We start from the raw sequence: 43,424 nt of genomic DNA on the forward strand, positions 1-43,424 counted from the left end.
GTGGCCTCATACCATTTGTCTTCAATACTTCAGCTAATTCCAACGACCGAGCCAGCAGTTCTTTATCTAGATTAGGAGGGTATTCGGATTCTGTGATTGATTTGCGGGATTCGACCGCACATGACAATTCGAGGCAAAATCGGATTCTATGATTGATTTGACACGGATTCCGCTGGATGAAGGCTCCGGTCCATCTCACCGCCTTCTTTCTCGAAAAGCCGGAGCGGGTAGTCGGGCTGGGGTATGTTCTCTTGCTCGCACTTCAGTTCGCCCGCTTCATGCGGGCGGTGGTTCGGCACGCGATGGTTGACCAGCCGCCCGTGGACCTGCCCGACGGGCGCCACATCGTGCAGCCCTCGGAACGGGTCATTTTGGATACCCTTCGAACCTTGTGGATCGAACAGCGGTCCCACGGCTCCATTACCTGGTACCAGTGGACGCATGTGCAACCCCACGCGCGGCGGATCTTAGACATGCTCCAGGTTCCCATCGAGCACCGGTTCCAACGGCCCGGATCCGGCTAAACAACCCGTCGGCTAAATCCCTGCGTTTTCTCGTGGTGACCCGCGGAATCTAAGATTTGATTTGGGTGGCGTTCACACGATACCCTGTTCTAAGCCGGTCAACAGATCGCGGCAGACGGAAAGGATGACATCGTGGAGATCCCCAACTTCTTGAACCTCCCTCGATACACCATTACCGCTTTTGAGGAAACCGATGATGCCTACCACGTTGCGGCCGAAATTCCGGAACGGCCGGCTGCCTGTCCCCATTGTGCCCATGCGGGGTTCGTCGGCTTTGGCCATCGCGAACAGTGGATTCGGGATCTCCCGATGCATGGGAAACGGGTTCGACTGTATCTCCGCACCCGCCGGTTTCGCTGCAAATCCTGTCATCGCACGTTTTATGAGGCCTTGCCCGCTGTGGATGGCAAGCGGCCGATGACACAACGTCTCGTCGCCTGGATGGGGCCCCAAGCGATGCGGCGGCCCTTTGTTCATGTCGCAGAGGAGGTGGGCGTTGACGAGGCCACGGTGCGCGATGTGTTCAGCGATTATGTGGCCCAATGGGAAGCTCACCGACACGTGGAAACCCCGACATGGCTCGGACTGGATGAAATTCACCTGACCAAAGCGCGCGGTGTGGTCACGAATGTGCGGGAACGCACGCTCGTCGACATCCTCGTGGACCGCCGCAAGGACACAGTCGCGCGCTACTTAGGGCGGCTCCCGAATCGCTCGCAGATTCAACTGGTAGCCATGGATATGTGGCGGCCGTACAAGGAAGCCGTGGAGGCGGTCTTGCCCCAAGCTATCATTGTCATTGACAAGTTCCACGTGCTCAAGATGGCCAATGCCGCGGTCGAACGGGTCCGCAAGCACCTCCGGCAGTCGCTCACGCCGGCTCAGCGCCGCGGACTCATGCACGACCGTTTTGTCCTCTTGAAGCGGGAAGCCGACCTGGCCGACCGGGAGCAACTGCTGCTGTCCACGTGGACCAAAAACTTCCCGGACCTCGGGGAAGTGCACCGTCGAAAAGAAGACTTTTTCCGCCTCTTCGAATGCCGGAGCCACGAAGAGGCTCACCGTCAGTTTAGGATCTGGGAGGCTGGGCTCGCCGGCGACATGGCGACCGCGTTCACGGAACTCACCACGGCGTGGCATCACTGGGAACGAGAAATCCTAGCGTATTTCGACCATCCGATTACCAACGCCTATACCGAAAGCCTCAATAGTTTAATCCGCGCGACGGATCGGATCGGGCGCGGGTACAGCTTCGCCGCGCTGCGGGCGAAGCTCTTGTGGTCGGAAGGCGCCGACAAAGCCACCTATCGACGAGCCAAAGTGCCCCGAGAACGCCCCCTAGCGGACAAGCCACCTACCGCCTACGGAGGCTCCTTCCTTAGGCCGATGCCCACCACTATGGTTCTACAGGAAGATGACGCCATGGACTACGGGGTCAAGCTAGACCATGTGGAGGCTCGCATCCAAGAGGGAATTAGCACCGTCCGGGGAGACCAGACAATAAAGCGATAACGAATCGACCTGTTGGAGGGACCACCTCTAGCCGTGCCACGGGTACACGGTCTTCCGGCCAAGGCACGGCTAGACTCGGCGACATGGTCCTTTATTTGACTACGGTGATTCGTAGAGCCTTCGCTAGAAATTCCGCCATTCGCTCACTCTTACCTGCCTCCTGGGAGTTTTCGAGGACACATAGAATAGTAGCTTTCAAGTATAGTAGCCGGACTAGTTGTTTGACGTCGTCCGTTCGAAAGATATAATCAATGCCATCGTGGCACAGAGATAGAGCCTCTTGCGCGAGGCCACGCGCAAGCTGCAAACGAGCCAACTCCTCCAAGACACTTGCAGCCAGCGCAAAATGCCCACGGCTTCGGTAAGCTTCCAGACATTCGTTAAGGTAGGGCTCGGCTACGCTGTATTTCTCTTGCTCACGGAGAATGACGCCCAGGTTTTGTTTCGCACCAAACCCCCGCATTTCGTCAATCCCTTGATAGAACATCGCACTGATCACAGTGTGATGATGTGCTCTTTCGAGGTCTCCCAACGCACGAGCCACGATGCCCAGGCCGTGGTGGCAACGAGCCATCATTTCCACATTATTCGTTTGCTCCGCAAGCTCAAGTGCTGTTGTGTAGAGTTCGAATGCTTGTTCGTGGCGATTAAGCAAATACAATGTCGATCCCATGTTTCCGAGGGCTCGGAGCCTTGTGGCGGGTTCGGGGTTGAATTCGAGCACGGTTTCGTACACGGCCAAAGCATCCAGAAAGCGAGACAGAGTAAAATACGCATTGCCCAGTTGTATGAGCAATGTAAGGTCGTCCGTCCCGATATTTTCAGATTGGATAAGCCTGAGGGCGGACCGCTGAAGAACGTACAGTGCCCGTTCCGTCCCTGTCTCTATGCTCAGAAAATCTCGCGCCGCGCCAAGCAGATCGCTGTTCGCGGCTTGCCCTTCCATAAATAGCTCCCATGCCAAATAAAGCTGATCTGGTCCCCCGGCCTTCTTACCTTCACTCCGCAGTTTGTGCCCGTGTCTAACCAGTGCAGCCTTTTCCGAATGATCGGCGTCGACGATCTCCCCCAGCGGCACGTGAAGTCGCTCGCTTAAGACTTTGAGAGTGGATAAAGGAGGTACAACCACACCGGATTCAATTTGGCTGATGTAAGACCGGTCGAACAGTCCTTTCGCCAGGTCGGCCTGGGTCATGTTCCGGCTGATCCTGAATTTTTTTATTCGTTCTCCTAGAGTTTGCGTAACAACAACACCCCCCAGTTACTAACAAATGTTAGTACACCTCACGGAAGTTTGTCCCGAAAATTGTGCACAATGCAATTAGACAATCATTAAGGAGTTGGCCAAAATGCGTCGTGTCCTTGCGGTGCTTTCAATGACTATGATGATTCTGGTTGTTGGCCTTTCATTAACAACGTCTGCCCGGCATCACACTTTGGCGACAAGCCAAGTCACCAGTCCGAGTGACGTGACGAATCCGGGCGTGAGCTAACAGGCCAACAGAATTTCAGATGCGTACCACCCCTGGGACTACCCTACGTAACACGTCGTCATATATAAGCGCTAATCACCCTAAACTTCGTTGCGATGGCCTGGTTCTCAAATCACATACCCTATGCGGAATATCATGGAGGTGAAGCATTTCGTGCGAATTGATCAAACAATGGGAGGGCCAAAGGTTTCCCCGCCAAAATCATGGTCCACTCCCAATAGCCACTTTTTAACCGTTTTGCACGAGCCGTGGTACAAAACCGTAATGCACATACAAAGCACGGTTAGTGTAGCGACCACAGAGTTTTGGATCCAACGCGGGGCGCAGCTCCTGTGCTTGCCAATAACAACGGGGTCTGTTTCAAGTCCTAATGCGGTTGGAAGCGATTCTATTCCTGTTCCGGTTTCGATATTCGGGGTTCACACTTACTTGGCGGATTCCATGCAGTTCTTATTGGAATATGGATGCCGGCTCAGCCCCGAAGGGTGTTTTTACCTAATGCCGTCCTTTCGCGGAGAGGACGTGGATAGTAGTCATCTGGCACAGTTCTTTCACAGTGAGGTGGAATTGGTTGGTACGTTGGACGATGTTATGGAAGCGGCGGAGGATTACATCCGGTTCCTTGCTTCACGGATACTGGAACGCCACGATACATTAGTGATGGATGCCGCGGGAACAATCGAGCACTTAAAGAAAGTCGTTCAAACGTTATCCTTTCCTCGGATTAGCTTCAGCGAAGCTATTGAGTTGCTTGGTGACAATCCCGAGTGGATAACCATCAATGCCGTCGGTGGTCGAATTATTAGCCGCAAGGGTGAGCAACGACTCATGCAGACTTTGGGGAGCCCCGTGTGGTTAACGAAAATGGATCATCTTTCTGTGCCTTTCTACCAGGCATTCGACGGCGATGACTTGCGCACAGCTCGGAATGCCGACCTTCTAATGGGAATCGGAGAGATATTGGGTGCTGGTGAACGTCACGCAAGCATCAAAGATGCACGTCACGCTCTGGAAGTGCACAGTGTAAGTGAGGTCGACTACGAATGGTACCTCATGATGAAAGAGCTTTATCCCTTAAGGACGGCCGGGTTCGGGATGGGAGTCGAACGGTTCCTACTGTGGGTGCTCCAACACGACGACATCCGAGATATTCCCTTGTTGCTCCGCGTCAACGGACAACAAATAAATCCTTAACAGGAAACAATGGTAGGAGGTTATGCATGTCAACGTCACGGGAAGAGGTCCTTGGATATTTTAAAGAAAAGGCCGATAGATATGATTTGGTCGACCAGCAATGGTACTGGGTACTGTCCGACTCATTGCTGTGGGACGCGCTTGTGCACCATGTGTTCCCTAAATTGCCGGATGACTTTGTAATGCTCGACGCGGGAGGCGGCACGGGTCGGTGGACCGATCGGGTCTTGTCCGCCTTCCCTAAAGCACAGGCCGTGATATTCGATATATCCCCAGACATGACCAAGCACGCCCAAGAAAAGGCGCGCCGCAACCACTACGAGGAGCGTTTGACAATTGCGCATGGGGACTTAGAGCAAGTTCAGCACCATTTGAAAGCCAGCACATTCGATTTAATCATTTCGTTCCACAATGTAATGGGGTTCGTGAATCCCGAACAGGTAATGCCCCAGCTCGCGTCGTTATCGAAGCCGGGCGGGCTCGTTGTTCTATTCGTGCCCAATCGGTATCATGCAGCGTTTTTTAATATCTTCCAAGCGAATATTGAACGGGCCGAGGATGCGATAAACCATTGGTTAGGCAAATTTGTTGACGACATGCCATCGCTGAACCTGTATTCTCCGAGCTCTCTCCGGAATGCGCTGCAATCATGCGGGCTTCATTGCGAATGGCTATCTGGGTTTCCTTCGCTTGTTTATCCGGGATACGAAGAAACGAGGATCGAGGGCTCCAGTATCCATAATCAAGAATTGTTGCGCGATCCCGTGATGTTTCGTAGAATTTTCGATTTGGAGAAGTCTGTGGCTACTGAGCCAGACGCAGCAGCCCGAGGTAACAACTTGTTTGTAGTTGCTGCGAAGGTAGTCGACGGAGGTCGTTCATGAGCATCGAACGCGACCTGAGGAACCCATATTCTTGGTATGATGAAGCCCGCAATAAATGTCCAGTTTACTGGGACCATGCCGAAGAAGGCTGGTTGGTGTTAAGCCACGAGCTGATTAACGAAGTATTGCTCAACCCAAAATTTGCAGCCCGCGCGGACATGAGTTTTATGGGTGAGGTTGCCCCGACGTTGCGGCAACACTTTGAGAGTTGGCTGCTATTTACTGATCCCCCGAAGCACAACGTTTTACGCAAGCTCATTGGGCCAGCCTTCTCCTCGAAGAGATATCCGTCGTTTGAACGTACTCTGTCCGACAGAGCCAATACGCTCGTTGACCGTTTGCTTTTGGAAAACGGTCCGTTTGATCTACTTTCTCAATACGCGATCCCCATGGCCGAATGCGCCTTGGCGATGATTTTGACGTTGGATGGCCAAGAGGTCGCGAATGCACGCGAATGGGCGGACGATTTACTAGACTTCATAAATGTCGATTTTTCGCCAGAACAGCTTGCGGTGTCCCTGAAAGCTTTAAACGCTATGACAAAGATCGTGAAAGACAAGGTACTGACGTCCAAAGCCTCCTTTCCAAAAGGGACCATCCTGAGCACAATAAACCAGGCATGGTCTCAGGGCGAAATTTCGGAAGTCGAGGCCGGAGCACTATTTGGGCAGATCGTTACAGGCATGCTTGGAGCCGTTCCCCACTTGGTTAGCAACGCAGTCCTGGCGTTGGTGCAGCACCCTGCTCAATGGTCCCGGCTGCAAAGCAATCCGGACGCCATTGATGGCGCTGTTGAGGAGTTTCTACGGTATGATACCCCCTTCTTGTTGGTTACTCGGACAAGTACTGCGGAGATGACGCTCGGCGGCGTCGCTCTGCACCCAGGCGATCGTATTGGGCTAATGCTGGGCGCCGGCAATCGGGATCCTGCTACCTTCGAACACCCGCATGCGTTGGACGTTGAAAGACGACCCAATCCACACCTTTCCTTCGGTATTGGCGCTCACTTTTGCCTGGGGGCAGGAATGACGCGTTCTATCGCGAGCGTGGCGATTGGAACCCTCACAAGGCGCGTTAGAAAGATCGAGCTACACGAACCGGTAAGGTTTCGGCAATTGTTCGGTATGCGGAACGCTGAAGAGTTGATGGTCAGTATGGAGGCAAAGTAGCTCGTTCGGAGGTTGGATGTGGGCAGTTATTTTACTACCTTTCGCGGTTTTTCTATCCCGGCTCGCATCATTATCATCGGAGGCGCATTGAACGCATTCGGAAACGGCATCGTGTTCCCGTTTCTGTTTGTGTACATACACAATGCTCTTCATCTGCCATACGAAGTGGCAGGCGCCGCGATGTCAATCATGGCAATAGCGGGATTGGTGGTCGGGCCGATTTTTGGTAAAGCCGCTGATATTGTGGGTTACAAATTGATGTTTGGCATATCGTTGTTGCTTCAGGCATTCGGCTATGGTTTGTTGGCCCTCGTAACAAGAGACTGGCAAGTGTTTCTGGTCCTCATTCTAGCGGGAGCTGGCAATGGCGGATTTTGGCCGGTTCAACTTGCCATTATGCAGGGCCTTGCGGAGGATGCCCAACGTTCGCATTTATTCGTCTTTGACCGGGTGGGGGCCAACGCGGGAATCGGACTCGGTGGACTGGCCGGCGGCGCCGTCATGTTGTCGGCGCTTCCATACCGGTACACTCTAATTTTCGAGGTAGATGCCGCATCTTTTCTTCTTTTTCTGCTGTTATTTATCCTATCATATGGTCACGTGATCCCACAGGCGTCGGACGATGGCGCCGCGGAGATGGAACCGGAAGAGTCGGAGCAACAAAGATCCGCGATTTACAGAGACCGTACTTTGATCGGCCTTGCTGCGATTCGCTTTTTACTCGTTCTGGGAGGCTACGCTCTATTTGAAACGGCCCTCACCTTGTTTGCATTTAATCGAACCTCCTTGGGCGCGTCTTCGCTAGGCTGGCCTTTTTTTGTAAATGCCTTTGCCGGATTGCTCATCCAAGTGCCTTTAGCGAAAGCCTTGCAAGGGCGCAACCGTATGGGCGCCCTGTTCATTGCCAGTGTCATTTGGGCTGCGGCATGGCTTCTCCTCGACGCGAGTGCGGTCTTTCCGGAGGGCCGTAGCTTTGTTCTTGGCATCGTTGTCTTGGTGGCCTTCTTGTTTAGTATTGGAGAAGCCATCGAAGGGGTGACGTATGAGCCTCTGGTTGCGGACTTGTCGCCTCCAGCGCGGGCTGGTCAATACATGTCCGTAGTCACGTCGTCATGGCAACTCGGTTTGGTTTTAGCCCCAACGATGACCGGATTTTTCATGAAGTTGTCGCCCGGCGCTCTGTGGCCATTCGCCAGCGTCCTTTGTTTAGTCGCTGGCACATTGTCCCTCCTAATGAACCGAATTGTTCCACAGGAGTTCCGACACGTCCCCGTAGAAGCAAGCGGGCCAGTGGTTGCTAGCACAGAGGGGAGGCGAGTGGATTGAATGCAAGGAAGCCAAGCTACTTAACATGGGAACAACTCTACAGAGAGAACGACCTTGAGAAAGATAGTCCGGCCGCCGTCGGAGGGATCTTATCGGCTGAGACCCTGGCAGCAGCCTATCAATGGGGATTCTTTCCTTGGCCACCCGGGGACCCAGATATATATGTGGAGCTCGAAGACCGCTATGGACACCTTGTCGAATCGGGAATGATCAAACGCCTAGACATGGACCAGAAGAGAATGAGACTCCCCTGGTGGAATCCCGACCCGCGGTCCGTCATTTTCCAGCATACCCTTCACATCTCGAGGTCCCTTCGCAAACGGATTCGCCAGAGTAAATGGACTACCACACTCGACGAAGCTTTTGATGAAGTCGTGGACTTGTGTCGCCGAGGAAATCCCTTGAGTTGGATTACGCCAGAAATGGGGGCAGCGTATCGCGAGTTACAAGTTCGGGGTCGAGCCCACAGCATCGAAGTTTGGGAAGGAAACAAGCTCGTTGGTGGTATGTACGGTGTGGTGACTGGCGCCGTGTTCACGGGCGAGTCCATGTTCTCCTTGCGAACCGATGCCTCCAAGGTCGCAATGGTCGACTTTGGCGAGCGGTTCTTTTCACAGGGAGGGATGCTGATCGACACTCAGATGCCGAATGAGCATCTATGCTCAATGGGTGCCGTTAATATCAGTCGACAGCATTTCGTAAAGCGGTTGGAGGATTCAAGGACTACGATGGTAACGTTGGACGCCAGCCGATTGCCGGTCAATCGGCTGGCAACCTATCTGATGAATCCAGAACGAGCGGAGGACAGCCCCATTGGACAAAGAGATTAGGCTTCCAAGGACGTTGAAAACAGGCGATACCGTCGCGGTAGTTTCCCCATCAGCACCCGGCGTGGCCCGTTGGCCCCATCGGACTGAACGGGGGCGTCAATACCTGGAGTCCCTTGGTCTACGTGTAAAGTTTATGCCCCACTCCCAGGAAAACCATGGGTTAGTATCGGCGCCTGCGCAACACAGGGCGGCAGATATCATGGAAGCTTTCGAAGATGATTCTGTCAGCGCCATCATTGCGGCGATAGGCGGAAATTATTCACGTGAGGTATTGCCGCATCTGGATTTCAACCTCATCGCTGATCACCCAAAAATATTCCAAGGGTATTCCGACGCAACTACGCTGCTCTGGGCCATATGGAAGCACACCCGAATGATCACGCTCTATGGCCCCGCCTTGTTGACCAACTTGGCAGAGTATCCGAAGCCGCTTACGTTCACCGACTTTTGGCTTCGGACATTTTGGTTTGCAAGCGGACCGATCCATTTTCAGCCTGCAGATACATGGACCGACGAGTTTCTCAACTTCGACACGAAGGACGATTTGAAGCGGCCTCGACATCAATATGATAATGGCAAGTGGGTGGACTTGCGCCCCGGCCAAGCGGAAGGTCGAATATTAGCCGGATGCTTGGAAACAATCGCCCACGACATTCTGGATGATGCTCATTGCCCAGACTTTGCGGGCACAATTTTGGCTGTTGAACTCTCGGATGAAAGTCCGTCGATCCCCAGTGTCGAGGCTTCTTTGGAAAAACTTAATCACGCAAAGGGGTTCGCCCAAATCCAGGGCTTATTGGTCGGTCGTCCCGCCCGGTATTCCGCCGCAGACCGCAATGAGCTTTGGGATCGCGTCCGTGCACTGGCCGCTGCTTACGACATTCCTGCTCTTGGCAATTTGGATTTCGGCCATTCGGACCCGTTCTGCCCATTGCCTATCGGAACCCGTGTTCAGTTATCGGTGGGAGGCCCCCGGGGGAGTATGTTGCAAAGTGTAGAGTCCGCTACTTGGAATGGAATCAAGGAAGGGTGACAAGACTTGTTCTCTTACAAAGTTAGCTCAGAGATCTATTTGCGTCTTTTGACGATGCGAGACGTTGACGCCGTATACTCGTTAACCGTCGGGTCACGGTCCCATCTCAGAAGGTGGTTGCCTTGGGTAGATGACGTGCAGTCCCCATCGCGAACCGAAGCGTTTATTCGTGGTGCTCTGGAGCAATTTGCGGCAAACGAAGGCTTTCAATCGGGCATCTGGTGGAAAGATGCGATGGTTGGATGTGTCGGAATCAATACCATCGATTGGTCCAACCGCGCGGGAGTCGTGGGGTATTGGCTTGGCGATACGTTTCAAGGCCGTGGCATTATGACGCAGGCTGTCAAAGCGGTCATTGATATCGGGTTTCAACACTACGGACTCAACAAAATGGAAGTCAGAGTGGCCACCGGTAACACCAAGAGTTCCGCCATTCCGCGCCGTCTTGGATTTCACGAAGACGGCATCATTCGCCATGACGAATGGCTGTACGACCACTTCGTGGACAGCTACGTGTTTTCCATGTTAGCCAGTGAATGGCTCCCCTCGCAAGAGGTGTAAGGAGAGGTGTAAGGAGTCCTGCGGTTAAGTGTCGAGATCCTGTTTGTTCCCGGGGCACTTGGCGAAAGCCAGGTTGAAATAGACCGTCTAGAAAAGAGGTGGTAGATAATGGTACACCGGTTGTCGGTCCCCTTAGTGCGGCATCAACTTCCTTTCGTCGTAGATTTGGCCTCGGGTCAGCATCCCGTAGACCACGCCGACCAACTTGCGTGCCGTCAAGACCAGCGCCCGCTTATGCGCGTGGTGCCGGGCCTCCCGGTACTTCTTCGCGTAAAAGGCTTTGAAGTGCGGGTCCCGCACACGGACTCTCTCGGCCGCTTCGACGAAGTAATACCGCAAGTAGACGTTGCCCGACCGCGTCGGCGGTCGGATGTCGGCATCAAAGTTCCCCGATTGATGGGGACGCCACGTGAGTCTGGCATATTTAGCCAAGGAATTTTCCGAGGAGAACCGTTGCACGGGGCCAATTTCGGCCAGCAGGTCCGCGCCGTAGGCCCGCACCAATGCCAGGCACGGTGGTCAGAGTCTGCTGGAAGGCCCGGATGATATCCAGGTGCAGCACCAAACTTTGCTGTCGGGCGTCCCGCTCTTTCGAGTGCAACCGGAAGGCGCGATGAGCCAAGCGTTACAGCGTCTGAGCAAGGTTCTCCGGCGCTTTCAACCGATGGCGGCCCACCGCCGCGATTTACGCCGCGGTGGGCCAGGGGGTCTCCGCCAACGTGTCGGACGTGCAGCGTTCCAACACAGATCTCGTCGACGAAACCCGATCTGGCAACCGAAATCTTGCCAGATGGAAATAGCCGCTTGCCACTAAGCGGCAATCCCCAAGACATGTGTCTTGGGCTAACTGGCTAAACGAGGGAGGAATCAGAAAAATGAACCAGAGTCCCGTTCGAGCCCTCGAGAACGAGGGATACGTGATTTTCAAAAACTACTTCCATGCTGACGTAGTGGCGCGGCTTCGCAATGCAGCTGCTCGTACGAAGCGGAAGGTTTTGGCGCAACCGGGGAACTTCATGACGCGGTACACCCATCGCACCGAGGGAATGGTCGACACATGGGGAGTACATGACCTATTTGCACCACCACTCTATGAACCTGAATATGGACAGTTGCTCTCCCAATCGGGGTTGTTGCAAATCATCCAGGAGCTTTTAAACACTAAAGAGCTACGATTTTGGGCCGGATCACTCCTTTGGTCTCCACAATTCTTCAATTACGAACTGTATTGGCATCGAGATGGTTATGATATGGACGTATTTGAACCGTCGGGCAAGCCGAATCATGTCCAATTTAATGTACCCTTGTACGAAGACCGCTCCTTTATTCTCATTCCCGGCTCCCATAAACGCCCCTTGACTCCCGAGGAAGCGAACGCCGTTCAACGGAAAGATAACGCTTCGACGCTAACGGGCCAAATTGAAGTGGCTTGCGAGCCAGGAGATGTTTTGTTCACCAATGCATGGGTGTTACATCGCGGAACGTGCTCCACAAGGACCCCGCGCATGACTCTACACATCAATTTGCAGCCAGCCAATGAACCATTCGGTGGCCATGCCTCGCGGCCATGGATGAGCGACCCCGCCCATCTCGATAGAATGCCGGTGCCCACTCGCGATCTCTTCTTGAAACTCATCCAATGGGACGAAGCACACCCGCTCTCCCCACAAGAGCAATACGAAGCAGAACAGGCATTCCAGGAGATTCTTAGCCACCAGGCCGGCGTTCGACTTGCGAGGGCAGTCCACAACAGCGACGAGGGGAGGTCCCAACAATAATGAACGCAACTCGCGAGTTCGACGAACGGATCGGCGAGCTTTGCACGGTACTCCAAACTCGCCAAGTGGAGGCGAGACACGCAGAGGAGTCAGACGCCGAAATATTACGCCAGATCGTCGAATGTGCGATGTCATTGAATAAACACGGCCAACGTCATGGGGAGACATTTCTTCAGAATTTTAGTGTTCTATACAATAAACTGCGGAAGACACCAAGGACACAGATCTTGGGTTTTTCGATTATGGAGTTGTTTCTTCAAGCCGGGCAGGTGGCATTGATAGGCAACGCGTACGGTTGGCCCGAAGAGGATTTGGCGAATCTCGTTGTTTTGATTCTCGCACGATACGGCAGTGGTAATTCGGATGCTCTAAAGGCAGCCCAAAAGGTGCTATCTTTATTGTCTTGGGACCAAACGCTACTGGGATATTTCTTATCACGTCGGTTGTTAGATGGTGGCAATGATTTTCAGAAGAAAATGGGGATGTACTTCCTCGAAACGTTGGATGTGCCCATCTTGCATTTTCTAAAGGATTTGTTTCACGGACGGCCTTCTTGGATTAAGACCGACGTACCGATGACACGCTCACGCAGTTCTTTTTCCAGAGCTGTCGCGGTGGCCCCGGCCGCAACGATTGAGGGAAGAACTTCGGGCATTCGAAAACATGCACACTTCGTGTTCGTCGACGTTGAACTCGACGGTACAACGCGGCAAGCAAAAATTCCTCGTTCTGAAATGGCCTCTCCATCGGGTGAACCGATCCGCTTGTCGCGGCGCGATTGGGTTCGGTTTCGCGTGACTGGAGAACGGTCCCAGTTGCTCGAACACATTCCCTCGCAGATCGACATGGATAAGGTTCCCTTACGTTTACCTACGCCCCACAATATTTTGGTGCAAGACAAAGTGCTGAGCACCTTTAGGAAGACCTTTGGGGCCGCGGGCTTTATCGAGACCATGACTCCGGTATTGACACGCGGATACTTTGGCGGCAAGAGTCGTCCATTTCAAACCAAGATGTGGCATAACCAGAAAGTCCACTATCTCCGGGTCACGGCTGAATTAGCTCTTAAATCCGTTGTATCATCTGGTATCAGCAAAGCCTATGAAATCGGACCGATGTTTCGCAATGAAGGTTCAAGTGCAGATTATGCACCTGAATTTTTGATGTTTGAGGCATATGGAATCTTCATGATGGCCGAAGAGCTTCGGGACATCGTTTGTCGAGTAATTCTCCAACTGTCACCAATGGCACCAACGACCAGAATCGGAGCATATGAGGCCATTTCGGACACGTGGGGATTCGATATGACGACCGAGACAGGGAAGAAAGGCGTGACGAGCCTAGCGGGCCTCGATGTTAACCCAAGCTCGGTTTTACGTGCAGCTTATAAGGTCATTGAAAAATTGTATATTCCGCAAACTTCTGGCCTAGTGATCATCGACCACCTCCCCGTAGGCATTTCTCCTTTGGTAAAGTCGGATGGGCAGTTCTATCGTCGTTATTGGATTGCCTTTAATGGCTCGTTTATCGCCGACGTTTGCCAGGAAGAGACGGACTATCGCGTGGTGCAGGCCAACCTGAACGAACAGTTTCGGGAAGATCCGTACCTTGTAAAGCGCGATTACCGGGCCTTCCTGTCAATTCTGGCTTCCGGAATGCCCCCTTTGGCCGGAGTCGGTCTTGGAATATCGAAACTAGTCAAAGCGTTAACAGGTGAATCACATATCAACGATTGTTCGCTGGACCATGCTTATTCCATGAATCGATTAACGGGCGGCAGTTGGCGCGGCGGATGAATGTACCAACTTCGCCACGAACGCTCCCAATTGGTAATAAGACCCTGTCCTCTCAAGCGCTGTTGGGTATCACTCGACAGCTTGTTCATGGCGGGCAGTTAAGCAAATACAATGTCGATTTCATGATCAACACAAAGTGTTTCCACATGGCCAGACCCGAATAGCCACGGATCAATCAAGAAATCCGGATACCCGATCATACGAGAGTCAAAGCGGTCGCCGTGGTATACTGATCGTAAAGCGTCGTGATGACGGAACAGGAGGAAAGATTCCGTGGCTATTGTACGATTGCAACGGCGCGGCATGTTGACCGTACCACGCGACATTCGGCAGCAATTGCATTTGGAAGAAGGTCAGCCGTTAATGGTGCGGGTCATCGATGCCCGACGTCTACTCATCGAGATCATCCCCACCTTGAGCCCCGATGATCTTTTTACACAATTCCCGATCACCACCCCCGTCGATGACGACTGGCATGAGGCCATGGCGGATGACATGGAGGCACACCACCAGAATCAGGAGGTAGCCCCCCATGATTGAGGGATACGTCGACACCAACGTCTTCTTGCACGCCCAGGCCCATGACGCGCATACGCCGGCTTGCCGCGCACTCTTGCGAGCGGCAGCGGCTGGGACTTTAATCCTGCGACTCGACCCGCTCGTGGTGCACGAGCTCACGTACGTCTTGCCGCGTTACGTCAAGGCTATGACGCGGGCGGACGTCGCCCTCTATTGTCGATCGGTCTTACAGTGGCCAGGCATCCACCTCGAGGAGCGACCGTTTTGGTTGGCCGTCTTGGAAACGTGGGAAGCCGATGATCGGCTCAGTTGGACGGATGCGGTGCTCCTGAATCGTGCGCGTGACACGGGATTGCCGGTGTGGTCGCGCAACCATCGGGACTTCACGCGGCACGATCTGCCGGATAGCACCTGGCCGGTGGACCCGGAATAGCCAAGAGTGGCAAACCCCATCGGCATCTTCGAATTGCCAACACTCATGCACGATTGGTGGAGGCTAGGTACGGGTGCGCGATCGCGGGAAGTCGTCACACGAACGGCAATCAGGATTTCGTAAGGCCAGGCGAATTTCCGGTTGGCCTCCTCATCTTTCAAGCGACATCCCGGAAGAAATTTCACAAGGATGATTCACTAAAAAAGTCCACTTTTTCGCTGAGGTGTCCTCTATACACCCATGACAGGTCCTACCGAAGTGGGGCGCTGTCTACGAGAGGAGTGGACGGGGTACGGCGATCTTCGCAGGATGTTGGAACGGCGCGGCCGCTTGTGAGCTATGGCCATCGGGGTGCGCCATGGTAGGGGTTTGGGTAGTAATCGACCGAAAAGTGCCGTAGGGCCTAAAAGCCGGTCATGATACGACTTTCCGCTGATCGCCTCGCAAGCCCTTTGCGGTCAATGGGCCACGTCTGGTGGTAGGAATCTGCGGCCAACAAAGACGTACGTTTTGGAGGATTTTAGGGGGCTAAGGGAGTCGTTTGCCTTGGCTATTGATTTTTCGTTCCAATGATACACGAACCCCTACTTGTACGCTTAAAAGTCTGCACGACTCCGGTCTCCGACTGCCCCTCTGCCATTCGTGCCACATTCTTTCAAACGCAGTCCAGCGGGATCGGTTGAAAGAGCGCCGGGCGGACAGTCACTCAGCCACCGCATAACCTCGCCAACCTTCTTCCTCGCGCTTAGAGTCACCTACATTTAGTGAAGAGTCCCCAACAAGTGGAGGCGACGATCCGTACGGCGGTCTTTAACGAGCAACGTTGGAAGAAGCCCGTGACCTCATAGTGAACTTTAACGAGTGAACAACGTTCCGGCGTCGGTTAAAGCCGAAGAAGTCGGATTGTCTTGTTAGATCAGATGGCCACCCTAGAACCGTTCGGTATTTGCGCGAAACACCCGAATGCGTCGGTACAGCTCTTGGACGGGCTGTGGCGAAAAGGCACCTGTGGACCGTGACGTCGCCTGACCGGATTCCCGCCCGAGAGTTCTCTGTCGGCCACAAACAGCCCTGGCGCCACCGCAAACTATGAGCCAGCTTCGAGCAGGATTTCAAGGTTCTGAAGCCCACGCGTAATCCGCTGGGACTCCAAATCGTGAATTAAGTTAACCAAGGTTCGAAGCATCGGCATGGCATAGCCGTTCTGTTCCGCGACTTCTAACACTGGACCATATTGTGCATCTACTTCGGTTTTGCGGTGGCGGACGGCCAAATCCCGCCAGACGCCGCTATGCACTTTCGTATTGGCTCGCATCATGCGGGACACTCGGTCGAACATGGCATCCGATGCTTTGACATCCTGGAGGACGTTGGGATCCCATCCGTCGAACGGCATCACCTGAACACCCTGCAACTGAGCCAATCCGACTACCTCCACCCCTAAACGGCGTAGCATAGGACGGTAGCGGGGATGGTCTACACAGTCGGCCATGGTCTCATCGGTCGTCGCGGTTGCAAACAGCACGGCCCCATAAGCCATTTTGGACCAGAGATATCCCCAAATATTGGGGGTTACAACGGGCGGGATAAAGGGGGTAAGCCATCCTTCAATCATCTTGAGCCGGTCTGAAGTCCTCCCATCTAGTTCCCCAATCACGAACGCCCCCGGCCCTCCATAATGAATAAGCCCAGGCTCAAGAACATCGGCAAAGAAGTTGATGAAACAGCCAACCGTCCGAGCGTCCCCTATAACCTGGGCGATTTCTTTCTCATTTAGTCCGTTCTGGATCGACATCACCCATCCGTCAGAAGCCAACCGCGGTGCAAGCCACTCCATCGCCGTTCGAGTATGGGGCGCTTTCACCGCCAGGAACACCTGGTGGAGATCGCCATCGAAGCTTTCGGGGGTGTCGGCGGCCATCTCGACCCGCCAATTCCCGTCTGCGGCCTCAACGCGAAGCCCCTCTTCACGAATAGCCATGACGTGTTCGCGGTCGGCATCCACCACGCGAACTGGAAACCCCGCACGCACCAGGTGAGCGGCAATGGTCCCGCCAATGGCTCCAGCACCCACCACCGTCAGCGATCGCATACCATGCACTCCTTTCATCGCCACACCCGTGCCAAGACCCGACGGGCATTGCCACCAATCACTTTTGCAATATCATCATCGGAATAGCCATGTGAAACCAGCCAACGCACGATGTTCGGGAACGTCTCAGTGGGATTTTCAAGCCCGTCGACAAATTCCACGGGTGGAAATTCCAATCCGCGGTGAATCGCGGCAACCCCCAACTGCTTGCTGAAGGCATGGTGTAGCCCTACATGATCGCCATAGAGCGTGTCCGGCCCAAACCCTACGTGATCCATCCCGACAAGATTGGCCACATATTCAAAGTGCTCCATGACGCCGTCGATGGAGTGGATGCGGTGTTTCTCCGTCAACGTGGTATGCGGAGCCGCTTCAATGCCTATCACGCCGCCCCGCTCCGCGACGGTTCGAATGACCGCATCGGGTTTCATTCTAGGGGTGTTCCACAGCGCTCGCGCCCCCGCGTGGGTAACAAAGATGGGGGCTTCGCTTACTTGAGCAATGTCGATCGACGTTTGATCCCCCGCATGCGATACATCAATGGCAATGCCCAACTGGTTCATCCGGCGCACTGCCTTTTGGCCCAAGTCCGTCAATCCGCCATCTCGGGCTTCCTTGAGGCCTGAGCCGAGCGCGTTCGATTCACTGTATACCACGCCCATCGACCGCACCCCGAATCCATAAAGAATATCCAGTCGGTCAATCTCGTTCTCAATCATCGTCGCGGCTTCCAACGAAAAGACTAGACCAAGATGTCCGTTCTCCTTGCACGCGTTTATGTCCGCGAGACGCCGAACCGGCACGATAAAGTCCTGATGGGCGAGGTCAGCCTGGCGCATGCCCAGGTCATAGAGGACGTCCTCCCATTTCCAGCCATTCTTGGAGGTAATGAGCGCGCTCCCGTCGTTCATGTTGTCGAACACCACATCCATTCCCGACTCGCTCAGTTCCTGGTAAGCCGTGACGTCGCGGCCTTGACGCCGGTATTCATAGATACGGGCCACGTCTTTCGGGATAAACGTGGGATGGTCATGCAACGACACGACCAAATTCTCCCTCAAGATGCGTTCGGTGCGTGCCTCCTCTTCCGGGGTCACCTCGACCCGACGAGAGGCCACGCGGTCGGTACCGGATGGCAGCTCGAAGATCTCGTAATCCTGGCCAGCTTCAAGATACTGATACGCACGATAGCCGTCATAGCGCTTGCGGATCATTGTCTCCCCCCTCCTCTTGATCCACCCGGCTCAAGGGCAAAGCCGTGGTGCCCGCCGCTGAGCCTCCATCCACACGGAAAACGGTCCCGGTGATCCAGTCCGACCCGGGCCCGGTTAAAAATAACACCGCGTGAGCGATATCCTCAGGAGCTCCTGCTCTGCCTAGAGGGATGGTCCTTCGAATCGCCTCCACGTAGCGGGTAGAAAGCTGGTTCACGGCGCTATGCACCTCCACAAACCCCGGAGAGACGGCATTGACCCGGATGCCGAACGGGGCGAGTTCAATCGCCAAGGCTTGGGTGAGCATAGCGAGCCCGGCTTTGGACGCGGAATAGTGGGCAGCACCGGGGCGGGCGCGTTTCGCGGCTCCGGAAGTGATATTGACGATGTTGCCCTTGACATTCTGACGGATAAGCCGTCTGGCAAACGATTGACTCGTGAAAAACGGCCCTTTCAGGTTGGTGTCCAGCACCCGGTCCCATGCCACCTCGGACATCTCCAGGACGGGATCGCTCGGATATAGTCCTGCGGCATTAACCAAGATGGTCGGTGTCCCAAACCGAGACCCAACGCCGTCAAGGGCGCGCTCTATCTCCTCGACTAATCTCACGTCCGCTTGCACCGGGTACACCAGATCCTGGTCGAATATCCTCTGAGCAGCCTCGGTGACAGCTTCCCGCCGCAAGTCGACCATTGCCACCCGGGCCCCCTCCCGAGCGTATGCTGACGCTACCGCGAATCCGATGCCACTAGCGGCTCCCGTGACCAGCACGACTTGGTCTCGACAATTCACGCCTCGTCCCCCCTAGAGTCTTGCTATCAATCCCGCCGCCAACGCGGCGCGCACCGGCATGGTTTCGGCAATCACATGCTCGTCGGCGGCGTGCGCGCCATTGCCCACGGCACCGAGACCGTCCACCACTGGGATACCCCGGGCGGCGCAGAAATTTCCGTCGCTGGCCCCTCCCACAGAAGCCTCGGCCAAATCCAATCCTAGCGAGTGCCCAACCGCCCGGGCGACCTCAAATAGTTCGGCCACTCGCGGGGTGCGTTCCATCGGGGGACGATTCAAGCCGCCGGAGACCTCTAACTGGATCCCTTCCCGTCGGGGGGCCAGACGTCGCATAAAGTCCACCACCCGTTCTGCCTCGGCCCCGCTTGCCACCCGAATATCGATCGCAGCCTGGGCTTCCGCGGCCACCACGTTTGAGCGGGTGCCCGCATGAACCACGCCTACATTAACGGTCGTGCCCATTTCCGGATTGGCTAACGCTCGAATCGCCACAATCTGATCGGCCAATTCGTCAATCGCGCTTACCCCGGCCGTCGGATCCAGTCCCGCGTGCGCGGCGCGGCCTCGAATCCGCCACTCGTAGATGCAGGTGCCTTTTCGTGCAGTTTTTAGGGCCCCGTGGTGGCTCGCTTCGAACACCAACGCAGCATAAGCGCGCTCGGCCTCCTCTTCAATGAGCGGACGCGAATATACGCTGCCAATCTCTTCGTCGGAATTGCTCAGAAAGACCACCGAACGCCGGAGTCCGCCCTGCTCTTGGAGAGCCCGAATCGCCCAGACGGCCTGAACGAGACCCGTTTTCATGTCGAAGACACCCGGACCTCTCATCACGCCGTCACGATATGAAAAGGGCATGTCGGCTAAAGTTCCTGCCTTCCACACGGTGTCATAGTGAGCCAGGATGAGAATCGGGGCCGCCTCCCGGTCGCGTCCGGGCAGATATCCCCGTACATGATTGCCGCCCACTGACTCCGGAATCGTGATGACCTCAAAGCCGCTTTGAGTGAGAAGATCGCCTACGACGTTCGCCGTCCGATCCAACAGCGGTTTGTCCGTGGACGGCGACTCCGCTTCCACCACCGTCTTCACATCCGCGATCATCTCCTCAAAGTGATCCTCCAGGTATTTCAGATATGTCGGCAACGTCATCCCTCCGTTCGTCTAAAAGTCCATGGGGGTGGGACTCGGCGATGTCCGCCGGGCCAAATCCGGCTGCCGTCGGGCCCAATCGGTCACCTCGTCAATGGTGGTCCACCAGACGCCGGGAAATCCTCTGATATATCGAATCAGTCGCTCCACCACCGCCATATAGGCCCAGCGCCCGCTAATGAACGGGTGCAGGGTAAGCACATAGCAGCCACCGCTTCGGTAGTATCCATCGAACTCGGCAGACCAGAGCCGGAAGACCGTGTCGGGGTCGGCTATCGCCTTGTCGCGATTAGCCCGAGAATGGTTCCAGTGCTCGGCGTCGTCTAGAATCCATTGGATCGGCACCTCGAGAAGTGCCCCGCCTTCTGTCTCAAGCCAATAGGGTACCTCATCATCCATGAGGCTAGAGTCAGAGAGCACGCCGTGACGGCGCAATAATTCCGGAGTTCGTCTGTTCAGTTCCCAGGACGGCGCCCGATATAATGTGGGCGCATAACCCAAAAACTCGCCCATTACCTCCCGAGAGCGTACCAAGACCGCTTCTTCCTGTTCCGCGTCCAAGCTGTCAAGCGACTCGTGGAGATGGCCGTGCAATCCGATAGGAAACCCATGGCGGACAATTTCACGGGCCGCCTCGGGGTGGAGTTGGGCTGTGTACGAGGGCATGTAAAAGGTTCCCGGCACCCCATACTTATCCAGCAACCGGAGCACCTTAAATAGCCCGATGTTGGGTCCGTACATGCGCTGATGTAGCTCACTCAGTTGGTTGGCGGCTCTCTCAGGGAACCGTACATACTGGGCCGGCTCCCCGTCGACGTCCCACGTCAAGCACACCGCCATGTGATGTCCCTCAGGCCAGTTCATGGTCGGCCCCCGTTTCTTTTACAATGTCAATGGGCTTTCTGAAGGTTTCCCGCATGAAAAAGTACACCAAACCGCTGACCAAAGCGGCGGCCATTAAATAGAGCGGAACTAAATTATCCGCCTTCAACGAAATCAGCCACGTGGTAATGAAGGGTGCCGTGCCGCCGAATATCGCAACCGCCAGCGCATACGGTACGGCGATGCCCGTATTCCGTACCTCCGCGCCAAATTGCTCGGCCATCACGGTCGCCGTGGTGCCAGAGTATCCGGTAATCATCAAGAGTCCGATGACTTCCACTAAGAAGAAGGCGACGAAGGTACCCGACCGCACCCAGAGAAAAAGCGGATAGGACAGCACTAAGAACCCAAGGGCGAAACCAATAAGCATGGGGCGTCGTCCAACTTTGTCTGAAATCCATCCGGACAGCGGGATACAGGCCACAAAGATAATAAGGGCGATCGTGTTCGCCAGCGTAGCGCGTGCAAGCGACAGATGAGTGGTCTCCGCCGTAAACGTGGGCAAAAACAACACCCACATGTAATACGTTAGCGTTCCAGCAATGGTGATGCCAAAGACTCGCCAGAAATCGCGCGGATATTTCCGAAACATATCACCGAACGGGCTCTTCGAGAGCTTCTCCTGTTGCTCTAGCCGGTTAAACACGGGCGTATCGTCCACGCGCACGCGAAGGTAGAGGCCGAAGAAGCCGAAGGCCGCCCCAATCCAAAAAGGAATCCGCCATCCCCAACTGTCCAACGCGGCCGGCGCCATGTTATGGAGCACCAAGGACGCCACGGCCGAGGAAATGAGTGTACCCAGCCCTACGCTAACCTGCTGAAGACTACCCGTCAGCCCACGACGGCCGGGTTTGGCATACTCTACTAGAAACGCTGACGAGCCCCCAAACTCCCCACCTGCCGAAAACCCTTGGGCCAAACGGGCCAACAAGAGGATGATGGGTGCCAACACCCCCAGTGTACCGAATCCGGGCACAATCCCCATCACGAGGCTGGCCGTGGCCATAATGGTGATTTGTACCACTAAGGCATTCCGGCGGCCAACCCGGTCCCCGTACGGTCCTAAAACGGCACCGCCGATGGGACGCATGAAAAACCCGACAGCAAACGTTGCCAAGGTGAGTAGCAAAGAGACAATAGCCACTTTCGAGGGAAAGAACTGCGCCGCGAATACGGGGGCAAAGAAACCGTATACACCCCAGTCGTACCACTCCATCACGTTACCGGCTCCCGCGGCCCACACGGCTAACCGACCTTTCTTCCCCGGATCGACAGGAGCGCCTATCGACGTTGCCATTTCAGATCCCCTTTCACAATAGTAATAGCTATGTATTCTATGCAATTGTCATATTTCCTTCTGCAATGTATATTATGAAATAAATATTTCTTGCGAGGTTAGACCATGACCATAGAGGAACTGCAAATCCTAGTGAACGCCAAATCCCTAGACTCTTCGAGCCCTACCTTGTTAACTGCAGCTCGATGGATACAGGATCACGTAGTGGAAATCGCCTGGAAAACTGTCGATGATGTCGCGCAAGAGACGGGCGTTAGTCCCGCGTCGGTGATTCGAACCTGTCGAAGTTTGGGATTTGACGGATTCAGTTCCCTACAGCGCCTGGTCCGGGAGTCCTTACCCGCAGCCGAACACCTGGTCGAAAAACTGAGTGACGCAGACTCATCTTCGGCCGTCCACGGCGTAATTGACCGGGAACGACACAATCTGGAGCGCTTTGACGAGAGTACGATCGTACAGGTCGGGGACTTGGCCACGATGCTTCTTTCGGCGCGTCGCATCGCCGTGATGGCGAGCCTGACCAGCACCGCCTTGGGATCATACGTGGCCGCGCACTTGAACTTTCTGTTGGGGAACGTGACCTTCTACGAAGCCGAGTCATCCGCGAGTTGGATCTTCTTACGCGATGCCGGGCCGGAGGATGCGGTGCTCATTTTGTCCTTCCCCCGCTACTCCACCTCCGCGCGTAACATGATTCAACGCTGTCGGGAACGGATCCCGCACACCATTCTCGTCACCGATCGGGTGGGCAAAAGTCTATTCTCCGGGATTCCGGCTTTAGGATTACCGGTGTCCGGAGATCTATTTTCGGCTGGGCCGCCTACTGCGGTGTTCGTTCAGATGCTCGCCCATGAATTAAGGAACCGCGCTCCCGGGCGCATCGTCGAACGGCTCAAACAAATGGACGCCGTCTTGACTCAAGCGGGGGTCTTTCTCAAAGACGCTCGCTCTCAAATCCGAGATTGAGCGCTTTTTAAAGACCGGCCATCCCAATTTGGCTTCTGCCAAAGAGAAATCGGAAGAGGGAGAGAGGCCAAGGGAAGAGACACAAAAATGTTAGAATTCCGACCCCTTGTTATGGTAGCGTTCGGCATGAAAGACTAAATGCTGTCATTCTGAACAGTGGCGACGAGAGACAAGGAGTCATGCCTAATGAGTTTTGTCACGTTTTGGACCACGGGTTCCGAACAGGAATGGAATCGCGCCTTGGAACGATATTGGCCCCACGTGAGGCCAGCTAATGTGCAGATCGAACGGGAGATGGCAGAATTGGATCGCCGTTCCGTACAGTCCCTGCAGGCTCAGGAATTCTATGATTGGCTGTACCATAAGTATTTCGTCTGGAAATACACACAACCCAACCGTCTCGCCACTACGCGTGAGTCGCTCGCAAGTCATCACGCCCACGCGGCGGGGCTAGTCGAGCTTCAGGATATTCAACGCCTGCTTTTTGCGACCGATCCGCGCGATACTCTCGACGAGGCACCTGCCAACGCGGGACGCATCGGGGGGCTGGGAATGGCTGGGGCTTCTGGGTTGTTGGCTAACCCTTTGCGAGTAAAGCTGACGTAAGTCGGTTCCTCGTAAGAATCCCTCGCCTTTAGGCGTGGGGAGTGTCAATGGAGTCCTCGACGCATCGACATGGCCTTTTGGGGCACGCGCTCTTAAGCAAAGGTGCATCCTTTTTCGTTGAGGCATTTCGCGATGGGAGTGGTATTTCCCTGCCACGGGCGGCGGCCGTAGGGGATCACGCGTGCGGGCCCGTCCCACAAAAAAAGGGCCGAACGACCGTGCGACGGTCGCTCGACCCAGATCGTTCAGCTGGCGGCCTCTTCGGCCGCCTCCGTTTTCACCGCGGTGACGGCTTCGACCACCTTGGGGTACTCCGCGACGTTAATCTCCCGTGGGTTGCTGTACTGCGTGCCGAGCGTCTGATTGGCCAAGTCAATCAACGCGCCCACACTGAGCCCCCGGCTCTTGGCCAGCGTCCACAGTTCCTTCCCCTGAGCGTCGGATATCGTGGGCGGCACCCCATCGGTCAACCACGCCTTGAGCGTCTGAGCCACGTTCGCTTCGCCGGGCTCCCGGATGACCGCCTGCGAGAGCGCTCGGCAGCGGGTCTTGGTGACAATCAAGGTGTTGGATGAGTCCATATCACCCACGACGTCAAACTCGAAGTCTAACCCATCGCGCTGAATCGGTTGCAAGCCGACTTTGCGGATGACGGTTTTGCCTTGGTCGTTTTTCTCCTGCACATACTCCATTTTGGAGCGCATGGTGGCAATCACGTGCAACGGGGCTTGCAGCATCGCATCGACGAGGCGATTGTGTTCGGGGGTGACAGTCCGCCAGGCAGTGTAGCTGTTGCCGCTCTTTTCCTGCGCGGCCGCGGCGTCATGCATCTCGAGGACGCCGCCCTTGCCAATCCAGGCGTGGCTGAGGGAGTCAATAATCAAGACGTCGTAGCCCGCCCGGGCGGCGGCGTCGATGGCTTGGATGTAATCCCGCGGGGCAAACGTCTCGAGCTCCAGCACGTCAAAATCGAACTCGTCGGCATACTTGGAGGCCGATCCCCGCTCGGAGTCGATCACGGCAATCTTTTGCCCCAGGCCTTGCGCAATGCGCAGGCTACTATAGGTCTTGCCCGATCCGCTGGGTCCGATCAGCGCCATGCGGAGAAAGCTTTGCTTTTTGGTGGCTTTGTGGAATTGAAAAGCCATGTTAAATGTCCCCCTTCGATGGTTGGTTTTTCTTCTTGGGCTTGCGCACCGTCCAGCGTGCGTACGGATGACTCGTCTTCTGGTACGGTTTGATGACATCTTCCGCAATGACGCCATCAGCGATGGCGGCTTTAATATCGGTGGTCGTACGCCCCTCGACGACAGAGCGGCTCACCGTGACATCACCGGCCCGCAGGACATTCGCCTGCCGATCGTCCAGCACATCGCTAAATCCCGCTTCGAGGGCGTCGCGCCGGACCTTGATCAGATCGATTTGGGACTCGAGCAGCTGCTGCTGCGCCCGGAGTTTCGCGTATTCCTGGACGTCTTGAGCCAAGGGCGGGATCACGGCGACCACATCCTTTTTCTCGACGACGGTGGCCACTTGGCTCCCCCAACAATGGTCCCAGAAACCGCAGCGCCGAAGCCCTTGGGGGGTGTACCAGGCGCAGGGGTAACTGGTGGCTTGGTAGTCCTCAGGAATGGGCAGCGGCTCCCGCAGCATGGTGATCGCGGCCTGAACCTCCATCAGCCCCACGATCAACTGTCGAGCATACTGGCGGTCGTACGTAATGGGGAATGAGCGAATTTCCCCCGTTTCTTTGATGAGATACGCGACTTCAGCGGTGGCCCCGCGCTCGTTTCCATAAAAGTGGAGATACATGGTCACCTGCGCGACGTGGCTTTGCAGCGGGAGGTCTTTGATCCGCTTTTCGGTCGTGGTTTTGCACTCCACGATGTGTTTGATCGGCTCAACCCAGAGGTCAATGTGCCCGACGCCGAATTCGGTGCGGACCTCCACTTCCCGGACCAGTTGATCGGGGCCCGGAAATTGCTTTGCCCAGAGCGCGGTAATCCGCTCCTCCGCCAAGTGGCCGGTTTCGAAAATCGCCATTTCCCGGAGCGTGGGCGGTGTGGAGACGTACCCGAGCGCGCGGAGGGTTTGCCGTCGGGGGCACTGCCCGGCTTCCGACAAACGGATTTCGTGCGGATCGAATTTGCTGGGACCCGCAAGCTCTTCCTCGTACTTGAGTTGTTGCAAAGAGGCCGTCGACAGTGTTGTCTGCAGCAGCGGCTCAGCCATGACAGAGGGCCTCCTTTTCGTTAGTGGTTTGTGGAGGGGAGATGATACATCTCATGACCCCTTGCCTGTGCATACGGCGTCACATTCCTTTCTTGGAATGCCTAGGAGAATGCCCCGCCTGGAGGCGGGGCTGATATGCAAAGTCCTCTCTAATAAGGCGTGGTACTGCCGATTCCGCCGCCGACCCGTTCGGCGGTGACGCGATCGTCCGCAACGCGGCCGAACGGTAGAAAGATGCCTTGCGCCACGAGTTGGCCTGGCTTAATCACCTGAGGCTCATCCCCGAAGTTGTAAAACGCCAGGAAAATCTCCCCTTCGTTCTCGGGATTGTCGGCATGGTCGCTATCAATGACGCCGAGGCTATTGGGGATCAACAATCGCCGTTTGATGCCCACATTAGAGCGGGAAACAAGGAACAAGACCCAGTCGTCGGGCATGTAGACTTTGATGCCCGTTCGCAGGATGCGCATTTCGCCCGGCTCGATTGTGACCGGCTTAGGGATGTAGGCCGCGAAGTCATATCCAGCGGACCCTTTTGTGGCCCGGGTGGGAATGAGGGCGTCGGGTGCAGACGTGACGCGAGCAAATCGCATATGCAGCGGCATAAACAGTCCACCTTTCTGAGGAGAAGTCATCTAGCCCGCCGGCGCTGATGCACAGAAGTCCATAGCCCCGATGGATTGACATTGGCGGAGCTGATTCATCCAGGCCGCATGAGGCAGCGCCGGGTTGTAGAAGTAGAGCGCTCCGTGCGTCGGATCGATTCCCCGCAACGCGAGAGCAGCCGCGTGCCAAGCCGACTGCATAGGGTGCGCGGCAGTCCAAGCGCCGTTCGCAACCGTTTCGAACTGATTGGGCTGATGCAGAACGGCCCAGAGGCGATGGGGAAAGGATCGTGCATAGAGGCGATTCACGACCACAGCCCCCACGGCAACTTGAGTAGTAAACGACTGGTCGCCCGCTTCCGCTTGGATCAGCTGAGCGAGCCACCGTTGGTTGGGCGACGGACGAACAACGCGGCGAGCCCACGTGCGTGGACGGGCCGGGCGTGGGGGCGCGTGCGGGACGCCAAACACCGGGCGCATTTGATCGTGGCCCGAAACCATCGACGCTGTTTGGTGCACGCGGTGCGCATGGGGCATCAACGCACCGATGAGTGCCCCGATGGCAGCGGTCGTCATCACCCCAAAGCGCAGGGTCAGGCGGTAGCGCATCGGCATCGCTCCTTTGTGTTGAGGGATATTAGCCATCATGCAGCAGCGCCAGCGGGCGATGCTGCTGATAGCCGTAGAGCTGGAAGATCGGGTGAGCCCGTATGGTCTGCTGGATGAGATGCAGGAGACGCTCGTCCATCTTATTCAGCACAGCGGGATCTTGTTGCGACCGCCAGACCGCATACGCCGCATTGCAGGCGCGGTGGCTGAGCCGGAGACTGAGCAATTGCTCCACCCGCGAAGCGGTGGGCCAGACCGCCCCGTCATACGGCAGGACATGCTCCACGGTGCGGGTTTTGGTTGACAAGGGATGGTGGCACCAAAAGCATTGCCCGTGCTGCGCCTGGTGGAGCCAGGCGGTCCAGGGCGATCGGATCTGGCGGGTCGTGATCGCATAGGGACCCCCGAAGACCCGGGGCCAAGGTTCGACTTGCGCATCGAGCAGGGGAATGAGCGGCGTGATAATATCCAAGAGGCTTTGCCGCCACCGCGCGACGCCCACATGAAAGGGGATGTCCCGGACTTTTGCGGGCGGCTGATCCGGAACTGACGACATCCGCATCACCTCCTTTCGCAAAGATTTGCCCAAGAAAAAAGCCCCCAAGATGGGGGCTCCGGATCACGTGGCAGCGGACTAGGGCGTCCCCGTTAATTGCGCAAGCGAGACCGCTTGCAAATCCACGGCTTCGACCGACGGGTCGGAGGAGACGCTAATCACGGCATTGTGGGCTCCGACCCACATCATGGTGATCGGATTCATCGTGGGGAAGAGCGCTTCAGAGACGCTTTTCGGCCCAACCGCGCGGGGAAGCGCGGACACGCGGGCCATGGACGTCACCATCTCTCGGGCGATTTGGGTCGCCGTGGAGGGTGAGCTTGACATCATGTCGGAGGCCGAACCGATCCAGCCGTCTTGCGACCACTCAACATCCGCCGTGGCGGCGCTACTTGTGAGCTGTCCTGTGATGCCCTCCCCGAGGGCAATCGGCGTGCCCCGCGTGATGGAGATCGTCGCATCTTGGGCGAGCACCGCATCCGCCTGCGCTGCACTGCCGTAGAGGGTATAATCAAAAGCGCCGAGCCGGGCTCCTGCTGGAGCTGTCTCCTGAATGGCGGCCGCTTGGGTACTGACAGGGCCGTTCGGGAAGGCGGATTGCGCCAAGGTGGAGTACCAGGTGATCGCGTAGCCCGCCCCGTTATTGGTGGGCGTCACCGTCGCGAACGCGGCTCCGGTCGGAATCTGCCGGGGAACGACCAACGGAATGCTCGTCATCGGCTGGAGCTGTTGGAGGACCTCTTGGACCAACGGCGGGAAGGCCGAAGCGGGCACCAAAGGAATCGATACGGCCGTGGGCCCTTGCGCGACAGCGGTTGGGGCCGGCGTCGTGGCGGGGGCTGTAGCGTGCGACGTCGGTGTCGGGGGTGCTTTCGACGCCGTCGCCGGAGTCTTCGTCTGCGCGTGATGGGATGCGGTCTTTTTCTGCTTCACGTGATGGGCGCCGTGATGCGCTTTGGGGTGCGAACCCGCGGCCACCGGGGTAGTGGTGCCGCAAGCCGCAATGGCCAGGGGTAATGCCGCCAAACTTAAGGCAACCAGGACTTTCATCGGGGATGTCATTACCTCGCCTCTCTCTTTGGTTGAGATGATTTAGCCGAAGCTGTGGCGCGCGTCTCGAACTCAAAGGCCACCCGGCCGTCCGGGCCGTCCAATTTCAACCGGGCGTCGAACGACTTGCCCGCCTTGCTCTTAAATCCCTTGATGACCGCCGTGGTCTTGCCGGCCAGCAGAGTTTTGACCTGGGTGGCCGTGAGCTTCTTGCCCGCCACGGTTTTCCAAATCATAAAGCGGCACCCGTCCTTCCACTCCGAGCATCCCCACCCTTTCGGGCTCTCCCGGATTTCGCCCTTCTTGCATAACGGGCACTGTCCGAACGCACTCGGCATGTGAATCCCCTCCCCTGTTTGATGACGTGCTGCGTCCACCACGTCCTGCGTGAACTGGCGAATATCCCCAAGAAAGGCGCGCGGGTCGTCGGACGCCTCGGCAATTGCCTCCAAGCGCGCTTCCCAGGCCCCGGTGAGGTCGGGTGATTGCAACGTCTCCGGCAACACACGCAGCAAGCGCTGGCCCTTGTCGGTCGAGACCAGCGTCTTTTTCTGGCGTCGAATGTATTCCCGGGTCAACAGCACTTCCAGGATGCGGGCCCGCGTCGCCGACGTTCCGAGCCCGTACTTTTCCATCAAGGCCAAGAGGCTGGCGTCCGTGAGCCGGGCGGGCGGTTTGGTCTCCTTTTTCTTGATGTCCGTATCCAATACAGAGACCGCTTCGCCCGACCGGAGGCCGGGTGGAATCGCGGATTCCGCCTCCGAATCGGCATCGTTCGCCCCGTTCTCCTCCGAATCCTTAACAGGAGTGAGCGCGGCGCGCCACCCGGGATCCAGGACGACGGTTCCGGTGGTTTTGAACCGTTCTCCGGTTGCGACGGTCCAAATCGTCGTGCGTTCATCCTGGCCCGGGGGCAAGAGCGCCGCAAGAAACCGGCGGGCAATCAAGTCGTAGACGCCCTGATCGCGAGCGGACAGGGCCGTGGTCGGGGTATGGCCCGTCGGAATGATGGCATAGTGGCCCGCTTTCGCCACAGCCGCGTCATTCACGATGCGCGGGAGCCGATGTGTCAATTCCGCTTGCGCCTGGGCCCGCAACGCGGGCGACCCCACCGTGAGCGCGGCAAGCCGGGAGCTGACCGTTTTCGCAATGTCGGTCGTGATGACACGCGCTTCCGTGCGCGGATAACTGGTCAAGTGCTGGTCATAGAGACTTTGAGCGGCGTCGAGCGTCTGCTGGGCCGTCAGACCCAACCGGCGGTTGGCCTCTTTTTGCAGGTCGTTGAGATTGAACAGAAAAGGAGCTTTGACGGACACTTGCTTTTTCTCAACGCGGTCGATGTGACCCGGAGTGCCGGGCGGCACCTTCTGACCGATGGCGTTGGCCTGCGCCTCCGTCAATATCCGGGCGGGATGCTCACGCTCAGCACTTTGCCAAATGCCGGTGTAGTCGCCGGCCGGCGCCTGAAAGAGCACATGCAGCTCCCAATACGGAATAGGTTTGAACGCCCCGATTTCCAAATCGCGATCGACGATAATCTTCAACGTCGGAGTTTGAACTCGCCCCACCGACAACGGCTGTCCTGGTTGGCCGTGGCGGAGTGAAAAGGCCCGGGTGGCGTTGAGGCCCACGAGCCAATCTGCTTGGGCCCGGGCCAAGGCTGCTTTGGCGAGATCATCGTAGGCTTTGGCTGGTTTCATGGAGGCCAAGGCTTTTCGAATCGCCGCGGGCGTGTTTTCCGAGAGCCACAGGCGATCCACGGGTTTTTTCACGCCGGATAGGCTGTGGATGAGCCGAAAGATACTTTCCCCCTCGCGATCCGAATCGCAGGCATTGACAATGCGATCGGCCTGTGTCATGAGACCGAGGACAATCTTCAGCTGCGCCTGGGTTTTCGGAATGGCCGTCAGCTGAAACCGGTCGGGCAGCATCGGCAACGTGGCCCAAGACCAGGTTTTCCAGGTCGGATCGTATTGTTCTGGACTGGCTAGCGTGACCAGGTGGCCGTAAGCCCAGGTAATGGCGTCGGAGCCGACCGTCACATATCCCTCGTGTTTTTGGGTTTGGCCGAGCGTGTGCGCAATATCGAGCGCGACACTGGGTTTTTCTGCAATGATCAGCCGCAAAGTCGCAACCTCCTTTCCGTAGTAATCGACATAGGATGGGAAATTCCTGCTGACAGAGGCTGTTTTTGAATCTCTCGGAAGCGTACGTGAGCTCGTCAGAAGTGAACTCGGATTGAGAGAAGCAAGCTGCTGTCGGGGCTAAAGCTCGAAAAAAATATTTTTTCTCAGGCGTTGCAGATTTTGCATCGGTCGACTGCTGTTGCAGGCGTTGCAGGGCAAGGACTTGCGGGATTTGTGAGGGTTCCGTACGATGAGTTAGGAGGTGAAACACGACATGGATCAAAGCATTTTGCAACACACGATGGAGCAACTCAAAGACGTTGCGGAGAGGATTTACAACGTGCGGAAATCGTTAGCGGAAGCTGCGACACCGGATGTGTTGATCGCGATGGAGACGGAACAGGCGAGCCGCATTCTCGCCGATGTTTTCAACGGCGACGAACTGTTTCGCGCGATGGAGAGTGTCCTCAACGTCCGCGCCTTAATCAAAATGGCGAGTGAGGATTCCTCACCCGCCGCGTAACAGAGTGTTTAATTCTCCGCTCTGATCGGATTTCGACCGGTCGGGGCGGTTTTCTTTGCCTATCTTATCAAGGTCTGGTCCGATTGGCCATGGGGGGTGATGCTGACAGACATGAGGTCCCCACCCTCGTGATCGGACGATCGATTCACGGCATCAAACAGCAGGTTAAACAATAATTGCGAGGGCTGGGCAGCGAACCATTGCCGAAAATCATCGCAGCCCCCGAGAATCTGATCGCGAATGGGGGGAATGTTGGGCTGATCCCAGCGCCGCTGCCAATGGTGGACAAGAGATTCCAGTCGGCCCATGTAGTTGCGATAGTCAATCCACGAATCATGGCGGCGTATGGCATGAATGAGCTGATGGCGCTGGCCAAAGAATTGTTTGTGCCACGGGTCGGTATAATGCGTCACGGCATAGTCGGTGGACGCCACGGCGTCTCCAACGGCTAACAGAAACGATTCCGAGGCTTGGAGCAACCATTCGGAAGATCCGAGCGATTCACCGATCCAGGTCGTGAGTGTCGGATGACGCATGCCTCGCGCTCCTTTCACTTTTCAACGTTGCTTACTGTGCATTGTTGCGCAGACGGCTGTTGGATTATGGTGTCGGTGGTTCGTGTAGAACTAAGTGGACGTGAACCGTCGCTCCGGCCCGCTGGGCCAGCTGTTGCAACGTTTCGATCGTCAGATTGTGTTCGCCATTTTCCAATTGGGAAAGGAAGCTTTGCTTTACACCGATGTGCTCCGCAAATTGCTCTTGGGTCATTTCCAACTCTAAACGAATCCCGATGAACTGCTTGGCAATTTCCCACTTTAAAGTTCCGTCTTCCCAGGCGTGCTGAAACGCCGGGTCCGATTGCGCACGATGTTTCACATAATCGTGTATAAAATCCATCTTGTGTTGTCCCTCCGCAGTGTAACCCGTCTTAGGTTACTCAGGCTCGTATTCTTTCTCGTGACCTTCCCGTTCCAAGGGTGGTGAAGCTTGAGGAGAACGGCGATAGAATGTGCACTCTCGAATGATGCCGTCTAACGGCGTGGCCTGTTGGAATTTTTGGAGCACCCAAGAGATTTCGTATTCCAGACGATTGTCCGTTTCCATGGCCTGCTGTTCGTTGAGCCCCGGAAACGCCCGGTTAATGACGGCCAAATCCCGGGCGCGGTAAAGCCGATCGCGTGCCACCCCATCCGCACTGCTTAAAGACCAGTCCAAATCGAGCTATTGCGCATCCCAAAACGCTTGTTGCATCGCGGGTTGACGCAGTTTGTCCCATAACGCCCGCCAAGGCTCGGGAATCCGATTGTCCAGCAGCGGCACGGATGGCAGCCCCGTTTGATCCCTGCCGATGAGCCAATCCGGACGCCAAGGTGCACCAAAACGCAGCCACGGATCCCCGTGCCCTGGATGAATATCGACGCGCAACGCGGCATCGTGCAACGCATTGATCGCATTAGCCGTAAGCACGACATCTGACGGGTTTTTTGTCCATATTGATAGACTATGATCGAACGCCGCATGAAATTGTTCGGTCTCGAGGGAATACAGCCACGTACGAGGGCTCAAAGCGAGCAGGCTGACATTCGCGAAAGAATATTCATCGTCGCCCAAGGGCTCTCCGCGCATGTAACGCAACCAATGCCCAAACTCAAGATCGCCAAGAAAAATCCACGAGCACGGATCGATAAGATCGGTGTCACTGTCTCGCACAGCGACCCAATACGGATTACTGTTGTCAGGACCGGCGTCGGGCCATATGATGGCCGCGACAGCTGTACCGTGTTGGCCGACAACGCCAACAATATTGGTGATATGTTGCATGAGAGTGCATCGCTCCTTTCGTTTATTCGCGAAAAGATCGGGATTGCGTCGCTCAGATTCTGACGAGCGTTATCCGGGACGAGAATCGCTCGTTTTATCACGCTGCAATTGGTTTTGAGCAATCTGTCGCCGGTTATCGGAATTTACGGGATTAACAATGCGGATACCGGATTTTTCTAAAATGCCAAGATCTAAGATCCAGTTCCATCGATTGCGTTCCTGCCACACGTTAAACGCTTGTTGAATATGGTGTCGTGCTTCTGTTTCGGACCAATGATTGACCGCCATCAAGTGGTGCAAGGCTTGATCTGTGCGTCCTGTGACATTGGCATAACCAAAATGTGTGCTCAGGTGACAATCGGGGCACAGGGCAACTAGCCGTTTCAGCGTTTGTACACGGCGTCCTGAATCATAATCCCATCGTTCGTGAGCGTGCAAAGAGCCTCGAGTTCCGCAGGCTTCACAACGGTAACCGGCCCGGTGATAGACATAGCGACGTACGCGATCCCAATCGCGAGGATCGACAGCTGATCGGACATTGGTGAACCAGCACGATTCTGGAATCAAGTCGACAAAAAGGCCCGATCCAAACGAGCGATCTTCACCGGGTAATGGATTTGGCAAAGGGGTTTCAGCTGCCCATATTTGCAGAGCAGGAGACTGAGGATCGGAAACATACCAGGATTTCACGACAGGATCCCAACGCGCGCCAAGAGTCTTGGCCCGCTCGCGGTCAGCGTATGGAACAGCAAGATACAGTTTGGGCATAAACGGTCACCTCGCTAGTAAGATATTTCGCTACACGTTCAGGTCTGATGAAGTGAGGCCCCTTTTACTCCATAGAATAGGTTTCGGATGATTATTCCTCACGTGGTGGGCGTTCCTGAATTTCGACCACTTTCACTCCACTCTTTCACTCCACAGCAAAGGGTTCCGATGACTGTTGCCGATCGCGGACGCGATGCAACTGAAGCATATTAGCCTTTCACTCCACTCTTTTACTTCACTGAAAGGAATCGCATGAGTGTGCCCTCAAGGGAACCGTGGGATTCACCTCTATTCTTTCACTCCACAGAAGAGGTTTCGGATGATTGTTTCCGTGGGCGGGCTGGGGCGTGAGCAAAAAGCCCTCCGCTTTCACTCCACAGAAGAGGTTTCGGATGATTGTGCCTCTATCCTGTTCGCCTCGCTCGGAGAGCGGGGGTTGAGGGCCACTTGCGCGAACCTTCACGGGGCCGCCCCATCGATCCGCGGATTTTGCCCATGCGATCTCGGACAGTGCGGCCCCGCGCGGCGCGCGAACCCCCGGGGTTTAACCGACCGCTTGAGGTTCGCGCAACACCTCCTCCCCTACTCCACCAACGCGCTCCGCACCGCCTGACGCGCGATGGCGATCTGGGTGGTCAGGTTGTCGAGCTGTTCGCCGAAGAGACCCGAGTAGCGCTGCACCCGCGAGTCCAATTCCTTCAGCTGTTGGACCAGCTTGGCCTGACTCGCCGTGGACGGCGTTTTCCCGGCCTTCTTGGCGTCTTGTACGCTTTTCAACAGCGCCGCCGTCTTCCGGGTGACCTCGTCGTCCAGACTCTGCGTCAACGTGCCAATGACGTCGGCGGAGCGTGTCAGCGGCATCGACCAGACGTGAATCCCGAGATCGTTCTGGGCCTGGTTTAAGGCGTCAATCAAGCCCACCGCGGTTTCCGGGATGAACTGCATCGGACCCGCGTGTGCCATCTGCAATGCGCCCACGCCCGAGAACCAACCGCGAATCTGACGACGTCGGTCACCAGCGGTGAAGGTGCGTTGGGCAGTGTCCACGAACTCCGGTAGCCGCGACAGGGCATCGTCTTGCTCCGAGGTCATCTGGTCCAAGCGCTGAATGCTGATGATGTCGTGCTTCGTGTCCCGCGCGATGGCTGCCAAAGGCCGGAAGTGAACCTGTCCACCGCTCACGGTTTCTTCGATCCAGTGGTGTACGGTGCGGCCGCGCTCCCGCTCGACGCGACGGATGAGGGTCCGACCCGGAGCTGCTGCTTGCATGGACCGCAGGCCGCGCAAGTACGCCGTCGTGGCGGGAATGCCCTTCGGAGCGCCGTACGCGGTCAGGCCTGCACGCATCAACCCTTGCAGCCACTGCTGTTGGTCCACCAGCCCTTCGTCCACCGTGAACCACGCCAACCGCCCGACGTTCGGGTGAGACGCCAACAACTGCGCCATCAAATCGTCTTGGTGAATTGCATCCGTCATGGACAATCATCTCCTTTCAAGATGGCGACAAAGATGCCCGCGCCGGAGGACGCGGGCCTTTCGATTTCAGACGTGACGTTGGGTGCGGAGGACCCGGGTTAGCAGGCACAAATCGGACGAAAAGCTCATCGTTCGTTCTATGTCACTAGCTCCTTCCTGAGACGCAGACAGCCTTGCAGTCCCCCGGGGCTACCTCTTGGTGACTACCTGTTCGCTCAACCGCTGTGTGGTAAAGGCGCTCGGCGTAATCGGTAGCCGCTGCCGCATCGCTGCCATCCGCCGCAGCAAAGGCCGACACGGACCCTGCCCGCACCAGTCGGCGAACTCACTCTCGGTCCTGGGCATTCCACCCGTGATCTGTCGCGTAAAGGCGGTGGCGAAGCGCGCGGACCATGTCGCGATCCGGGACGGCCCTGCCGGGCCGATCATCCACGGACCCGACGGCCACCGCCGTTCGGTCACGCAGATCCCGAAGCGCCGCGTGGGTCATTGCATAGTCGCGGCCCAAGGTCTTCACCACATGCCGTAGCGACTCACCGGTAGCCAATGATTCAAGGACTGGACGAAGCTCCTCGGGAAACGGAGCCCGGCCGTCCAGCAGCGCCCGGGCCCAGGCCACCCATACCGGCCGCCGCTGAGCCACGGCATGCAGGCGCTTGAGCCGCCGGCGGACAATAGTCGGATCGATCCCCTGTTGAGCGGCATAGACGCCCGGGGACCCGGCTCGTAGGAGCTCATCGACCCACCGGTAGTCCGCGTCCGTCCAGAGAATCGGGTGACGCTCGGCATCCTCGGCCAACCGCCGCAGCGAGGCGGCAATAACCGGCGGTTGAAGCACTTGGCGTACCAGCTGCAGCACCTCCCGAGCCGACAGCCCGGTTGCGTTGATAATAGCCGTTAAGGGCTCCCCGTCCTGCATGGCCTCTACGATCGTGCGAGTCGTGGGGTCGACCAGTTGGCGGGTATCGAGCGTTTGAACGGCATCATAGAGATCCGCGGTGTTTTGAGATTCGGTCACGCCCCGCTGGAGGCTTTGTCGGACCCATTCCTGCGTGACCCCGGCACGGGCCCCAATCGCCGCAAGTGTGGCTCCGTCTCGATAGGCCGCCATCCAAGACCGCCGCGGTTCGGCGACATACCGCAAGTCGATGGTCATCAACCGGTGCTGCAACGGGGTGCGCCGTCGCGTAGGGTGGAGGACTTTCCACACCGTAGCGGCTGAGGCGGGCCGGTCCTCCCACGCATCCCACTCTTGTTGGGTCGGCGGGTGGCCCAACCGCTGGGTCAGGTTGTCAAAGGCCCGCTGCCATTCGGCGTGCGCGATCCGCGACTGCCGTTGGGCGTCGGTTTCGATGCGAAGACCAGCGGCTTGAACCGCCTTGGTGTAAGACCCCCAGTAGTGGGCAATGGTGCGGAGCATCGGTTGGTAGGCCTGGCGACTCCAATCGTTGACGCCCATAATCGTGCCGTCGGACCGGGCGTGCGCCCGCAAGGCATCCAAGACCGCTGAGGGGTTCCAGGTACCGCGCGGCGCAAAGCGCCGGCGGTTCGGAGGAGGTGAGAACCCAGCAGCCTCCCAGGCCTCCCGCCAATGAGAGAAGTGCTGCAACACAATCGCAACGTCGGGACGATGATGCCCGGTTTTCCATTCCTCGGTCGTGAGCCATCGCCCATATCGCGATCCCACCGCGCGGAATTCCGCGACAATGGTGTCGCGCGTCCAGCGCCGCACCCGGGACGGTCGTTCGTAGCCTGCCATGGCCCATGCCTCGACCCAGCTACCGCAGGTGTTGATGATAGTTTCGGTGCTGGGACGGCGTTTGGCGGTTTCCCACGCGCGTTTCGTCCAATATCCCCGTTCCCGTCCCGCCTCACGCAAGACGGCCAGCACTGCCTCTAGGGTCCATTTGCGAGACATCGGCATCAGTCCTTTCGAGGAGAATTGTCGGGGCCTAATCCGTACAGGACTTCCTCGTGCAGACGCGCCTCGGCCCAGTGGGCAAATGGCGCTTGACACACATCGCAGGACCAGAGCTTCACACCCCAGGCATCAGCCAAGCGGTCACCCACGGTGGGATCGGTGTTCGCGCCATGCACAATCATGGCCAAGAGCGTGCGTATCTTCTCGTAGTCACGGGTCATGTCTTCCATCGCGACCGACTCAGGATGCCGAACGGTTACGGCAAAACGGGTCTTGTGCAAATCCGTGACTTGAAAGATGCGCCCGTTGGAACACGGAGATTCACCGACCAAAAGAGGCTCTCCGGCCTCTTCCGACCACGAGGCTTGGCGGCCGGCAAGGACCGAGACGGCGGTGTTGATGAGCACGGTCTGGGCCAGGGTACTGTCCGTGACGTCGGCATTGCGCGCTTCGGCCCACGAAAGCGTTGGTAGGTCTCGTTCTTCGAAGGAATCCACGGCTTATCGAATCCTTTCATGGCAAAGGTTGGCGGATGCCGCTGCTTACGAGGACAGTTGGGCCCGTCCATAGATGGCGCGGCGCGACACCCAACCGTTGGGACGGCCGCGCGCGTTTAGTACGGTAAAAAATACCCCGCCGGAGGACGGGGTCAATCGTAGAGCGTTGCGGGACCCCGGAAGGCCCCCGCGGGATACGAGATCATCCTCTTTCTACGGGTATGTCACCGCTAAACCTGGTGACGAAGACGATGACCATGCGATACTGAAGTCAGATATCAAAGGGATGTGATGACACCATGGCCAGTTCAACCGACGTTGCATCGGAGAGTCTGACTCTGCAGCAAGTGGTGACGGTAATTAACCAATCCGTCGTCGTCGCGCTCAACATTAAACTGATTGAGCGGACGCGTCGGATCCGGGCGGAACTCAAAGATTTAAGCCGCGATTACGGCCAGTGGACGTATGGCACCTTGCGGGACGGAGACTTTACGTGCGGCGTCCGCCTTCCTTCAGCGCTGGCCCAAAGGTTGACACCGGGGCAGGTTGGGTGGTGGACGGGAACATTTGAAGCGGTCGCCCGGCGCGAAGATGCCCGTGGGCGGATGAGTCAATATGACGCATGGCGGTTTGTCGCCAGCGACTTTGAAGCCGAGGGCGTGAGCGAACACCGCACTCGACTCCATCAAGCCGAACAGGAACTAACCCAGGAAGGCATCCTGCCTCACGTGGCACGTGCTTGGCGAGATGATCCGCTACCATGGCGCATCGGGCTCATCGGCCAGCCGGACACGAAAGGGTGGGAGGACGTGGAAGCGAAATTAGCCGGCGCGACACAGATTGATCTCCATCGAATTCCCGTCAAGATCAGTCAAGTCAACAGCATTGTTGAGGGCATCCACCGCGCCAATCAAGAATCCCTCCACGCTCTCTTGCTCGTCCGTGGCGGCGGGGACTTGGAAACCTTCGATCAACCGGCCATCGTGCGGGCGCTGGCAACCAGCCAGGTCTACACCATTGCCGGGATTGGGCACGCCACGGACAATGTGCTGGTAAACGCGGCCGTAGACCGCGCTGCGACCACCCCCACGGATGCGGCGCTCTATGTGTTGGGACAGCTGGAGGCGCGTCAAAAGCGCGAGACCACGGAAGACCTTCGCCAGCAAAACCGGATGTTGCAGCAGCAACTAGCGGAACTCACAACCCGTCGACAACGCAACCCTTGGATGATCATCACTCTGGTCGTCGCCATCGCAGCGGTCGTCGCCGTTGTGGTGTTGGTGGGCAGCGGCCGCTAAGCGGACGGCCCCGTGACTTCGGAAGTAATGCGTTTCGGAACCATTCCGGCCCGGCTTGTGGTCCACTCGCGCAATCGAGGCCATGTTTCGGATGTCGGTCCGCCGTTGTCCCAAACCCAGTCCGCGAACTCGCGCAGCAACCGCACTTCTTGTTCCGTGCGATGCTGCCCCGCGTCTTCGCCCAACACGGCCCCGTCCCGCTCGCGAAGTCGTTGCATACGAATGGCGTCGGGCGTTTGGCAATAAACCAGCAGAGCCTCCGGCCAGAGCGTTCGAAACCGCGTCCACTCGCTCCAGAGCCGCACGTCGGGCACCACCACCGCTGGGGCATCGGACTCCGCCCGCGCAACCAAGGCATTCACCAGCGCATCGCGATCCATCGTGCGGAAGGCATCCCCTACGATTTGCTTGGCGCGGCGCCGCACGGTGCCGGGGTCCACACCTTCGCCGATCAAACGATTCATCATATCCTGCCAGGCGGGCGTGTCCAGTGTGGCCAGGATGGGATCCGCCAAGCGGTGAATGGCGAGGCCAAAGGTGCCGGCTAACATCCGCGCGGCGGTATTCTTGCCGGAGCCCGCAGGACCTGCGAGCAAAATGGGTTGCATACACACTCCTCCTGTTTCGCAAAAAAGAGACAACCCCAGCTGGTAGCCGGGGCTCTGGACGGTCAGGCTACAAACGTGGGCCCCGTGGGGCCTCCGGGTTTGGGGCGATTCGCAGGACCTCTTCATAGATCCCAAGTGTCCGGCCGATGCCCTGGGCTACCACGTCCACGATCGGCTGAGCATCCCCCCCATCGGCCGCCTGAAGCGCCGCGTCATAGCGCGGTCGGTCGGCGGGATCCAACAACGCCGGGGGATAGCGATGGCGCATCAACCAGAGGTTGAGCAACAATCGACCGGTTCGCCCATTACCGTCAACGAACGGATGAATTTTCATCAAAGCCGCGTGCATTTCGGCGCCGACCACCACGGGATGCGCCGTCAAGTGGGGCTTTCAAGGGATTACCGTTTGGCGCGATCTTGGCGTGGGAAAAGGTGACGAACGACGATGTGTGCGAGTCCGACGATTTGGCCAAAGACCGTGACAAAAAAGGCATCGGCAATGGCCGCGCTCAAATGAAGCCATCGCAAACCGACGCCAAATAAAGCCACAAGTGATGCCGCTGCTTCGACGCCTAATCCGATGAGAATGCCTTTGGCGTACCACTCGCGCAAGGACACGTTTTGTTCGGCACGCTGAGCTTCGGTGAGACGTAAACGCTCTTCTATGATTTGCGGCCGACCAAGAAACGGATCGCGTGGCGGAGGATTTATTGGAGGTTGGCCCATGTGCGGCGCTCCATTTCTTCGAGTCGAATCCGCATCGCGCTGATGGAGACCTCACACGCCTCGGCAAAGGCGGCCACGGGCCAATCCGGATGGGCCAGCCGCAAGGCATCCACCCACGGCCAGGGCATCAGCAGCGCGGCCGCGAACCGATTGGCTTCACGTTCTTTCTCCGACCCGTCCCACGCGGCATCACGACGCCACTCGACGAGTTCGACATCGACGAGATTCTGGGGTTCAGACCACGCGTCACCGGGCGCCATGTGAAGAATCCAATGGCCGAGTTCATGCGCGACGGTAAAACGCTGGCGCACCGCCGATTCGAACTGATTGATCCAAATCGTCCCGCCATCGGCCGATTTCTGAATCGCGCCCGAAATGCGTGGATCTGCGAAGCGAGCATCATAAACGGGGATGCCCAACGCGTGGGCTACGGCAATCACATCGACGGGCAGATGCGATTGCCCGGCGTCGCGCAGCACGCGCAACGCCTTGGCTTCGATGTCTGACGTTCGACGCGCGTCTATGTGCCACACCTCCTTTTGATCATCATTGTAGCGGATGGGGTACGAAAATTGCAGTAGGGACGGTCACTGGTCGTGACCGGGCACCACCCGTGATCCGTCAGGTGACGGATCCGCCAGCCGGATCCCACGTGATCCGCGCCCCAGCGACCAGCGCGTCATCCAATCCCTTCGGCCCGTCCCAGCACGCCCGCATGAGCGGCCAGCCGGCATTTCTGATCGCGTCCGTCAAGCGCCCGACATGCTGGGCAACCTTTGCGGCGGTTTCCGGGTTGGGGTCGCGGTCGAAGGCGAGAATCACACGCTGGGGCTGGACGACGGCTAAGATGTCGAGCACCGGGGTCCACGCGCCGGCCCCCGGTACGCCGAGGACGGTGTGGCCGAGACGCGCTTGGGCGACGATGGCCTTCAACGGCCCTTCCGTAATCCAGACCACATCATCGACGCCCCGCACCACATGTACCGGGGCCCCGGATGCGGCACCACCGACATAGGTGGGGGCGGGCGTGGACAGCCAGCGATACTTACCCCGGGACGCGTCGTCCGCCCGGACATGGATGGCCTGAATCTGTCCGTGTACGTCCCGCACGGGGATGGCAATGCCCGCAGGGCCGACGATACGCCACCGACTCCCCCGGCGGGCAAACCCAGGGACTCCCGCGGAGACAGGCGTGATCGGCGCGATCCCGGGTATCACCGAGGCGAACCCCGCTTTGTCGATGGCCCTCTCGCTCAACCCCCGCGCGCGCAACGCGATGCGGTGCGGGGCGGTCAGTCCCCACTGCCCCAAGAGCGCCTGGTAGGTGGCATCGCGGTCGGGAAGTGCCGCCAGCGGCGTTTCCCCGCTAGCCGGCTTTGTCCGGGGTGCGATCGACATCTCCGGGTGTTCCTGTTCGAGCCAACGCAGCGCGTCCGGGGTAGAGCAATGCTTCCACCGCACCACGAAACCGATGACGTCATCGCGCACCGGCGAGCAGGTCATACACTTCCAGGTGCCCGTTTTCGGCCACACCACGAGACTGGGATGGCGGTCATCGTGAAAGGGACAGCGCCCGACATACCAATGGCCGTGGCGCTTCAGGGGGACCACCCGACCAATCACGTCTTCAATGCGGATGGATTGCTTAATGGCGGCACAGTTAGCCATATGACTCACCTCAACGAAAGAGTGATACCTCCATAGAACCGGCAGAGCCGGTGCCGATTGAGGCAGGGAGAGGGCTTGGGGTCCTCGAGACGGGCACCTCACTCTCGGTGCGTCGCAGCAAGGCCTGATACGTCGCGTAGGCAATGCGCCACCCTTCGGCGATGCCGCGTGCATCATCGCAGTCCGGCAAGTAGTCGGCGAAATACTGCCACTGATAGCCGCGGCGGGTGGCGACATATTCCTTGCGGATCCGAATGAGGCCCGCGCGGTGCAACGCCGCGACGGTCGTCTTGGCTCCGTGCACCTCAACTGGTTCATTCAACGTCATGAAGCGTATCCGGACCATTCGCACCCACCCCCTATTCCTTGTTTTACGCATGGCGCATTACCACCAACGTGGCATTGTCCGACCAGGTGGTGAGCCCGAGAATCTGGTCGACCGACGCCCCGCTGTGCAGTAAACACGGCCACTGTGCGAGCGGCAAAGCGTTGAGCCCGTCCGAAGTGAGAATCAGCACATCTCCCGCGACCCAATCGACCGAGAAGGTCTCTACTAGCAAAGGTGCTGACCCAATGGCAGACACCAGCACATGACCGTCAGAAGCGGTGTTCTGATGATGCCAGGGTTCCCGGCCGTTCCGCACACGCTCCCCGGCCGGCGTCATATCCACGGTCAGCGGGCTCACTCGACCGCCACGAACGAGGTATGCGCGGGAATCGCCAACGTGCGCCATCCAACAGGTGTCCCCGCGCGCCACCGCCCAGAGCAGGGTGGTGCCGGGCGGGGTAGCTTCACCGGGAATCGCCAAGGCTTCGACCGCGCGGTGGGCGGACATCACACCCGACTCCAGCCACGCGCTCCAGTCGGCATCAGCCGGGAGCGGCATGG

47 protein-coding genes are annotated in these 43,424 nt (G+C 57.3%); 17 read left to right on the top strand and 30 right to left on the bottom strand.

The annotated features are described in order from the left end of the window. The first annotated feature begins 176 nt into the window (after positions 1–176). Positions 177–524, top strand: coding sequence for a hypothetical protein (locus tag HIJ39_RS09625; RefSeq protein ID WP_169099087.1), 348 nt, complete (start codon positions 177–179; stop codon positions 522–524). Between the two features lie 132 nt (positions 525–656). Continuing rightward, on the top strand, positions 657–2,036 hold the full coding sequence (locus HIJ39_RS09630; RefSeq protein ID WP_169099089.1) for an ISL3 family transposase: 1,380 nt from the start codon (positions 657–659) through the stop codon (positions 2,034–2,036). Positions 2,037–2,127: 91 nt separating this feature from the next. Here the strand turns inward: HIJ39_RS09630 and HIJ39_RS09635 are convergent, their stop codons facing one another. Next, positions 2,128–3,297, bottom strand: a complete 1,170-nt coding sequence (locus HIJ39_RS09635; protein WP_275107303.1) for a helix-turn-helix transcriptional regulator — start codon at positions 3,295–3,297, stop codon at positions 2,128–2,130. 403 nt (positions 3,298–3,700) lie between these two features. Here HIJ39_RS09635 and HIJ39_RS09640 point away from each other — a divergent pair, with 403 nt between their 5' ends. The 7 genes from HIJ39_RS09640 (at position 3,701) to HIJ39_RS09670 (ending at position 10,526) form a co-directional block, all read left to right on the top strand. After that, positions 3,701–4,723: an asparagine synthetase A gene (locus tag HIJ39_RS09640; RefSeq protein ID WP_169099162.1), complete on the top strand. Its 1,023-nt coding sequence runs from the start codon at positions 3,701–3,703 to the stop codon at positions 4,721–4,723. A 26-nt stretch (positions 4,724–4,749) separates the two neighbouring features. Then, positions 4,750–5,607, top strand: a complete 858-nt coding sequence (locus tag HIJ39_RS09645) for a class I SAM-dependent methyltransferase (protein ID WP_169099092.1) — start codon at positions 4,750–4,752, stop codon at positions 5,605–5,607. After that, positions 5,604–6,776 carry a cytochrome P450 gene (locus HIJ39_RS09650; protein ID WP_169099093.1) on the top strand — a complete coding sequence of 391 codons (1,173 nt, stop codon included), beginning with the start codon at positions 5,604–5,606 and terminating at the stop codon, positions 6,774–6,776. The genes HIJ39_RS09645 and HIJ39_RS09650 overlap by 4 nt, the downstream gene beginning before the upstream one ends. 18 nt (positions 6,777–6,794) lie before the next feature. After that, positions 6,795–8,102, top strand: coding sequence for an MFS transporter (locus tag HIJ39_RS09655; protein WP_169099094.1), 1,308 nt, complete (start codon positions 6,795–6,797; stop codon positions 8,100–8,102). Positions 8,103–8,341: 239 nt separating this feature from the next. Then, positions 8,342–8,932: a leucyl/phenylalanyl-tRNA--protein transferase gene (gene aat, locus HIJ39_RS09660; protein WP_243239498.1), complete on the top strand. Its 591-nt coding sequence runs from the start codon at positions 8,342–8,344 to the stop codon at positions 8,930–8,932. A gap of 13 nt (positions 8,933–8,945) precedes the next feature. Then, complete coding sequence (locus HIJ39_RS09665) at positions 8,946–9,965, top strand: S66 family peptidase (protein WP_243239499.1); 1,020 nt, start codon at positions 8,946–8,948, stop codon at positions 9,963–9,965. 39 nt (positions 9,966–10,004) lie between these two features. After that, a complete protein-coding gene (locus tag HIJ39_RS09670; protein ID WP_275107305.1) occupies positions 10,005–10,526 on the top strand; it encodes a GNAT family N-acetyltransferase in 522 nt (173 codons plus the stop codon). 132 nt (positions 10,527–10,658) lie between these two features. Here the strand turns inward: HIJ39_RS09670 and HIJ39_RS09675 are convergent, their stop codons facing one another. Further along, positions 10,659–11,027 (bottom strand): transposase, encoded by a 369-nt coding sequence (locus tag HIJ39_RS09675; protein WP_338055136.1) that lies wholly within the window; start codon positions 11,025–11,027, stop codon positions 10,659–10,661. 374 nt (positions 11,028–11,401) lie between these two features. Between HIJ39_RS09675 and HIJ39_RS09680 the strand changes: the two genes are divergently transcribed. The 4 genes from HIJ39_RS09680 (at position 11,402) to HIJ39_RS09695 (ending at position 15,052) form a co-directional block, all read left to right on the top strand. Further along, positions 11,402–12,304, top strand: coding sequence for a phytanoyl-CoA dioxygenase family protein (locus HIJ39_RS09680; protein ID WP_169099099.1), 903 nt, complete (start codon positions 11,402–11,404; stop codon positions 12,302–12,304). After that, complete coding sequence (locus tag HIJ39_RS09685) at positions 12,304–14,100, top strand: amino acid--tRNA ligase-related protein (protein WP_169099101.1); 1,797 nt, start codon at positions 12,304–12,306, stop codon at positions 14,098–14,100. Before HIJ39_RS09680 ends, HIJ39_RS09685 begins: the two co-directional genes overlap by 1 nt. Positions 14,101–14,373: 273 nt before the next feature. Further along, positions 14,374–14,640 carry an AbrB/MazE/SpoVT family DNA-binding domain-containing protein gene (locus HIJ39_RS09690; protein ID WP_169099103.1) on the top strand — a complete coding sequence of 89 codons (267 nt, stop codon included), beginning with the start codon at positions 14,374–14,376 and terminating at the stop codon, positions 14,638–14,640. Next, positions 14,633–15,052 (top strand): PIN domain-containing protein, encoded by a 420-nt coding sequence (locus HIJ39_RS09695; RefSeq protein WP_169099105.1) that lies wholly within the window; start codon positions 14,633–14,635, stop codon positions 15,050–15,052. The genes HIJ39_RS09690 and HIJ39_RS09695 overlap by 8 nt, the downstream gene beginning before the upstream one ends. Positions 15,053–16,139: 1,087 nt before the next feature. On the opposite strand, the gene HIJ39_RS09700 is transcribed toward HIJ39_RS09695, so the two are convergent. The 6 genes from HIJ39_RS09700 to HIJ39_RS09725 are packed head-to-tail and all read right to left on the bottom strand — an operon-like array spanning position 16,140 to position 22,479. Beyond that, a complete protein-coding gene (locus HIJ39_RS09700) occupies positions 16,140–17,144 on the bottom strand; it encodes a ketopantoate reductase family protein (RefSeq protein WP_169099107.1) in 1,005 nt (334 codons plus the stop codon). Positions 17,145–17,158: 14 nt separating this feature from the next. Then, positions 17,159–18,358 (bottom strand): dipeptidase, encoded by a 1,200-nt coding sequence (locus HIJ39_RS09705; protein WP_169099109.1) that lies wholly within the window; start codon positions 18,356–18,358, stop codon positions 17,159–17,161. Beyond that, positions 18,339–19,151, bottom strand: a complete 813-nt coding sequence (locus HIJ39_RS09710) for a glucose 1-dehydrogenase (RefSeq protein ID WP_169099111.1) — start codon at positions 19,149–19,151, stop codon at positions 18,339–18,341. The genes HIJ39_RS09705 and HIJ39_RS09710 overlap by 20 nt, the downstream gene beginning before the upstream one ends. A gap of 12 nt (positions 19,152–19,163) precedes the next feature. After that, complete coding sequence (locus tag HIJ39_RS09715) at positions 19,164–20,294, bottom strand: M20 family metallopeptidase (protein WP_243239492.1); 1,131 nt, start codon at positions 20,292–20,294, stop codon at positions 19,164–19,166. An 18-nt stretch (positions 20,295–20,312) separates the two neighbouring features. Continuing rightward, a complete protein-coding gene (locus tag HIJ39_RS09720) occupies positions 20,313–21,164 on the bottom strand; it encodes a polysaccharide deacetylase family protein (RefSeq protein ID WP_169099115.1) in 852 nt (283 codons plus the stop codon). Then, on the bottom strand, positions 21,151–22,479 hold the full coding sequence (locus HIJ39_RS09725; protein WP_169099117.1) for an MFS transporter: 1,329 nt from the start codon (positions 22,477–22,479) through the stop codon (positions 21,151–21,153). The genes HIJ39_RS09720 and HIJ39_RS09725 overlap by 14 nt, the downstream gene beginning before the upstream one ends. Positions 22,480–22,584: 105 nt before the next feature. Between HIJ39_RS09725 and HIJ39_RS09730 the strand changes: the two genes are divergently transcribed. Both HIJ39_RS09730 and HIJ39_RS09735 read left to right on the top strand, forming a co-directional pair. Beyond that, positions 22,585–23,445 (top strand): MurR/RpiR family transcriptional regulator, encoded by an 861-nt coding sequence (locus HIJ39_RS09730; RefSeq protein WP_169099119.1) that lies wholly within the window; start codon positions 22,585–22,587, stop codon positions 23,443–23,445. 186 nt (positions 23,446–23,631) lie between these two features. Next, the gene (locus HIJ39_RS09735) at positions 23,632–24,051 is read left to right on the top strand and encodes a hypothetical protein (RefSeq protein ID WP_169099121.1); all 420 of its coding nucleotides are present in this window, start codon (positions 23,632–23,634) and stop codon (positions 24,049–24,051) included. A gap of 245 nt (positions 24,052–24,296) precedes the next feature. Here the strand turns inward: HIJ39_RS09735 and HIJ39_RS09740 are convergent, their stop codons facing one another. The 7 genes from HIJ39_RS09740 to HIJ39_RS09770 all read right to left on the bottom strand — a co-directional run bounded on the left by HIJ39_RS09740 (position 24,297) and on the right by HIJ39_RS09770 (position 31,229). Beyond that, positions 24,297–25,199 (bottom strand): ATP-binding protein, encoded by a 903-nt coding sequence (locus tag HIJ39_RS09740; RefSeq protein ID WP_169099123.1) that lies wholly within the window; start codon positions 25,197–25,199, stop codon positions 24,297–24,299. Between the two features lies 1 nt (position 25,200). After that, a complete protein-coding gene (locus tag HIJ39_RS09745) occupies positions 25,201–26,283 on the bottom strand; it encodes a hypothetical protein (RefSeq protein ID WP_169099125.1) in 1,083 nt (360 codons plus the stop codon). A gap of 149 nt (positions 26,284–26,432) precedes the next feature. Further along, on the bottom strand, positions 26,433–26,888 hold the full coding sequence (locus HIJ39_RS09750; protein ID WP_243239493.1) for a dCTP deaminase/dUTPase family protein: 456 nt from the start codon (positions 26,886–26,888) through the stop codon (positions 26,433–26,435). A gap of 30 nt (positions 26,889–26,918) precedes the next feature. Then, on the bottom strand, positions 26,919–27,497 hold the full coding sequence (locus HIJ39_RS09755; RefSeq protein ID WP_169099127.1) for a cell wall hydrolase: 579 nt from the start codon (positions 27,495–27,497) through the stop codon (positions 26,919–26,921). 28 nt (positions 27,498–27,525) lie between these two features. Continuing rightward, on the bottom strand, positions 27,526–28,053 hold the full coding sequence (locus HIJ39_RS09760; protein WP_169099128.1) for a hypothetical protein: 528 nt from the start codon (positions 28,051–28,053) through the stop codon (positions 27,526–27,528). Positions 28,054–28,131: 78 nt separating this feature from the next. Further along, a complete protein-coding gene (locus HIJ39_RS09765) occupies positions 28,132–29,115 on the bottom strand; it encodes a hypothetical protein (protein ID WP_169099130.1) in 984 nt (327 codons plus the stop codon). Continuing rightward, positions 29,115–31,229, bottom strand: a complete 2,115-nt coding sequence (locus HIJ39_RS09770) for a type IA DNA topoisomerase (RefSeq protein WP_169099132.1) — start codon at positions 31,227–31,229, stop codon at positions 29,115–29,117. Before HIJ39_RS09770 ends, HIJ39_RS09765 begins: the two co-directional genes overlap by 1 nt. Before the next feature lie 274 nt (positions 31,230–31,503). Here HIJ39_RS09770 and HIJ39_RS09775 point away from each other — a divergent pair, with 274 nt between their 5' ends. After that, positions 31,504–31,752 (top strand): hypothetical protein, encoded by a 249-nt coding sequence (locus HIJ39_RS09775; RefSeq protein WP_169099134.1) that lies wholly within the window; start codon positions 31,504–31,506, stop codon positions 31,750–31,752. A 59-nt stretch (positions 31,753–31,811) separates the two neighbouring features. Here HIJ39_RS09775 and HIJ39_RS09780 read toward each other — a convergent pair whose 3' ends face one another. The 8 genes from HIJ39_RS09780 to HIJ39_RS09815 form a co-directional block, all read right to left on the bottom strand. Beyond that, the gene (locus HIJ39_RS09780; RefSeq protein ID WP_169099136.1) at positions 31,812–32,288 is read right to left on the bottom strand and encodes a hypothetical protein; all 477 of its coding nucleotides are present in this window, start codon (positions 32,286–32,288) and stop codon (positions 31,812–31,814) included. Positions 32,289–32,352: 64 nt separating this feature from the next. Then, positions 32,353–32,649: a helix-turn-helix domain-containing protein gene (locus tag HIJ39_RS09785; protein ID WP_169099138.1), complete on the bottom strand. Its 297-nt coding sequence runs from the start codon at positions 32,647–32,649 to the stop codon at positions 32,353–32,355. Positions 32,650–32,685: 36 nt separating this feature from the next. Further along, complete coding sequence (locus HIJ39_RS09790) at positions 32,686–32,967, bottom strand: hypothetical protein (RefSeq protein ID WP_169099140.1); 282 nt, start codon at positions 32,965–32,967, stop codon at positions 32,686–32,688. Positions 32,968–32,973: 6 nt separating this feature from the next. Next, on the bottom strand, positions 32,974–33,573 hold the full coding sequence (locus tag HIJ39_RS09795) for a hypothetical protein (protein ID WP_169099142.1): 600 nt from the start codon (positions 33,571–33,573) through the stop codon (positions 32,974–32,976). A 69-nt stretch (positions 33,574–33,642) separates the two neighbouring features. Next, positions 33,643–34,341: a DUF5710 domain-containing protein gene (locus HIJ39_RS09800; RefSeq protein ID WP_169099144.1), complete on the bottom strand. Its 699-nt coding sequence runs from the start codon at positions 34,339–34,341 to the stop codon at positions 33,643–33,645. Positions 34,342–34,923: 582 nt separating this feature from the next. Beyond that, positions 34,924–35,817, bottom strand: a complete 894-nt coding sequence (locus HIJ39_RS09805; protein ID WP_169099146.1) for a DUF6744 family protein — start codon at positions 35,815–35,817, stop codon at positions 34,924–34,926. A gap of 325 nt (positions 35,818–36,142) precedes the next feature. After that, positions 36,143–37,735 carry a hypothetical protein gene (locus HIJ39_RS09810; RefSeq protein WP_169099148.1) on the bottom strand — a complete coding sequence of 531 codons (1,593 nt, stop codon included), beginning with the start codon at positions 37,733–37,735 and terminating at the stop codon, positions 36,143–36,145. Between the two features lie 5 nt (positions 37,736–37,740). Further along, a complete protein-coding gene (locus HIJ39_RS09815) occupies positions 37,741–38,235 on the bottom strand; it encodes a hypothetical protein (RefSeq protein ID WP_169099150.1) in 495 nt (164 codons plus the stop codon). Positions 38,236–38,534: 299 nt separating this feature from the next. Between HIJ39_RS09815 and HIJ39_RS09820 the strand changes: the two genes are divergently transcribed. Next, positions 38,535–39,533: an exodeoxyribonuclease VII large subunit gene (locus HIJ39_RS09820; protein ID WP_169099152.1), complete on the top strand. Its 999-nt coding sequence runs from the start codon at positions 38,535–38,537 to the stop codon at positions 39,531–39,533. On the opposite strand, the gene HIJ39_RS09825 is transcribed toward HIJ39_RS09820, so the two are convergent. The 7 genes from HIJ39_RS09825 to HIJ39_RS09855 form a co-directional block, all read right to left on the bottom strand. Continuing rightward, positions 39,530–40,141, bottom strand: a complete 612-nt coding sequence (locus HIJ39_RS09825; RefSeq protein WP_207711592.1) for a dephospho-CoA kinase — start codon at positions 40,139–40,141, stop codon at positions 39,530–39,532. The genes HIJ39_RS09820 and HIJ39_RS09825 overlap by 4 nt on opposite strands. A 67-nt stretch (positions 40,142–40,208) precedes the next feature. Beyond that, a complete protein-coding gene (locus HIJ39_RS09830; RefSeq protein ID WP_243239494.1) occupies positions 40,209–40,523 on the bottom strand; it encodes a Fic family protein in 315 nt (104 codons plus the stop codon). 17 nt (positions 40,524–40,540) lie between these two features. After that, positions 40,541–40,867, bottom strand: a complete 327-nt coding sequence (locus tag HIJ39_RS09835) for a hypothetical protein (RefSeq protein WP_169099154.1) — start codon at positions 40,865–40,867, stop codon at positions 40,541–40,543. Continuing rightward, entirely contained in the window at positions 40,849–41,400 is a 552-nt protein-coding gene (locus HIJ39_RS09840) for an ImmA/IrrE family metallo-endopeptidase (RefSeq protein WP_169099156.1), read from the bottom strand. The genes HIJ39_RS09835 and HIJ39_RS09840 overlap by 19 nt, the downstream gene beginning before the upstream one ends. Before the next feature lie 88 nt (positions 41,401–41,488). After that, entirely contained in the window at positions 41,489–42,535 is a 1,047-nt protein-coding gene (locus HIJ39_RS09845; protein WP_169099158.1) for a CHC2 zinc finger domain-containing protein, read from the bottom strand. Positions 42,536–42,545: 10 nt separating this feature from the next. Then, positions 42,546–42,881, bottom strand: a complete 336-nt coding sequence (locus HIJ39_RS09850; protein WP_169099160.1) for a hypothetical protein — start codon at positions 42,879–42,881, stop codon at positions 42,546–42,548. Positions 42,882–42,906: 25 nt separating this feature from the next. Further along, a partial coding sequence (locus HIJ39_RS09855) for a PP2C family protein-serine/threonine phosphatase (protein ID WP_207711593.1) occupies positions 42,907–43,424 on the bottom strand: 518 nt, incomplete at its 5' end.

This window comes from Sulfobacillus harzensis (genome assembly GCF_012933365.1).
GTDB lineage: Bacteria > Bacillota > Sulfobacillia > Sulfobacillales > Sulfobacillaceae > Sulfobacillus_B > Sulfobacillus_B harzensis.

Excerpts from the sequence above, each read along its gene's own strand:
- HIJ39_RS09720 (WP_169099115.1), bottom strand. The coding sequence starts at position 21,164 with ATGAACTGGCCTGAGGGACATCACATGGCGGTGTGCTTGACGTGGGAC.
- HIJ39_RS09760 (WP_169099128.1), bottom strand. The coding sequence starts at position 28,053 with ATGTCGTCAGTTCCGGATCAGCCGCCCGCAAAAGTCCGGGACATCCCC.
- HIJ39_RS09680 (WP_169099099.1), top strand. The coding sequence starts at position 11,402 with ATGAACCAGAGTCCCGTTCGAGCCCTCGAGAACGAGGGATACGTGATT.
- HIJ39_RS09695 (WP_169099105.1), top strand. The coding sequence starts at position 14,633 with ATGATTGAGGGATACGTCGACACCAACGTCTTCTTGCACGCCCAGGCC.
- HIJ39_RS09825 (WP_207711592.1), bottom strand. The coding sequence starts at position 40,141 with ATGCAACCCATTTTGCTCGCAGGTCCTGCGGGCTCCGGCAAGAATACC.
- HIJ39_RS09645 (WP_169099092.1), top strand. The coding sequence starts at position 4,750 with ATGTCAACGTCACGGGAAGAGGTCCTTGGATATTTTAAAGAAAAGGCC.
- HIJ39_RS09685 (WP_169099101.1), top strand. The coding sequence starts at position 12,304 with ATGAACGCAACTCGCGAGTTCGACGAACGGATCGGCGAGCTTTGCACG.
- HIJ39_RS09745 (WP_169099125.1), bottom strand. The coding sequence starts at position 26,283 with ATGGCTGAGCCGCTGCTGCAGACAACACTGTCGACGGCCTCTTTGCAA.
- HIJ39_RS09795 (WP_169099142.1), bottom strand. The coding sequence starts at position 33,573 with ATGCAACATATCACCAATATTGTTGGCGTTGTCGGCCAACACGGTACA.
- HIJ39_RS09800 (WP_169099144.1), bottom strand. The coding sequence starts at position 34,341 with ATGCCCAAACTGTATCTTGCTGTTCCATACGCTGACCGCGAGCGGGCC.
- HIJ39_RS09640 (WP_169099162.1), top strand. The coding sequence starts at position 3,701 with ATGGGAGGGCCAAAGGTTTCCCCGCCAAAATCATGGTCCACTCCCAAT.
- HIJ39_RS09765 (WP_169099130.1), bottom strand. The coding sequence starts at position 29,115 with ATGACATCCCCGATGAAAGTCCTGGTTGCCTTAAGTTTGGCGGCATTA.
- HIJ39_RS09740 (WP_169099123.1), bottom strand. The coding sequence starts at position 25,199 with ATGGCTTTTCAATTCCACAAAGCCACCAAAAAGCAAAGCTTTCTCCGC.
- HIJ39_RS09810 (WP_169099148.1), bottom strand. The coding sequence starts at position 37,735 with ATGTCTCGCAAATGGACCCTAGAGGCAGTGCTGGCCGTCTTGCGTGAG.
- HIJ39_RS09725 (WP_169099117.1), bottom strand. The coding sequence starts at position 22,479 with ATGGCAACGTCGATAGGCGCTCCTGTCGATCCGGGGAAGAAAGGTCGG.
- HIJ39_RS09730 (WP_169099119.1), top strand. The coding sequence starts at position 22,585 with ATGACCATAGAGGAACTGCAAATCCTAGTGAACGCCAAATCCCTAGAC.
- HIJ39_RS09705 (WP_169099109.1), bottom strand. The coding sequence starts at position 18,358 with ATGATCCGCAAGCGCTATGACGGCTATCGTGCGTATCAGTATCTTGAA.
- HIJ39_RS09625 (WP_169099087.1), top strand. The coding sequence starts at position 177 with ATGAAGGCTCCGGTCCATCTCACCGCCTTCTTTCTCGAAAAGCCGGAG.
- HIJ39_RS09845 (WP_169099158.1), bottom strand. The coding sequence starts at position 42,535 with ATGGCTAACTGTGCCGCCATTAAGCAATCCATCCGCATTGAAGACGTG.
- HIJ39_RS09820 (WP_169099152.1), top strand. The coding sequence starts at position 38,535 with ATGGCCAGTTCAACCGACGTTGCATCGGAGAGTCTGACTCTGCAGCAA.
- aat (WP_243239498.1), top strand. The coding sequence starts at position 8,342 with ATGAGACTCCCCTGGTGGAATCCCGACCCGCGGTCCGTCATTTTCCAG.
- HIJ39_RS09650 (WP_169099093.1), top strand. The coding sequence starts at position 5,604 with ATGAGCATCGAACGCGACCTGAGGAACCCATATTCTTGGTATGATGAA.
- HIJ39_RS09735 (WP_169099121.1), top strand. The coding sequence starts at position 23,632 with ATGAGTTTTGTCACGTTTTGGACCACGGGTTCCGAACAGGAATGGAAT.
- HIJ39_RS09755 (WP_169099127.1), bottom strand. The coding sequence starts at position 27,497 with ATGCGCTACCGCCTGACCCTGCGCTTTGGGGTGATGACGACCGCTGCC.
- HIJ39_RS09750 (WP_243239493.1), bottom strand. The coding sequence starts at position 26,888 with ATGCCGCTGCATATGCGATTTGCTCGCGTCACGTCTGCACCCGACGCC.
- HIJ39_RS09775 (WP_169099134.1), top strand. The coding sequence starts at position 31,504 with ATGGATCAAAGCATTTTGCAACACACGATGGAGCAACTCAAAGACGTT.
- HIJ39_RS09835 (WP_169099154.1), bottom strand. The coding sequence starts at position 40,867 with ATGGGCCAACCTCCAATAAATCCTCCGCCACGCGATCCGTTTCTTGGT.
- HIJ39_RS09805 (WP_169099146.1), bottom strand. The coding sequence starts at position 35,817 with ATGACGGATGCAATTCACCAAGACGATTTGATGGCGCAGTTGTTGGCG.
- HIJ39_RS09700 (WP_169099107.1), bottom strand. The coding sequence starts at position 17,144 with ATGCGATCGCTGACGGTGGTGGGTGCTGGAGCCATTGGCGGGACCATT.
- HIJ39_RS09850 (WP_169099160.1), bottom strand. The coding sequence starts at position 42,881 with ATGGTCCGGATACGCTTCATGACGTTGAATGAACCAGTTGAGGTGCAC.
- HIJ39_RS09780 (WP_169099136.1), bottom strand. The coding sequence starts at position 32,288 with ATGCGTCATCCGACACTCACGACCTGGATCGGTGAATCGCTCGGATCT.
- HIJ39_RS09785 (WP_169099138.1), bottom strand. The coding sequence starts at position 32,649 with ATGGATTTTATACACGATTATGTGAAACATCGTGCGCAATCGGACCCG.